At 65.9% G+C, this 54,168-nt stretch carries 61 protein-coding genes and 3 tRNA genes (1 of these 64 only partly in view); 45 read left to right on the forward strand and 19 right to left on the reverse strand.

The window, feature by feature from the left end; translation table 11 throughout:
- Both HALO32_RS07360 and HALO32_RS07365 read left to right on the forward strand, forming a co-directional pair.
- The coding region (locus tag HALO32_RS07360; RefSeq protein ID WP_151443151.1) for a YeaH/YhbH family protein at positions 1-992 on the forward strand (992 nt) is incomplete at its 5' end.
- A 30-nt stretch (positions 993-1,022) separates the two neighbouring features.
- Positions 1,023-2,573 (forward strand): SpoVR family protein, encoded by a 1,551-nt coding sequence (locus HALO32_RS07365; RefSeq protein ID WP_151443152.1) that lies wholly within the window; start codon positions 1,023-1,025, stop codon positions 2,571-2,573.
- Positions 2,574-2,650: 77 nt separating this feature from the next.
- Here the strand turns inward: HALO32_RS07365 and HALO32_RS07370 are convergent, their stop codons facing one another.
- On the reverse strand, positions 2,651-2,965 hold the full coding sequence (locus tag HALO32_RS07370) for a high-potential iron-sulfur protein (protein WP_151443153.1): 315 nt from the start codon (positions 2,963-2,965) through the stop codon (positions 2,651-2,653).
- A gap of 218 nt (positions 2,966-3,183) precedes the next feature.
- Here HALO32_RS07370 and HALO32_RS07375 point away from each other — a divergent pair, with 218 nt between their 5' ends.
- The 3 genes from HALO32_RS07375 (at position 3,184) to HALO32_RS07385 (ending at position 4,964) form a co-directional block, all read left to right on the forward strand.
- Positions 3,184-3,654: a methylated-DNA--[protein]-cysteine S-methyltransferase gene (locus tag HALO32_RS07375; RefSeq protein ID WP_151443154.1), complete on the forward strand. Its 471-nt coding sequence runs from the start codon at positions 3,184-3,186 to the stop codon at positions 3,652-3,654.
- Positions 3,655-3,768: 114 nt separating this feature from the next.
- A complete protein-coding gene (locus tag HALO32_RS07380; RefSeq protein WP_151443155.1) occupies positions 3,769-4,044 on the forward strand; it encodes an Lrp/AsnC family transcriptional regulator in 276 nt (91 codons plus the stop codon).
- Between the two features lie 53 nt (positions 4,045-4,097).
- Positions 4,098-4,964, forward strand: coding sequence for a DNA/RNA non-specific endonuclease (locus HALO32_RS07385; RefSeq protein WP_151443156.1), 867 nt, complete (start codon positions 4,098-4,100; stop codon positions 4,962-4,964).
- Between the two features lie 81 nt (positions 4,965-5,045).
- Here the strand turns inward: HALO32_RS07385 and HALO32_RS07390 are convergent.
- From HALO32_RS07390 to HALO32_RS07400, 3 genes are all read right to left on the reverse strand, one after another.
- Positions 5,046-5,132, reverse strand: a tRNA-Leu gene (locus tag HALO32_RS07390).
- A gap of 41 nt (positions 5,133-5,173) precedes the next feature.
- Positions 5,174-5,260 (reverse strand) — tRNA-Leu (locus HALO32_RS07395).
- Positions 5,261-5,337: 77 nt separating this feature from the next.
- Positions 5,338-5,424 (reverse strand) — tRNA-Leu (locus HALO32_RS07400).
- Between the two features lie 235 nt (positions 5,425-5,659).
- On the opposite strand from HALO32_RS07400, the gene rnr reads away from it, so the two are divergent.
- From rnr to HALO32_RS07445, 9 genes are all read left to right on the forward strand, one after another.
- Positions 5,660-8,062, forward strand: a complete 2,403-nt coding sequence (rnr, locus tag HALO32_RS07405; RefSeq protein WP_151443157.1) for a ribonuclease R — start codon at positions 5,660-5,662, stop codon at positions 8,060-8,062.
- Positions 8,062-8,931: a 23S rRNA (guanosine(2251)-2'-O)-methyltransferase RlmB gene (gene rlmB / locus HALO32_RS07410; protein WP_151443158.1), complete on the forward strand. Its 870-nt coding sequence runs from the start codon at positions 8,062-8,064 to the stop codon at positions 8,929-8,931. Before rnr ends, rlmB begins: the two co-directional genes overlap by 1 nt.
- Positions 8,932-9,068: 137 nt before the next feature.
- Entirely contained in the window at positions 9,069-9,446 is a 378-nt protein-coding gene (rpsF, locus tag HALO32_RS07415; protein WP_151443159.1) for a 30S ribosomal protein S6, read from the forward strand.
- Positions 9,447-9,479: 33 nt separating this feature from the next.
- Positions 9,480-9,707 (forward strand): 30S ribosomal protein S18, encoded by a 228-nt coding sequence (gene rpsR / locus HALO32_RS07420; RefSeq protein ID WP_089712195.1) that lies wholly within the window; start codon positions 9,480-9,482, stop codon positions 9,705-9,707.
- Positions 9,708-9,721: 14 nt separating this feature from the next.
- Positions 9,722-10,573 carry a YybS family protein gene (locus tag HALO32_RS07425; RefSeq protein WP_151443235.1) on the forward strand — a complete coding sequence of 284 codons (852 nt, stop codon included), beginning with the start codon at positions 9,722-9,724 and terminating at the stop codon, positions 10,571-10,573.
- Positions 10,574-10,589: 16 nt separating this feature from the next.
- Entirely contained in the window at positions 10,590-11,036 is a 447-nt protein-coding gene (gene rplI, locus HALO32_RS07430) for a 50S ribosomal protein L9 (protein ID WP_151443160.1), read from the forward strand.
- Between the two features lie 203 nt (positions 11,037-11,239).
- Positions 11,240-12,628 carry a replicative DNA helicase gene (gene dnaB, locus HALO32_RS07435; protein WP_151443161.1) on the forward strand — a complete coding sequence of 463 codons (1,389 nt, stop codon included), beginning with the start codon at positions 11,240-11,242 and terminating at the stop codon, positions 12,626-12,628.
- 72 nt (positions 12,629-12,700) lie between these two features.
- Positions 12,701-12,994 (forward strand): hypothetical protein, encoded by a 294-nt coding sequence (locus HALO32_RS07440; RefSeq protein WP_151443162.1) that lies wholly within the window; start codon positions 12,701-12,703, stop codon positions 12,992-12,994.
- 134 nt (positions 12,995-13,128) lie between these two features.
- Positions 13,129-13,431: a DUF6482 family protein gene (locus tag HALO32_RS07445; RefSeq protein WP_151443163.1), complete on the forward strand. Its 303-nt coding sequence runs from the start codon at positions 13,129-13,131 to the stop codon at positions 13,429-13,431.
- Between the two features lie 2 nt (positions 13,432-13,433).
- Here the strand turns inward: HALO32_RS07445 and HALO32_RS07450 are convergent, their stop codons facing one another.
- Both HALO32_RS07450 and HALO32_RS07455 read right to left on the reverse strand, forming a co-directional pair.
- Positions 13,434-13,841: a thiol-disulfide oxidoreductase DCC family protein gene (locus tag HALO32_RS07450; RefSeq protein WP_151443164.1), complete on the reverse strand. Its 408-nt coding sequence runs from the start codon at positions 13,839-13,841 to the stop codon at positions 13,434-13,436.
- Entirely contained in the window at positions 13,838-15,424 is a 1,587-nt protein-coding gene (locus HALO32_RS07455; RefSeq protein WP_151443165.1) for a cryptochrome/photolyase family protein, read from the reverse strand. Before HALO32_RS07455 ends, HALO32_RS07450 begins: the two co-directional genes overlap by 4 nt.
- A 107-nt stretch (positions 15,425-15,531) precedes the next feature.
- On the opposite strand from HALO32_RS07455, the gene hemH reads away from it, so the two are divergent.
- Positions 15,532-16,620, forward strand: coding sequence for a ferrochelatase (gene hemH / locus HALO32_RS07460; protein ID WP_151443166.1), 1,089 nt, complete (start codon positions 15,532-15,534; stop codon positions 16,618-16,620).
- Between the two features lie 6 nt (positions 16,621-16,626).
- Here the strand turns inward: hemH and HALO32_RS07465 are convergent, their stop codons facing one another.
- Genes HALO32_RS07465 through HALO32_RS07490 form a run of 6 tightly spaced genes read right to left on the reverse strand, consistent with a single transcriptional unit; the run spans position 16,627 to position 22,468 of the window.
- The gene (locus HALO32_RS07465; protein ID WP_151443167.1) at positions 16,627-17,019 is read right to left on the reverse strand and encodes a Na+/H+ antiporter subunit G; all 393 of its coding nucleotides are present in this window, start codon (positions 17,017-17,019) and stop codon (positions 16,627-16,629) included.
- 8 nt (positions 17,020-17,027) lie between these two features.
- A complete protein-coding gene (locus HALO32_RS07470; RefSeq protein WP_151443168.1) occupies positions 17,028-17,297 on the reverse strand; it encodes a K+/H+ antiporter subunit F in 270 nt (89 codons plus the stop codon).
- Entirely contained in the window at positions 17,291-17,788 is a 498-nt protein-coding gene (locus HALO32_RS07475; protein WP_151443169.1) for a Na+/H+ antiporter subunit E, read from the reverse strand. The genes HALO32_RS07470 and HALO32_RS07475 overlap by 7 nt, the downstream gene beginning before the upstream one ends.
- Entirely contained in the window at positions 17,785-19,293 is a 1,509-nt protein-coding gene (locus tag HALO32_RS07480) for a monovalent cation/H+ antiporter subunit D (protein ID WP_151443170.1), read from the reverse strand. Before HALO32_RS07480 ends, HALO32_RS07475 begins: the two co-directional genes overlap by 4 nt.
- Positions 19,290-19,634, reverse strand: a complete 345-nt coding sequence (locus HALO32_RS07485; RefSeq protein ID WP_151443171.1) for a Na+/H+ antiporter subunit C — start codon at positions 19,632-19,634, stop codon at positions 19,290-19,292. Before HALO32_RS07485 ends, HALO32_RS07480 begins: the two co-directional genes overlap by 4 nt.
- A complete protein-coding gene (locus HALO32_RS07490) occupies positions 19,634-22,468 on the reverse strand; it encodes a monovalent cation/H+ antiporter subunit A (protein ID WP_151443172.1) in 2,835 nt (944 codons plus the stop codon). The genes HALO32_RS07485 and HALO32_RS07490 overlap by 1 nt, the downstream gene beginning before the upstream one ends.
- Positions 22,469-22,728: 260 nt before the next feature.
- On the opposite strand from HALO32_RS07490, the gene HALO32_RS07495 reads away from it, so the two are divergent.
- The 12 genes from HALO32_RS07495 to rloA3 all read left to right on the forward strand — a co-directional run bounded on the left by HALO32_RS07495 (position 22,729) and on the right by rloA3 (position 32,484).
- Positions 22,729-25,059, forward strand: a complete 2,331-nt coding sequence (locus HALO32_RS07495) for a putative monovalent cation/H+ antiporter subunit A (protein WP_151443173.1) — start codon at positions 22,729-22,731, stop codon at positions 25,057-25,059.
- Entirely contained in the window at positions 25,052-25,486 is a 435-nt protein-coding gene (locus HALO32_RS07500; protein WP_151443174.1) for a Na+/H+ antiporter subunit B, read from the forward strand. Before HALO32_RS07495 ends, HALO32_RS07500 begins: the two co-directional genes overlap by 8 nt.
- Positions 25,487-25,495: 9 nt before the next feature.
- Positions 25,496-25,843: a Na+/H+ antiporter subunit C gene (locus HALO32_RS07505; RefSeq protein ID WP_151443175.1), complete on the forward strand. Its 348-nt coding sequence runs from the start codon at positions 25,496-25,498 to the stop codon at positions 25,841-25,843.
- Positions 25,840-27,357 (forward strand): Na+/H+ antiporter subunit D, encoded by a 1,518-nt coding sequence (locus HALO32_RS07510; protein WP_151443176.1) that lies wholly within the window; start codon positions 25,840-25,842, stop codon positions 27,355-27,357. The genes HALO32_RS07505 and HALO32_RS07510 overlap by 4 nt, the downstream gene beginning before the upstream one ends.
- Positions 27,354-27,827, forward strand: a complete 474-nt coding sequence (locus HALO32_RS07515; RefSeq protein WP_151443177.1) for a Na+/H+ antiporter subunit E — start codon at positions 27,354-27,356, stop codon at positions 27,825-27,827. Before HALO32_RS07510 ends, HALO32_RS07515 begins: the two co-directional genes overlap by 4 nt.
- Positions 27,828-27,844: 17 nt before the next feature.
- A complete protein-coding gene (locus HALO32_RS07520) occupies positions 27,845-28,114 on the forward strand; it encodes a monovalent cation/H+ antiporter complex subunit F (protein ID WP_151443178.1) in 270 nt (89 codons plus the stop codon).
- Positions 28,107-28,511, forward strand: a complete 405-nt coding sequence (mnhG, locus tag HALO32_RS07525; protein WP_151443179.1) for a monovalent cation/H(+) antiporter subunit G — start codon at positions 28,107-28,109, stop codon at positions 28,509-28,511. The genes HALO32_RS07520 and mnhG overlap by 8 nt, the downstream gene beginning before the upstream one ends.
- 164 nt (positions 28,512-28,675) lie before the next feature.
- Entirely contained in the window at positions 28,676-28,828 is a 153-nt protein-coding gene (locus HALO32_RS07530; protein WP_151443180.1) for a DUF2256 domain-containing protein, read from the forward strand.
- On the forward strand, positions 28,825-30,120 hold the full coding sequence (locus HALO32_RS07535; RefSeq protein WP_151443181.1) for a DASH family cryptochrome: 1,296 nt from the start codon (positions 28,825-28,827) through the stop codon (positions 30,118-30,120). Before HALO32_RS07530 ends, HALO32_RS07535 begins: the two co-directional genes overlap by 4 nt.
- Positions 30,120-30,572, forward strand: a complete 453-nt coding sequence (locus HALO32_RS07540) for a DUF3429 domain-containing protein (RefSeq protein ID WP_151443236.1) — start codon at positions 30,120-30,122, stop codon at positions 30,570-30,572. Before HALO32_RS07535 ends, HALO32_RS07540 begins: the two co-directional genes overlap by 1 nt.
- 70 nt (positions 30,573-30,642) lie before the next feature.
- Positions 30,643-31,911: a lytic murein transglycosylase gene (locus HALO32_RS07545; RefSeq protein WP_151443182.1), complete on the forward strand. Its 1,269-nt coding sequence runs from the start codon at positions 30,643-30,645 to the stop codon at positions 31,909-31,911.
- 21 nt (positions 31,912-31,932) lie between these two features.
- A complete protein-coding gene (gene rloA3, locus HALO32_RS07550) occupies positions 31,933-32,484 on the forward strand; it encodes a retropepsin-like aspartic peptidase RloA3 (RefSeq protein ID WP_151443183.1) in 552 nt (183 codons plus the stop codon).
- A gap of 15 nt (positions 32,485-32,499) precedes the next feature.
- Here rloA3 and HALO32_RS07555 read toward each other — a convergent pair whose 3' ends face one another.
- Positions 32,500-33,213 carry a 16S rRNA (uracil(1498)-N(3))-methyltransferase gene (locus HALO32_RS07555; protein WP_151443184.1) on the reverse strand — a complete coding sequence of 238 codons (714 nt, stop codon included), beginning with the start codon at positions 33,211-33,213 and terminating at the stop codon, positions 32,500-32,502.
- A 113-nt stretch (positions 33,214-33,326) separates the two neighbouring features.
- Here HALO32_RS07555 and phaR point away from each other — a divergent pair, with 113 nt between their 5' ends.
- From phaR to coq7, 6 genes are all read left to right on the forward strand, one after another.
- On the forward strand, positions 33,327-33,791 hold the full coding sequence (phaR, locus tag HALO32_RS07560; protein ID WP_151443185.1) for a polyhydroxyalkanoate synthesis repressor PhaR: 465 nt from the start codon (positions 33,327-33,329) through the stop codon (positions 33,789-33,791).
- A gap of 70 nt (positions 33,792-33,861) precedes the next feature.
- Complete coding sequence (purD, locus tag HALO32_RS07565; RefSeq protein ID WP_151443186.1) at positions 33,862-35,157, forward strand: phosphoribosylamine--glycine ligase; 1,296 nt, start codon at positions 33,862-33,864, stop codon at positions 35,155-35,157.
- Positions 35,158-35,195: 38 nt separating this feature from the next.
- On the forward strand, positions 35,196-35,630 hold the full coding sequence (locus tag HALO32_RS07570) for an acyl-CoA thioesterase (RefSeq protein ID WP_151443187.1): 435 nt from the start codon (positions 35,196-35,198) through the stop codon (positions 35,628-35,630).
- On the forward strand, positions 35,630-36,502 hold the full coding sequence (locus tag HALO32_RS07575; protein ID WP_151443188.1) for a phosphoribulokinase: 873 nt from the start codon (positions 35,630-35,632) through the stop codon (positions 36,500-36,502). Before HALO32_RS07570 ends, HALO32_RS07575 begins: the two co-directional genes overlap by 1 nt.
- 30 nt (positions 36,503-36,532) lie before the next feature.
- A complete protein-coding gene (locus tag HALO32_RS07580) occupies positions 36,533-36,874 on the forward strand; it encodes a histidine triad nucleotide-binding protein (RefSeq protein WP_151443189.1) in 342 nt (113 codons plus the stop codon).
- Between the two features lie 47 nt (positions 36,875-36,921).
- Complete coding sequence (coq7, locus tag HALO32_RS07585; protein WP_151443190.1) at positions 36,922-37,560, forward strand: 2-polyprenyl-3-methyl-6-methoxy-1,4-benzoquinone monooxygenase; 639 nt, start codon at positions 36,922-36,924, stop codon at positions 37,558-37,560.
- A gap of 152 nt (positions 37,561-37,712) precedes the next feature.
- Here the strand turns inward: coq7 and HALO32_RS07590 are convergent, their stop codons facing one another.
- The 3 genes from HALO32_RS07590 to HALO32_RS07600 form a co-directional block, all read right to left on the reverse strand.
- Complete coding sequence (locus HALO32_RS07590) at positions 37,713-38,132, reverse strand: OsmC family protein (RefSeq protein WP_151443191.1); 420 nt, start codon at positions 38,130-38,132, stop codon at positions 37,713-37,715.
- Between the two features lie 62 nt (positions 38,133-38,194).
- Positions 38,195-38,857: an N-acetylmuramate alpha-1-phosphate uridylyltransferase MurU gene (murU, locus tag HALO32_RS07595; RefSeq protein WP_151443192.1), complete on the reverse strand. Its 663-nt coding sequence runs from the start codon at positions 38,855-38,857 to the stop codon at positions 38,195-38,197.
- The gene (locus HALO32_RS07600) at positions 38,854-39,879 is read right to left on the reverse strand and encodes an aminoglycoside phosphotransferase family protein (RefSeq protein WP_151443193.1); all 1,026 of its coding nucleotides are present in this window, start codon (positions 39,877-39,879) and stop codon (positions 38,854-38,856) included. Before HALO32_RS07600 ends, murU begins: the two co-directional genes overlap by 4 nt.
- A gap of 166 nt (positions 39,880-40,045) precedes the next feature.
- On the opposite strand from HALO32_RS07600, the gene HALO32_RS07605 reads away from it, so the two are divergent.
- The 8 genes from HALO32_RS07605 to HALO32_RS07640 all read left to right on the forward strand — a co-directional run bounded on the left by HALO32_RS07605 (position 40,046) and on the right by HALO32_RS07640 (position 47,922).
- Positions 40,046-42,493, forward strand: coding sequence for an LPS-assembly protein LptD (locus HALO32_RS07605; protein WP_151443194.1), 2,448 nt, complete (start codon positions 40,046-40,048; stop codon positions 42,491-42,493).
- Between the two features lie 32 nt (positions 42,494-42,525).
- Positions 42,526-43,185: a SurA N-terminal domain-containing protein gene (locus HALO32_RS07610; protein WP_151443195.1), complete on the forward strand. Its 660-nt coding sequence runs from the start codon at positions 42,526-42,528 to the stop codon at positions 43,183-43,185.
- The gene (gene pdxA, locus HALO32_RS07615) at positions 43,185-44,258 is read left to right on the forward strand and encodes a 4-hydroxythreonine-4-phosphate dehydrogenase PdxA (RefSeq protein ID WP_151443196.1); all 1,074 of its coding nucleotides are present in this window, start codon (positions 43,185-43,187) and stop codon (positions 44,256-44,258) included. Before HALO32_RS07610 ends, pdxA begins: the two co-directional genes overlap by 1 nt.
- A 22-nt stretch (positions 44,259-44,280) precedes the next feature.
- A complete protein-coding gene (rsmA, locus tag HALO32_RS07620; protein ID WP_151443197.1) occupies positions 44,281-45,099 on the forward strand; it encodes a 16S rRNA (adenine(1518)-N(6)/adenine(1519)-N(6))-dimethyltransferase RsmA in 819 nt (272 codons plus the stop codon).
- A complete protein-coding gene (gene apaG, locus HALO32_RS07625) occupies positions 45,096-45,494 on the forward strand; it encodes a Co2+/Mg2+ efflux protein ApaG (RefSeq protein WP_151443198.1) in 399 nt (132 codons plus the stop codon). Before rsmA ends, apaG begins: the two co-directional genes overlap by 4 nt.
- A gap of 69 nt (positions 45,495-45,563) precedes the next feature.
- A complete protein-coding gene (locus tag HALO32_RS07630) occupies positions 45,564-46,388 on the forward strand; it encodes a symmetrical bis(5'-nucleosyl)-tetraphosphatase (protein ID WP_151443199.1) in 825 nt (274 codons plus the stop codon).
- 28 nt (positions 46,389-46,416) lie between these two features.
- Positions 46,417-46,740, forward strand: coding sequence for a thiosulfate sulfurtransferase GlpE (gene glpE, locus HALO32_RS07635; protein ID WP_151443200.1), 324 nt, complete (start codon positions 46,417-46,419; stop codon positions 46,738-46,740).
- Between the two features lie 3 nt (positions 46,741-46,743).
- On the forward strand, positions 46,744-47,922 hold the full coding sequence (locus HALO32_RS07640) for a polynucleotide adenylyltransferase (RefSeq protein WP_151443201.1): 1,179 nt from the start codon (positions 46,744-46,746) through the stop codon (positions 47,920-47,922).
- A gap of 3 nt (positions 47,923-47,925) precedes the next feature.
- Here the strand turns inward: HALO32_RS07640 and folK are convergent, their stop codons facing one another.
- Complete coding sequence (gene folK, locus HALO32_RS07645; protein WP_151443202.1) at positions 47,926-48,444, reverse strand: 2-amino-4-hydroxy-6-hydroxymethyldihydropteridine diphosphokinase; 519 nt, start codon at positions 48,442-48,444, stop codon at positions 47,926-47,928.
- Positions 48,444-48,809: a dihydroneopterin aldolase gene (folB, locus tag HALO32_RS07650; RefSeq protein WP_151443203.1), complete on the reverse strand. Its 366-nt coding sequence runs from the start codon at positions 48,807-48,809 to the stop codon at positions 48,444-48,446. The genes folK and folB overlap by 1 nt, the downstream gene beginning before the upstream one ends.
- A gap of 171 nt (positions 48,810-48,980) precedes the next feature.
- Here folB and plsY point away from each other — a divergent pair, with 171 nt between their 5' ends.
- Positions 48,981-49,568: a glycerol-3-phosphate 1-O-acyltransferase PlsY gene (gene plsY / locus HALO32_RS07655; RefSeq protein ID WP_267902491.1), complete on the forward strand. Its 588-nt coding sequence runs from the start codon at positions 48,981-48,983 to the stop codon at positions 49,566-49,568.
- A gap of 133 nt (positions 49,569-49,701) precedes the next feature.
- Here plsY and tsaD read toward each other — a convergent pair whose 3' ends face one another.
- The gene (gene tsaD, locus HALO32_RS07660) at positions 49,702-50,739 is read right to left on the reverse strand and encodes a tRNA (adenosine(37)-N6)-threonylcarbamoyltransferase complex transferase subunit TsaD (RefSeq protein WP_151443204.1); all 1,038 of its coding nucleotides are present in this window, start codon (positions 50,737-50,739) and stop codon (positions 49,702-49,704) included.
- 275 nt (positions 50,740-51,014) lie between these two features.
- Between tsaD and rpsU the strand changes: the two genes are divergently transcribed.
- From rpsU to rpoD, 3 genes are all read left to right on the forward strand, one after another.
- Positions 51,015-51,230: a 30S ribosomal protein S21 gene (gene rpsU, locus HALO32_RS07665; RefSeq protein ID WP_013333229.1), complete on the forward strand. Its 216-nt coding sequence runs from the start codon at positions 51,015-51,017 to the stop codon at positions 51,228-51,230.
- Positions 51,231-51,347: 117 nt separating this feature from the next.
- The gene (dnaG, locus tag HALO32_RS07670; RefSeq protein ID WP_151443205.1) at positions 51,348-53,168 is read left to right on the forward strand and encodes a DNA primase; all 1,821 of its coding nucleotides are present in this window, start codon (positions 51,348-51,350) and stop codon (positions 53,166-53,168) included.
- A 251-nt stretch (positions 53,169-53,419) separates the two neighbouring features.
- On the forward strand, positions 53,420-54,168 hold the 5' portion of the coding sequence (gene rpoD, locus HALO32_RS07675) for an RNA polymerase sigma factor RpoD (RefSeq protein WP_151443206.1). The gene runs 1,093 nt beyond the window's last position; only the first 749 of its 1,842 coding nucleotides appear in the window; its start codon is at positions 53,420-53,422; its stop codon lies beyond the right edge, outside the window.

Raw genomic sequence — 54,168 nt, forward strand, 5'->3', positions numbered from 1 at the left:
GTGCCGGGGAGGGGGGTGCCTCCAACCAGGGCGAAGGCAGGGACGAGTTCGCCTTCACCTTGAGTCGCGAGGAGTTCCTCGACTTCGTCTTCGATGGCCTGGAGCTGCCGCATCTGGAACGCAAGGCCCTGGTGGACCTCGATGAGGTGCGCCCGGTGCGTGCCGGGGTATCGAAGGAGGGCGTTCCGGCGCGCATCAACATCGTGCGCTCCATGCGCGAGGCCCAGGCCCGGCGCATCGCCATGCGGGCGCCGATCCGCCGGGCCTTGCGTGAGGCCACCCAGGCGCTGGACGAGGAGGAGCGCAAGGACCCTGTGCTGCGCAATCCGGCCCGCATCGCCGAGCTCAAGGCGGAGATCGAGCGCCTGGAGCGACGCCTCAAGGCGGTACCCTTCATCGATACCTACGACCTGCGCTACAACAACCTTATCGATCAGCCCCAGCCTTCCAGCAAGGCGGTGATGTTCTGCGTGATGGACGTCTCGGGGTCCATGACCCAGGCCCACAAGGATATCGCCAAGCGCTTCTTCCTGCTCCTCTACCTTTTCCTCGAGCGCAACTACGAGAAGGTCGAGCTGGTCTTCGTTCGCCACCATACGGCGGCCAAGGAGGTCGACGAGGAGGAGTTCTTCTATTCCCGAGAAACCGGCGGGACCATCGTTTCCAGTGCCCTGACGATGGTCGACGAGATCATCGAGTCGCGCTATCCCCCCGGGCAGTGGAATCTCTATGTGGCCCAGGCCTCGGATGGCGACAACTGGGACGACGATTCCATCACCTGTCGTGAGTTGCTCGTCGAACGCCTGATGCCACGGCTGCAGTACTTCACCTACGTGGAGATCACCCCCCATGCTCACCAGGCGTTGTGGGAGGAGTATGAGCGGGTGGAGGCCGAATATGCCGAGCGCTTCGCCATGCGCCAGATCGTCGATGCAGGAGACATCTATCCGGTCTTTCGCGAGCTGTTCAAGCGCCGCATTGCCAGCACTTGATCATCAGAGCAGGCGGCCCGAGGAGGCAGCATGACCCGACGCAAGCCCATCGCTACCGGTTCCGACTGGAGCTTCGAGATCCTCAACGCCTTCGAGGACGAGATCGCACGCCTGGCGGATGAATATCGCCTGGATACCTATCCCAATCAGATCGAGGTCATCACCACCGAGCAGATGATGGATGCCTACGCCAGCGTGGGCATGCCGGTGGGCTACCACCACTGGTCCTTCGGCAAGCAGTTCCTGGCCGTGGAGCAGGCCTACCGGCGTGGCCAGATGGGGCTGGCCTATGAACTGGTGATCAACTCCGACCCCTGCATCGCCTACCTGATGGAGGAGAACACCCTGATGATGCAGGTGCTGGTCATGGCCCACGCCTGCTATGGCCACAACTCCTTCTTCAAGGGCAACTACCTGTTCCGCACCTGGACGGATGCCTCGTCCATCGTCGACTATCTGGTATTCGCCCGGAAGTACATCAGCGAGTGCGAGGAGCGCCACGGTGTGGGCGCCGTGGAGCAGTTGCTGGACGCCTGTCATGCCCTGCAGAACTATGGCGTCGACCGCTACAAGCGCCCCTCGCCGGTCTCCGCCGCCGAGGAGGCGCGGCGGCAGAAGGAGCGCGAGGCGCACCTCCAGGCCCAGGTCAACACCCTATGGCGCACCATCCCGGGGCGCCCACGCGGGGATGCCCTGCCCGACATGGCCGACGAGGAGGACCCCCTGGGCCTTCACGAGGGCGGCCGCTATCCCCCGGAGCCTCAGGAGAATCTGCTCTATTTCATCGAGAAGAACGCCCCGTTGCTGGCGCCCTGGCAGCGCGAAGTGGTGCGCATCGTGCGCAAGATGGCCCAGTACTTCTATCCGCAGCGCCAGACCCAGGTGATGAACGAGGGCTGGGCGACCTTCTGGCATTATACCCTGATGAACCGGCTCTTCGATGAAGGCCTGGTGGATGAGGGGTTGATACTGGAGTTCCTGCAGTCCCATACCGCGGTGGTCAACCAGCCGGCCTTCGATAGTCCCTACTTCAGCGGCATCAACCCCTACGCGCTGGGCTTTGCCATGTTCAGCGACATCAAGCGTATGTGCCAGGACCCCACCGAGGAGGATCGCGAGTGGTTCCCCGACACCGCGGGAAGCGATTGGCTGGAAGTCGTGCATTTTGCCATGCGCAACTTCAAGGACGAATCCTTCATTCAGCAGTACCTGTCGCCCAAGGTGATTCGCGACCTCAAGCTGTTCATGGTGGTCGACGACGACCAGGAGGAGATGCTGGAAGTGGCGGCGATCCACGACGAGCGCGGCTATCGGCGCGTTCGCGAGTCTCTCGCTACCCAGTACGCCCTGGCGGTACGTGAGCCCAATATCCAGGTCACCTCGGCGGACATCCGCGGTGATCGTTCGCTGACCCTGCGCCATGTCCAGGATAGCCGGCGCCCCTTGGCGCGCAGTGTCTACCCGGTGATCCGTCACCTTTACCAGCTGTGGGGCTTTCCGGTGCGGCTGGAGTCGGTGCAGGGTGATGAGGTGGCACGCCGTTATCACTGGCCCCTGCCCGAGGAGGAGCGGCGCGACTGATGCCGTCCTAACAACAAGACCCGCGCCGTGGCGCGGGTCTTGTTGTATCCAGCCTGCATTCGGCTAGCTGGCGTCGGTCAGGCCTGGGCCGACCATGACTGGCACCAGCCGCCCGGCTCGACGCTGTTCTGCGGGAATAGCTGACAGCCTTCGCTGTCGGCCTGGTAGAACATGCAGTTGTCGCAGCGTTGCCCTTCCTCGTAGGCCGGATGGTCGCTGGCGTCACTGGCGGTCTCGACGTAGTTCAGGGCCTGGGCCTGGTCGGCGCTCGGGTCGAGCCGCGGGAGGTCCTGTGCAAAGGCACTTTTCGACAGGATGCCGGCGCCGAGGGGCAGGGCGGCTAGGCCCAGCAGGCTGTTGCGCATGAAATCACGACGGCTATGGTCGGCCATGGTCTCTCCTTGTCATCACGATGGGTCTAGGGATCACGGTGGGGCAATCATGATGCCCGTTCTTCTTGGCGGGTGGTTGATCCACCTCTTGGATCCGACAGGCGCATCCCGGCGGAGTTCGTTCTGCCAATAGTAGTAAACTGATGGGAGCATCGCGAACCGATCGAGGCGTGTGCGGCGATCCGTCGCAACGTTGCCGATCCCTAAGGAGGTAGGTCATGGCGTTCACTCGATTTTCCTCGCCGATCGGCGAGATACTGCTGTGCAGTGACGCAGCCGGGCTGGAGAGATTAGTGTTGGCCGCCGAGCAGACGCCGGATCCGGCTGAGGTGGTTCGGGACGATGAGGCTCTTGGTGAGGCGCGCGACCAGCTGCTCGGCTACTTGGCAGGCCGCAGGCGCCACTTCAGCCTGAACTTGGCCCCCGGAGGCAGCGACTTCCAGCGGCAAGTGTGGTCGGCACTGCTGAGAATTCCCTATGGCGAGACACGTACCTATGGCCAACTGGCTCGCCAGTTGGGTCGGGAGGGAGCCGCTCGTGCCATCGGCGCGGCCAGTGGCGCCAATCCCCTGCCGCTGCTGATTCCCTGCCACCGCCTGGTGGCCGCCGATGGCATGGGAGGCTACAGCGGCGGGATTGAGCTCAAGCGCCGTCTGCTGGTCCTGGAGGGGAGCCTCGGTCGAGAGTGACGCCTCGGTTCAGCGTCCTCGCTGGCGCTGCTATACTCGCGCCGGCGGCGGTGGTCGCCCGGTTGGCCGGAGAATATGTCGTGCGCACAAGCACCTGGAGCAGGGAGAAGTCCGATGCAGAATGCAGTGATTCTGATCAATGCCGAGAAGGGCCAGGTAAAGGCCGTGGCCGAACGGTTGGCCGATATCGAGGGGATCAGCGAAGTCTATTCCACCTGTGGCCGTTATGATCTGGTGGCCATCGCACGCACCCGCGATTTCGAGAGCCTGGCAGAGCTGGTGACCGGGCGGCTAAATGCCGTCGAAGGCATTCGCGACACCGAGACGCTCAATGCCATGCAGGTCCACTCCCGTCACGACCTGGAGACCATGTTCTCCCTGGGCTGGTGAGAGGGGCCGAGCCTGACGGCTCGCCACTGGGTGGAACAGATTAAGGTTCGAGCATGGCAGCGAGACGAAGGCGCATTGCCAGCCGCTGGCGAGGCCGGGTGCGTCGCTTCGGCATCACGGCGCTGTTCGTGGTGGTGGCGACGGGGCTGTGGCATTACCAGGAGCGTGAGTTACGTGACGGACTCAGTTGGCAGGGTGTCACGACCTGGCAGGAGCTCGCCCCGCTGAGCTTTCATCGCGTGCTGCGCAACGACGGCTTCCTGGTAGGGTGGTCCGATGTGCGGGTCAATGCGCTGTGGGTCAGCTACCTGCTGCATGACGTCGAGGAACCGAGCGCCGGACCGCGCCCCGGCTTCCAGCGTGACTGGCGCGCCCTGTGGCCGATCTCGCCGGACAGCTACTTCGGCAGCGGCTATGACCGGGGACATCTCGCCCCCAATTACGCGATCGCCGCCGTCCATGGCAGCGCGGCCCAGCGCGACACCTTCCTGATGAGCAACATGTCGCCCCAGCGACCCGAGCTCAATCGGCGCCTCTGGCAGCGTCTGGAAGAGGTGGTGATGGATCACTTCGTGCCACGCTTCGGTGCCCTCCAGGTGATCACCGGTCCGGTCTTCCCGGCATCGTTTCGCCGGAATGTGCTCAACCGGGTCGGCCTGGTGGAGGTGCCTGAGGCTTTCTACAAGATCCTGGTGGTGCCGGGGGAGGAGCCGTTGGCGTTGGCCTTCCTTATGCCGCAGCACGTTTCGGGTGACGAGCCGCTGGATGACTTCCTGGTCAGCATCGATGAGGTGGAGGCGCGGACCGGGCTGGACTTCTTCCCGCAGCTCTCCGAGGCGGCCGCCGTGGCGCTGGAGGCCGAGGTGAAAACCGCGGGTTGGGAGCTCGAGGCCGTGGCCAGGCTTCCCGGGCGTTTCTGAACGGCGGGCACAAAAAAACCGCGACGTCATGTTCGCGGTTTCCTGTGAGGCTGCAATGGTGACTCGTCTGCATGACGCGAATGGTGCCCAGGAGAGGACTTGAACCTCCACATCCGTAAGGATACTAGCACCTGAAGCTAGCGCGTCTACCAATTCCGCCACCTGGGCGCATCATGCGGTCGTCGTGTTCGCGCATATCGCGTATGCGATGGTGCCCAGGAGAGGACTTGAACCTCCACGTCCATAAGGACACTAGCACCTGAAGCTAGCGCGTCTACCAATTCCGCCACCTGGGCGAACACGAGCGATTCGAGCTGACAAAGAGCGCGGGAGTATACTCCCTGGTATCCGTTCACGTACGACGGTATACCGATGGTGCCCAGAAGAGGACTTGAACCTCCACGTCCATAAGGACACTAGCACCTGAAGCTAGCGCGTCTACCAATTCCGCCATCTGGGCAGGCGAGGCGTATGGTACCGGATTCATCCGTCGATGCAAGCGGATCTGGCCGCGGCACGATGGATTTTTGTCGACTTCCATGCTTCGCCGGCGCTGCCACGGTTGGGTGATGCGGGCACGGGCGCTATACTGTACCCATGACAATCTACCCGAAATGCCAGATGCCACGCGCCGGACGTCGTCCCCGCGCCCTTTCGATCACGCTGCTCCCGATGCCGCCAAGGATGCCCACTGCATGACCCACTGGACGCTCAGCGACGATCCGCACGCCAAACGCGAAGCCCACAAGTACGATAAGCCCGCTCCCAGCCGTGAATACCTGCTCGCCCGTCTGGAGGAGGCCGGCAAGCCGCTCACCCACGAAGCGATGAGCCAGCAGCTGGGCCTTGAGGATGAGGAGCTCCAGGAGGCGGTGCGTCGGCGCCTGGCGGCGATGGAACGTGATGGCCAGGTGCTTCGTAACCGCCGTGGCGCCTATGCACTGATCGACAAGCTCGACCTGATCAAGGGCAAGGTGTTGGGGCATCGCGACGGCTTCGGCTTCCTGCTGCGCGACGACGGCAAGAAGCCCGACCTGGTGCTGCCACCGCGGCAGATGCGCCGCGTCTTCCACGGCGACCATGTGCTGGTGCGGGTCAGCGGACGCGACCGGCGGGGGCGCGACGAGGCCACCATTGTCGAGATGCTGGCTCGCAACACCCAGACCATCGTCGGCGTCTATCGCGCCAACACCCCGGAATTCGGGGTATTGATCCCCGAGAACGCTCGTATCACCCAGGAAGTGATCATTCCCCACAGCGCCTGCGGCGGTGCCCAGGATGGCCAGGTGATCTCGGCAAAGATCGTCCAGCAGCCCGAAACGCGAGTGCAGCCAGTGGGTGAGGTGGTCGAGGTGCTCGGCGAGCGCATGGATCCCGGGATGGAGATCGACATCGCCATCCGCAGCTACGAGATCCCCGCCGAGTTTCCGCCGGATGTCCACGATCAGATCGCCGGCATGTCCGCCCAGGTGGCCGAGCAGGACAAGCAGCATCGCATCGACCTGCGCGACGTCCCACTGGTGACCATTGACGACGAAAGCGCCAAGGATTTTGACGACGCCGTCTGTGCCTGGAAGACCAAATCGGGCAGCTGGAAGCTGCTGGTCGCCATCGCCGACGTCTCCCACTACGTGCGTCCCGGCAGTGCCCTGGATCAGGAAGCAATTACCCGCGGTAACTCGGTGTACTTCCCGGGCCAGGTGGTGCCGATGCTGCCGGAGCTGCTCTCCAACGGGCTCTGTTCCTTGAACCCGGCCGTCGATCGCCTGGCGCTGGTCTGCGAGATGAACATCTCCCAGAGTGGCGCGATCAGCCGTTACCGTTTCTACGAGGCGGTCTTCCAGTCCCATGCGCGCCTCACCTACAACAAGGTGTCTGCCATCCTCGATGACGAGGGTGAAGAGGGTGACGCCCTGCGCGAGCAGTACGGCGAACTGGTGCCGTCGCTGAAGAACCTGCACTCCCTCTATCGGTTACTGCGCGAGGCCCGGGTGGAGAGGGGCGCCATCGACTTCGAGACTACCGAGACGGCCATCGTCTTCAACGATGAGCGCAAGATCGAGAAGATCGTCCCGCGCACGCGCAACGATGCCCACAAGATCATCGAGGAGTGCATGTTGGCGGCCAACGTGGCCACGGCCCGCTTCCTCGACAAGCATGACCTGCCGGCCCTCTATCGCATCCACGAGAAGCCTTCGCCAGAACGCCTCGACAAGCTACGCCTGTTTCTCAACGAATTGGGCTTGTCGCTGGGTGGCGGCGACGACCCGAGCCCCCAGGACTACCGTGACCTGGCCGAGGCGATCAAGGGACGTGACGATGCCGACGTCATCCAGACGGTGATGCTGCGCTCCATGAGTCGGGCGGTCTACTCACCGCAAAATAACGGCCATTTCGGCCTGGCCTATCCGGCCTATGCGCACTTTACCTCGCCGATCCGGCGCTACCCCGATCTGCTGGTTCACCGCGCCATCCGCTCGGTGATCCGTGGCCCGCGCCAGACCAATACCGTGCTGCGTGCCGAGGGGGCCAGTGTGGAACCCCCAAGCAAGTGGGCCCCCTACACCTTCGAACAGATGCTCGAGCTCGGCGAGCACTGCTCGATGACCGAACGGCGTGCCGACGACGCCACCCGCGACGTGGAGGACTGGCTCAAGTGCGAGTTCATGTCTGACAAGCTCGGCGAGGTCTACGACGGCAGCATCGCCTCGGTGACCCAGTTCGGTATCTTCGTGCGCCTCGACGAGGTGTTCGTGGAGGGACTGGTGCATGTCACCTCGCTGCCCTCCGACTACTACCATTACGAGCCCGAGAAGCATCGCCTCAAGGGCGAGCGCAGCGGCATGAGCTACCGCCTGGGCGACGGTGTCACCGTGCAGGTGGCCCGCGTCGACCTGGACGATCGCAAGATCGATTTCGAGCTCGCCGACGACAAGCCACGTCCCAAACGCCAACCGCGCAAGAGCCGCGGTGGCAAGAAGTCGGCCGAGGGCAGTGGCGGCAAGCCGTCCGAGGCGGGTGACGGCAAGCCCGGCGACAAGTCGGGCAAGAGCGGCAGGCGGCGTCGTGGCCCGCGTCGCTCGAAGGCGCGCGGCTGATGGCGTCAGGTCGCAAGCCCCGGCACGATACCCAGTCGGGGCAGGCAAGCAAGGTCCAGAAACACGCCGGAAACAAGGCGCCTCGTGCACCTGCCCCGCCCGGAGGGCTCGAGGCGGTGTTCGGTGTGCATGCGGTACGGGCACTGCTCGACCGGGGCAAGGCGCCCCGTGAAGTCTGGGTCCAGGAGGGCTCCTCCGGCACGCGCCTGGCCGAGTTGGCCCAGATGGCTCGCCAGGGTGGCGCACGTCTCCACTCCCGTCCTCGCGACGAGCTCGACCGCTTGGCCCAGGGGGCTTCTCACCAGGGCATCATCGCCTTTGCCACGCCGCTCGCCTTCGAGGGCGAGACTTCCCTGTGGTTGAGGCTCGAGGGCTGGCCCCATGCGGCGGCGCCGCTGCTGCTGGTGCTCGACGGCATCACCGACGTGCATAACTTCGGCGCCTGCCTGCGCAGTGCCGATGCCGCGGGTGTGCATGGCGTGGTCGTGCCCAAGGACAAGGCGGCACCGCTCAATGCCATGGTGCGCAAGGTGGCCTGCGGCGCCGCCGAGAGCATCCCGGTCTACCAGGTCACCAACCTGGCCCGGGCCATGGCCCGGCTCAAGGAGCTCGGCGTCTGGATCACCGGTACCGCCGGCGAGGCCGAGGCGAGCCTCTTCGAGGCCGACTTCACCGGCCCCGCGGCGCTGGTGATGGGAGCCGAAGGCAAGGGAATGCGTCGTCTCACCCGCGAAGCCTGCGATACCCTGGTCAAGCTGCCCATGGCCGGCAGCGTCTCCAGCCTCAACGTCTCGGTGGCCACCGGTATCTGCCTGTTCGAGGCGGTGCGTCAAAGAAGCTTGAAGGACGCTGCTTCGCGGCTTGCGTAGCCCGCTCCCATTCTTTAGAATACCTGCGCCCGCTCGTCCTGCGAGCGGGCCTTTCTGTCTTCTGACAATCACTCCTTGCTTCCCCTGAGCGATTCGAGATCGCCACTGAGGAAGCTGCCAAACCGCAAGGAGATTTCATGCGTCACTACGAGATCGTCTTCATGGTCCACCCGGACCAGAGCGAGCAGGTCCCGGCCATGGTCGAGCGCTACACCAGCCTCGTCACCGAGAATGGCGGCACCGTGCATCGCCTCGAGGATTGGGGCCGTCGCCATCTGGCCTACCCGATCAACAAGATCCACAAGGCTCACTACGTGCTGATGAACGTCGAGTGCAGCGGCGAGACCCTCGACGAGATCGAGAACATCTTCCGCTTCAACGATGCCATCATCCGCAGCCTGGTGGTTCGCGCCAAGGAAGCCGTCACCGAGGCCTCACCGATGATGAAGCCGGTGGAAGAGAAGCGTGTCCGTCGCGACGAGAAGCCGCGCAGCACCGAATCCGAATCCGCCTGAGCCACCCCATCGCCCCTCTGAAGGAGACTTCCCATGGCACGCTTTTTCCGTCGCCGCAAGTTCTGCCGTTTCACCGCTGAAGGCGTGAAGCAGATCGATTACAAGGATCTGGACACACTCAAGGCCTACATCACCGAGACCGGCAAGATCGTTCCCAGCCGCATCACCGGGACCAAGGCCCGTTACCAGCGCCAGCTGTCCTCCGCCATCAAGCGGGCACGCTACCTGGCGCTGTTGCCCTACACCGACAGCCACCAGTAAAGCACCCGCGCGTGATGTTGCCCGTTGCCCGCTGGATGATGCGCGGCACCCCCCACGCCGCCGCCGGGGCGGCCATTGCCACCTTGATTCCGTGGCTATTCTGGCTGGGGGCCGCCGTGGCGGCCCTGGCCACGCTCCGGCAAGGGATGGCCGCGTCGCTTCCGGTGATCATCGCCGCGGCCGTACCGGCCGGCTGGTGGTGGACCCAGGGAGACGTCATCCCGCTGGCCAGCATTCTGCTGGTCGTGTTGATGGCAGTGGTGCTGCGTTCACGGCTGCGCTGGAGTGAGGCACTCCTTGCCGGCACCCTGGCCGGGGCGGTGATGATCCAATTGGAGATCTTCCTTCCGCCGGGCGGGGCCGGTCCTGTACTGGAGCAGCTGCGCCAGGGGTCACCGGACATCGCGGAGATGCTCGCCGAGCTCTCTCGCCAGGGCATGGACACCGAGCAATTGGCCGGCTTGCTGATCAGTGGCGTGACTGGGCTGATCGTGCTGCTCGCCGCCGTGGCTTGCCTGGCCCTGGCGCGCGGCTGGCAGGCCGGGCTCTACAACCCGGGCGGGTTCCGTGAAGAGTTCCATGGCCTGCGCCTGGCGCCCCGGGAACTCGCCATGCTGGTAGTGCTCGGTGTGCTGGGGGCGGTGCTGGGGCTTCCGGCCCTGGGCATGCTGGCTTGGGTACCGCTGCTGGTGGCCGGCGTCGCGCTGGTGCATGGTTTTATCGGATTGAAGGGAATGAACGGGCTGTGGCTGGTCGCCTTCTATGTGCTGCTGATCACCACCTGGCCCATGATTCTCATCGTGCTGCTTCTGGCCTTCATCGACACGTTCGCGGACTTCCGCGGACGACTGGCCCGCAGCCACTGACAAGAGGTTTACGAGAATGGACGTCATTCTGCTCGACAAGATTGGCAAGCTGGGCGGTCTGGGTGACCAGGTCACCGTCAAGCCCGGCTACGGCCGCAACTACCTGGTGCCCTACGGACTGGCCGTGCCGGCCACCAAGGACAACATCCAGGCCTTCCAGGCCCAGCGTGCCGAGCTCGAGGCCCAGGCCGCCGAGCGCAAGGCCGTGGCCGAGGCGCGCGCGGAACAGCTTAACGACATCGAACTGTCACTGGTTTCCAAGGCCGGTGACGAGGGCAAGCTGTTCGGCTCGATCGGACCGCGTGACCTGGCGGAGGCCATCTCCAGCGCCGGGATCGAAGTCGCCAAGAGCGAAGTGCGCATGCCGCAGGGCCCGATTCGCCAGACCGGCGAGTACGATATCGGCCTGCGTCTGCATGCCGAAGTCGATGCCACCGTTCGTGTGGTGGTCGTGGCCGAATAATGGCCGAATAAGAAGGTCAGCGCGTCGGGACGCCCAACAGGGCGTGCCCCGAAAAGGGGGGGCGAGGAGTGAATCCTCGCCCCCTTTTTTGGCTCTTGCGTTTCGCATCATGAACCGGCGGCCTCGACCTGCCCGGGCATGGGGTCGGAGCGCGTCATCGCGTAGAATGATGTTGCCCCTTTCTCCTTGAAGGTCCGTGCCCCATGAACGAACCCCTCGCCCTCGACCGGGAAACCGCCGCCCTCAAGGTGCCGCCGCATTCGCTGGAGGCTGAGCAGTCGGTACTCGGTGGCCTGATGCTCGACAACCAGGCATGGGACAACGTGGCCGATCGGCTGGTGGCGGATGATTTCTATCGTTATGAGCATCGCCTGATCTTCAACGTCATGGCCAGCCTGGCCGAGGTGGGGCGCCCGCTGGACGTGGTCACTCTCTCCGAGGCGCTGGAGGGGCGCGACCAGCTCGATACCGTAGGTGGCCTGGCCTACCTGGCGGAGCTGGCCAGGAGCACCCCGTCCGCGAGCAATATCCGCGCCTATGCGGATATCGTTCGCGAGCGCGCCACCCTGCGCAAGCTGATCCGCGCGGCCAGCCAGATCGCCGACGGCGCCTTCACCCCCCAGGGTCGCCCCGCCGACGAGCTGGTCGATGAGGCCGAGCGGCTGGTGTTCCAGATCAGCGAGGAGCGTCCCAAGTCGGGTGGGCCGATCGGCATGAGCGAACTGCTCACCAAGGCCGTGGATCGCATCGACGAGCTCTTCAACCTGCAGGGCGAGATGACCGGGCTCTCCACCGGTTTCCGCGACCTGGATGAGATGACGTCGGGGCTGCAACCTTCGGATCTGGTGATCATCGCGGGGCGCCCCTCCATGGGCAAGACCACCTTTGCCATGAACATGGTTGAACACGCGGTGATTGCCAGTGACCGGCCGGTGATGGTGTTCTCCATGGAGATGCCCGCGGATTCGCTGATGCTGCGCATGCTCTCCTCGCTGGGGCGTATCGATCAGACCCGCGTGCGCACCGGCCAGCTGGAGGACGAGGACTGGCCGCGCCTGACCTCGGCGGTCAACCTGCTCAAGGACAAGCAGCTGTTCATCGATGACACCGCCGCGTTGTCGCCCAATGAGATGCGCTCGCGGATCCGCCGTGTGGTGCGTGAACACGGCAACCTGTCGCTGATCATGATCGATTACCTGCAGCTGATGCAGATTCCCGGCTTCTCCGAGAACCGCACCGGCGAGATCTCGGAGATCTCCCGCTCGCTCAAGGGGCTGGCCAAGGAGTTCGGCTGTCCGGTGCTGGCGCTTTCTCAGCTCAACCGCTCACTGGAGCAGCGCCCCAACAAGCGTCCGGTAATGTCGGACCTGCGCGAGTCGGGTGCCATCGAGCAGGATGCCGACATCATCGGCTTCGTCTATCGCGACGAGGTCTACAATCCGGATAATCCCGACAACCAGGGGCTGGCCGAGGTGATCATCGGCAAGCAGCGGAACGGTCCCATCGGCACGGTGCACATGGCGTTCATCGGCAAGTACACCCGTTTCGAGGACCTGGCGCCGGACAGCTACCGCGAGGCTTTTGGCGGGTAAAGGCGCGCCCTTGAGTCTCGGGACCGGCCCCGTATAATGCCGACCCCTCGAATCACTCTGGAAGGAGGCAGCATGGCAGGCGAATTCCGACGCGGCAATCGCCGGCGTACCCCGAAGCTCGAAGGGCGAGGTGAGCTTCAGTCGGTGGAGCGTGAAGGCCCCTTCAAGGAGTGGCTGGGAATGCCCGATCTCTATCGCTACCACCTGGTGGTGGACGGCGAAGCCTACAGCTATCAGACCGAGGATACCGAGTTGCCGGTCCAGGTCGGCGACCGGGTGGTGTTCCGCTACAAGGAGACCAAGGCCGGCAACTGGGTGGACCGCAACTCCCTGGGCAAGGCCATCGATCCTTCCGAATATCAGTAAGTCCGGAACCTGACGAAGCGGTCAAGGTCACAACAGGGTAACGTCGACGACACGCTACCGTCATCGGTTGCAGTCAATCTATTGCCGAACTTGTATCTCGACATCGTCGACCCGGACATCAGGAGGAAGGACCCATGGAATTTCAGGAATTGAAGGCCTTCGTGGCCCGTCACGACAACTTCGAGATTCGCGTTATCGGCCATGCCGGCAGCCGTTTCTACCAGGTCGAACTGGAAGACATCGAGGGACAGCGCTATATGCTGACTCGCCAGGGCAAGCCGGTGCTGTTTCGCGCGCTGGATGACGTCTACCTGGAGCTCAAGCGCGCCGGTATCCACCGTGCCTACCTGGTCCAGCAGGTGCCCCACGATGAAGTCGTCGGTCGCGAGACCCACTACCAGGATCCGCTCACCTCGCGCATGCCGCTGGTCTTCTGATCCTATTCCTTGTCCCTGACCTGCTGCCGCTGTTGTAGCCAACGCCCCAGGCGCAGGCGGCGGCGGGCAAACCATCGATATCCCGCATCCATCATTCCCTTCACCCCCGGAAGGGTGCTCAGCCAAACCAGCCGGCGATAGCCCAGTACCGCATAGAGCGCGCGGCTGGCATCCATGCCGATGTACCAGCGACCCTCCGCATCGTGGACATGAAGCCGACCCATCATCGCCTCGAGGCTTGTGCCCAGCGACGCGGCATCGAAGTCCGGTGCCTGTATATCCACCAGCCTGATGCGCGCGCGGTGCGGATGGCCTTCCAGCCAGGCGACCTCGCGCTGGCACAGCGGGCAGTGACCATCGTGATAGAGCGTCGCTGGGGCGCAGGCCTCGAGGGTATCGTCTCGTGTCATGGTGTCGTCTCCTGAGTGGCGTCGTAGCCTGCCAGATGCTCGCCATGCCCGTAGGCAGGCGCGGTCTCGAGCTCCGCCAGGAAGGCATCGGCCTGCTCGCGCATGGCCGCCCGCTTGTCATCGTTCATGCGCCGCAGGCTGCCGTAGATCAGCTTCATGCGCGGGTTGCCGCTCAGGGTGTCGGCATGACGCTCGAGAAAGGCCCAGTAGAGGCTGTTGAAGGGGCAGGCATCGGGCCCCGTCACCTGCTTCGGGTTGAAGCGGCAGTGCCGGCAGTGGTCCGACATGCGATCGATGTACTTTCCCGAAGCGCAGTAGGGCTTGGAGCCCATCAGTCCGCCATCGGCATGCAGCACCATGCCCAGGGTGTTGGGCAGCTCCACCCACTCGCAGGCATCGGCATAGACGGCCAGGTACCAGTCGCACAGTGCCTCGGGCGCCACGTCGCAGAGCAGTGCGAAGTTGCCGGTGACCATCAGCCGCTGGATATGGTGGGCATAGGCATGGTCGCGCGTCATCTCGATGGCGCGCTTCAGGCAGTGCAGGTCCGTGTCACCGCTCCAGTAGAAGGCCGGAAGGCCGCGGCTCGTCACCAAGGCATTGCGTCGCTTGTAGTCGGGCATTCGGGTCCAGTAGAGACCGCGCACATACTCCCGCCAACCCAGCACCTGGCGGATGTAGCCCTCGACGGAATTGAGCGGTGCACGCCCCTCACGGTATTCGCGCTCGACTGCCTCGCACACCTCGCGGGGTGAGAGCAGGCCAAGGTTGAGGGCCGCGGAGAGCCGTGAATGGAAGAGGAAGGGGTCGGTGTCACTGATCGCGTCCTGAAAACGGCCGAAGTCGGGGAGCAGGTGTTCGAGAAAATGGCGCAGGTCACCCAGCGCCTGACGGCGCGTGACCGGCCAGTGGAAGTTCTCCAGATTGCCGAAATGCGTGGGAAAATGCTCCGCCACCAGCGCCATTACGTCATCCGTGACGGCGTCATGACGGTGGTGCGGCGGTTCGGGAACCGCCAGCGATTCGGGCAGCGGCTCGCGGTTGTCATGGTCGAAGTTCCACTGACCCCCTGCCGGCTGATCATCCTCCATCAGCAGGCCGGTTCGCTTGCGCATCAGCCGATAGAAGTGCTCCATGCGGGGTGCCTTGCGACCCTGGGCCCAGGCGGCAAAGTCCTCCGGCGTGGTGAAGAAGCGGTCATCCTCGATCAGCCGCCAGGGTAGGGCGGCGTGCTCGCGCTGGCGCATCGCCTGCCACAGCCGCCACTCGCCGGGGCGCACCACGCGGACCTCGTCGCAGCCGTACAGGCCGGCCAGGCGCTCCGCCTCGCTGACCAGTGTCTGCGCATTGTCCGGGTCGTCCAGGACGCTGTAGTGCACCCGGTGGCCCCGGTCGCGAAGCTCGGTGGCAAAATGGCGCATGGCGGAGAGGATAAGGGCGATCTTCTGGTGATGATGGGGGACATAGGAGCTTTCGGCGGCCACCTCGCACAGCGCCACTACCCCGCCTTCCGGCAGGCCGCGCAGGCTGGCCAAGTCGTGACTCAGCTGGTCGCCCAGCAGCAGCACCAGGGGTCGGGGCATGATCCTTGTCTCAAGCTGTACAAATCATTTACATAGTACAACTTCATCCCCCTCCGGGCGAGCGGGCTGATAAACTCTATCCATCAGCGATCAGAAGGAGTTCCCGAATGACCCCACCGAACCCGGACAAGGCGTCCCGAGACCTGGATTCGCCGGGCAGCGGCCGGCTGGCCCATGCCCCGGCCGATCATCCGCCGATGCCGCGAAAGAAGGTCGGCGTGGTGCTGGCCAACCTGGGCACGCCGGATGCCACCGACTACTGGTCGATGCGTCGTTATCTGAGCGAGTTCCTTTCCGACAAGCGGGTGGTCGACTACCCGGACTGGAAATGGCAGCCGCTGCTGCAGCTGATCATCCTCTCGCGCCGCCCCTTCAAGTCCGGCGAGGCCTATCGCGGCATCTGGAACACCGAGAAGAACGAAAGCCCGCTGCTGACCACGACGCGTGACCAGACCCGCAAGATTGCCGAGGGAGTGCACGCAGCTTATGGGCAGGATGTGGTGGTGGACTTCTGCATGCGCTACGGCAATCCCTCCACCGACAGCGTGCTGAAGCGCATGCAGGCCGCGGGCTGCGAACGGATCCTGTTCTTCCCGCTCTATCCACAGTACGCCTCACCGACCACGGCCACGGCCAACGACCAGGCCTTTCGCACCCTGATGAAGCTCAAGTGGCAGCCGGCGATTCGCACGGTGCCCGCCTATTTCGAACACCCGCAGTACCTCGACGCCCTGGCCAGTTCGGTGCGCGAGGCCTATGACGCCGCCGAAACGCCGCCCGAGGTCCTGGTTGCCTCCTACCATGGCGTTCCCAAGCGCTATCTGCTGGAGGGCGACCCCTACCACTGCCAGTGCCAGAAGACCACGCGCCTGCTGCGCGAGCGACTCGGCTGGGAGGAGGAGGCGATCCAGACCGCCTTCCAGTCCAAGTTTGGCCCCGAGGAGTGGGTGGGGCCAGCGACCGTGGAGCACGTCGCCGAGCTGGCCCGACAGGGCAAGAAGCACATCGCGGTGGTGTCGCCGGCCTTCTCGTCGGACTGTGTGGAGACCCTGGAGGAGATCGAGGAGGAAATTCGCGATAGCTTCCTGGCGGCGGGTGGCGAGACATTCACCTATATCCCGTGCCTGAATGACCGCGATGACCATATTGCCGCGCTGCTCTCGATCATCGACAACGAACTGGGCGGCTGGGTCTAGGTCCCGTCAGCCGTGGCCGCGATCCGGGTGCGGCACCGGCTTCTCGCCGATCTCCTCGTCGCGGAGCTCGGGCGGGTTGCCCCGGGTCTTGTCCTCATGGCGCAGCTGCAGGTGCAGGCCGGTCTTGGCCATCAGGTGAGCGCTGACCGGGGCGGTGATGAACAGGAATAGCGTGATCAGCATCTCCTGGATGTCGGGTTTGCCGTCGATCACCCAGAAATAGAGCATCGAAGCCGCGAGCATGCAGCCGATCCCCAGGGTGGTGGCCTTGGTGGGCCCGTGCAGGCGCATGTAGAAGTCGCGCAGGTGGGCCATGCCCAACGAGCCGATGAAGGCGAAGGCACCGCCGGCGATCAGCAGGAAGGCGATCACGCCCTCGAGGAGCACATAGAATGTCATGGGGCCTCCTATTCGATGATGTCGCCACGCAGCAGGTACTTGCAGACCGCCACGGTACTGATGAAACCGAGCATGGCGATCAGTAGCGCCGACTCGAAGTAGGTCTTGGTATTCAGCCACAGACCCATCAGCACGATCAGCGCGATGGAATTCACGTACATGGTATCCAGCGCCAGGATCCGGTCCGGCATGTCCGGCCCCACGGTCAGGCGATAGACATTGAGCAGCAGGGCGGCCACCACCAGGGCCATGCTGGTCCACAGGGCAAGGTCTAGCATTCGTAGATCTCCTTCAGCGGCCGCTCGTAGCGTTCGCGGATATGCGCGATCAGCGCCTCCTCATCCTCCACGTCCAGGGCGTGGATCAATAGCGTCCGGCCGTCCAGGCGCAGGTTGGCCGATACCGTACCCGGCGTCAGGCTGATGGTGTTGGCCAGCAGCGTGATGGTGAAGCGATCCTCCAGCATCAGTGGGTATTCCACGAAATGGGGCCGCAGCCGGCGAAAGGGATTGACGATCATCCAGGCCACCTCGATGTTGGCGATGAGGATGTCGCCAAGCACGCGCACCACGAAGCGCAGCAGTAGCCAGGGTCGGCCTACATGGGGCTGGGCATCCCAGAAGCGGTGGGTGGCCAGCGGTATCACTATCGCCAGGAAACCGCCCAGCAGAAACTGACCGAAGGCGGTGCTGCGTACCAGCAGCAGCCAGACTGCCAGCAGCAGGATCGACAGCAGAGGGGTCGGCAGCCAGGGACGGGGCTTGATCATGGCGTGCCTCCGGCATCATTCAGCAGGGCGTTGACCACCGCCTGGGGATTGGCCAGTTGGTCGGCGGTGGCTTGGGTGTAGTCGCTGACCGGACCGGCCAGGACCACCAGCAGCGGTGAGGCGCCCAGCAGCCAGGCAACCCCGAACCACTGGCGACGCGGCAGGGGCACGCCCATCGGCTCCCCCTGGCTACGCCAGAAGAGCGTGGAGCCGGCCCGCGACAGGGCGACCAGCGCACACAGGCCGGTGCCCAGCAGGATCGGCCACAGCCAGGCACGCTGGCTACCCTCGGCGGCCGCCATCATCAGCGCCTTGCCGATGGCCCCGGACAGCGGCGGCAGGCCGGCGACCGCCACGGCACCGACGAAGAACAGCCCGGCCAGCCAGCCGCCCTGGAGCAGCGGGCGGCCCCTGACCAGGCGCGTTCCGGCCTTGCCGCGCTGCAGGCCGATCAGTTCGGCCAGCAGGAAGAGCCCGCCGGTGATCAGGGTGGTGTGCACCAGATAGTAGAGCAGGGCGGAAACGGCGGCCGGCGAGCCCATCCCGATGCCGGCCAGCAGGGTGCCCACCGAGACCAGCACCAGATAGGCGACCAGAAGCCGCAGGTCGCGGGCGGCCATTACCCCGATCCCGGCCGCCACCAGAGTGCCCAGCGACAGCCACCATACCCAGGCCTGCTCGAGGTTCGCCAGCGGCCCGGCGTGTTCGCCGAAGACCAGCGAATAGACCCGCAGGATGGCGTAGATACCGACCTTGGTCATGATGGCGAAGAGCGCTGCCACCGGTGCCGGGGCGGCGGCGTAGGCCCGCGGCAACCAGAAGTAGAGTGGCAGGATCGCCGCCTTGAGCCCGAACACCACCAGCAGCATCAGGCCTCCGGCGGTCACCAAGCCAGCCCGCTCGGCGGGCAGCTCGCCGAGGCGCACCGCCATGTCGGCCATGTTGAGGGTGCCGGTGGCGCCATAGAGTACGCCCACGGCGATCAGGAACAGCGAGGAACCGGCCAGGTTGAGCACCACGTAGTGGACCCCGGCCTGGATGCGCGCCTTGCCGCCGCCGTGCAGCAGCAGGGCGTAGGAGGCCAGCAGCAACACCTCGAAGAACACGAAGAGGTTGAAGAGGTCACCGGTGAGGAAGGCGCCGTTGATGCCCATCAGTTGCCACTGGAAGAGGCCGTGGAAGTTGCTGCCGCGCTCGTCGTCGCCGGCACAGGCGAACACCACCGCCCCCAGAGCGAGCACCGCGGTGAGCAGTATCATCATCGCCGAGAGGCGGTCGAGGACCAGCACGATGCCGAAGGGCGGCTGCCAGTCCCCCAGTGCGTAGTAGGTGACCTCGCCGCCGGCGGCACGGGCCACCAGGGCAATGCCGACGACCACGAGCAGCGCCGTGGCGATGACCCCGACCAGGCGCTTGGCCCGGGTGGCCCCCTGGCGGCGATAGAGCAGCAGGATGCCGGCGACCAGCGGCAGCACCACGGGCAGGACGATCAGATGCTGCATCACGGGCGATCCTCCCCGTCTTCATGGTGGCGGCCATCGACATGGTCGTTGCCCGCCTCGCTGCGGGCACGCATGGCCAGGATCACCACGAAGGCGGTCATGGCGAAGCCGATCACGATGGCAGTGAGCACCAGCGCCTGGGGTAGCGGGTCGGCATAGTTCGATGGCCCGTCGAGGATGGCAGCCCCGTCGGTGGTCAGCCCCCCCATGGAGAACAGGAAGAGGTTGACCGCATAGGAGAGCAGGGTAAGGCCGACCACCACCGGGAAGGTTCGGCCACGCAAGACCAGGTAGAGCCCGCAGGCGGTCAGCACGCCGGTGGTGATGGCGTAGAGGCTTTCCATCAGCGTTTCTCCTTGCCGGGTCGCGAAGTGGGAGCGGTGTCGAAGCTTTCGGAGGCTTCCTTGGCCGGACGGTGGGGCGTGGTGACCTTGCCCAGATTGGCGAGGATCATCAGCGTGGCCCCCACCACGGCGAGATAGACGCCGAGGTCGAAGATCATGGCGGTGGCCAGTTCGAACTTCCCGACCAGCGGCAGGCTGAAATAGCTGAAGGCCGAAGTCAGGAAGGGATGGCCGAAAAGCCAGCTGCCCAGCCCCGTGAAGGTGGCGACGGCCACCCCGGCAATTGCCACGGGTTGATAGGGGAAGTCGAGGCGCTGTTGGACCCAGTCCACGCCGCGGGCCATGTAGAGCAGGATCAGTGCCACGGCGGTGACCAGCCCGGCGATGAAGCCGCCGCCGGGCTGGTTGTGGCCACGCAGGAAGATGAAGGCCGACACCAGCAGGGCCAGCGGCAGCAGCGCCATGGAGATGGAGGTGAGGATCGCCGGATAGCGATCCGGTGACCAGAGTCGACCCTTGCCGTCACTATGCGGAATGAACAGCCGCAGCCGATTGAGCAGCTTGAAGATCGCCAGACCTGCCAGGGCCAGCACGGTGATCTCGCCCAGGGTATCGAAGCCGCGGAAGTCCACCAGGATGACGTTGACCACGTTGTGGCCGCCGCCGCCGGGCACGCTGTTCTCCAGGAAGAAACCGGAGATGGGCGCATTGTCACGGGTCAACACTGCATAGTTGAGGCTGGCGACCACCATGCCCAGGGCGCCGGCCAGTAACACGTCTCGCAGACTGCGGCGATTCGAGGACTCCCGAGGCGTCTTCTGGGGCAGGAAGAACAGCGCCAGCATCAGCAGGATCATGGTCACCACCTCCACCGAGAGCTGAGTCAGTGCCAGGTCGGGCGCAGAGAAACGGGCGAAGGTAAGGGCGACGACCAGCCCCACCACCGAGAGCATCAGCAGCGAAATCAGGCGGAAGCGGTGGGTAGCGGCCGTGGCAATGCCGCCGAAGATCAGCAGCCCGGCCCCCAGCAGCAGGACGCCGTCGAGAGGCTGGTTTTCCAGCTCACCGCCGAGCCCGCTCATGCGCGCCAGGCCCAGGCCGCCCATCAACAGGGCAGCGAGCAGCAGCCAGGTCATGTAGCGCTGCAGCGAGCCCCCGTCGAACCAGGCCAGACCCGTTTCGGCGCTGCGCCCCAGGCGCTGCACGGCGGCTTCGAACACCAGGCGGGCATCCACCGGACGAAACCCCTTGAGGAAGCGGCGCAGGTCGGGATGGCGCCAGTAGGTCGCGACGCCGGCGACCAGCGCCACCAGGCTCATCAACAGCGGCAGGTTGACGCCGTGCCAGATCGCCAGGTGGAACCCGTACGCCTCGCCCAGTACCGCCTGCAGGGCCAGTCCCAGCAGGCCCTCCGCCAGTACCGGAGCCAGGCCCACGATCACGCATAGCGCCACCAGCAGTTCCACCGGGGCGCGCATCAGCCTTGGTGGTTCATGGGGTGACTTGGGGGGAGCCTCGCGGGCCGGCTTGAAGAAGACCGCATGCACCAGGCGCAGCGAGTAGGCCACCGAGAGGATGCCGCCCAGGGTGGCCAGTACCGGCATCAGCCAGCTGAGCCCGCCCAGCACCGGACTCGCGAGGGTCTCGGTGAAGAACATCTCCTTGGACAGGAAGCCGTTGAGCAGCGGAACCCCGCCCATGGCGGCGCCCGCCACGCTGGTCAGCACCGCGGTGACCGGCATGGCGCGACGCAGCCCGCCCAGCCGGCCCAGTTCCCGGGTGCCGGTCTCGTGGTCGATGATGCCCGCGCTCATGAACAGCGCCGCCTTGAAGGTGGCATGGTTGAGAATGTGGAAGAGCGCCGCGAGCACCGCCATGGGCGTGCCGATTCCCAGCAGCACGGTGATCAGCCCCAGGTGGCTGACCGTGGAGAAGGCCAGGATACCCTTGAGGTCGGTCTTGAGCAGGGCGAACCAGGCCCCGTAAAGCAGGGTGGCCATGCCGACCAGGGAGACGATCACCGACCACAGCTCGCTGCCGGCGATGGCCGGGTGAAGGCGCGCCATCAGGAAGATGCCGGCCTTGACCATGGTCGCCGAATGCAGGTAGGCCGAGACCGGCGTGGGAGCCGCCATGGCATGCGGCAGCCAGAACTGGAAGGGGAACTGGGCCGACTTGGTGAACGCGCCCAGCAGCACCAGCACCAGCATCATGGGATAGCGCGGGTCGGCGAGGATGACATCGCCGCTGGCCAGCACTTCGTTCATGTCGTAGCTGCCGACCATGTCCCCCAGCAGCAGCAGGCCGGCGAGCAGTGCCAGGCCGCCGGCGCCGGTCACGGTCAGCGCCATGCGTGCCCCCTTGCGGGCATCGCTGCGGTGCGACCAGAAGCCGATCAGCAGAAACGAGGAGATGCTGGTGAGTTCCCAGAACAGCCACAGCAGCAGCAGGTTGTCGGCCATCACGATGCCGACCATGGAGGCCATGAACAGGATCAGATAGGCATAGAAACGCCCGAAGGGCTCCTCCGGCGACAGGTAGTAGTGCGCGTAGAGCAGGATCAGCAGGCCGATCCCCACGATCAGCAGGTTGAACAGCACTGAAAGACCGTCCAGCCGAAAGGCTAGGTCCAGGCCCAGGGTGGGCACCCAGCCGATGGCGAAGCGTAGGGTCTCGCCGGCTGCCAGAGCGGGTAGCTGGCCCAGCATCATCAGTAGTGCCAGTGCGGGCAGTACCGCGGTGGCCAGGGAGCAGAAACGGCGCCCGCGTTGCTCGGTGAACGCGGGCACCAACACCCCCAGGAGGGGCAACAGGGCTATCCACAGCAATGTCATCGATCGGTCTTCCTGCGCGGCTCCGGAAACGGGAGGGCGTGGGTTGTCCCGGGGACAGGATGGCGCAAGCGACCTGCGATCGCACCCCGGCTCTGGGTCGGGTCGCCCCCCAAGGCTTGGCTTTCCCACACTCTAACCCAAAGGGGGCACGCTCGCCGCCTCCTTGCCTTTCAACACCTTGTCTCTATAGAGTTGTCAGCTCTACCGGGTGGGGGCGGCGACTGTGCTGCGGACCCCGCCACGACAGGGGAGGGGGCACGATGCAACTTGCCGTGTTGGGAGGATTCGTGGTCGCGGGGATGGCCCCGCTGCTGCATCATTGGTTCGGGGCCCGAACGCCGCTGGTGATGGCCCTGCTGCCCGCCTCCCTGGTAGCCTGGCTGATTGGCCAGTGGTCGGCGATCGCCTCCGGCGATGTCCTGCTGCTGGAGTGGGCCTGGGTGCCCGGGCTCGATATTACCCTGACCTTCCTGATCGACGGTCTTGCCTGGCTGTTCGCCATGCTGATCACGGTGATTGGCACCCTGGTGCTGATCTACTCGGGTGAGTATCTGCGCGGCCATCGCGACCTGCCGCGCTTTCTGGTGGTGATCACCGCCTTCATGATGTCGATGCTCGGCCTGGTGCTGGCCGACAACCTGGTCACGCTCTTCGTGTTCTGGGAGCTCACCAGCGTCACCTCCTACCTGCTGATTGGCTTCAATCACAGCGATCTTGCCGCGCGCAAGGCGGCCCTTCAGGGGCTGCTCGTCACTGCGGGGGGCGGTCTGGCGCTGCTCGCCGGCTTCGCCATGCTGGCAGTAGCCGGTGAGAGCTGGTCGCTCGCTGAGCTCACCGGCCGCGGCGACCTGCTGCGCGAGCATTCGCTCTACACGCCTCTACTGGTCTGTATCCTGATAGGCGCCTTCACCAAGTCGGCCCAGTTCCCCTTCCATTTCTGGCTCCCCAACGCCATGGCGGCTCCCACGCCGGTCTCGGCCTACCTGCATTCGGCGACCATGGTCAAGGCCGGGGTTTACCTTCTCGCTCGGCTGCACCCTGCCCTGGGAGGCACCGATGGCTGGGTGATCACCCTCTCCCTGGTGGGCGCGTTGACCATGGCCACTGGCGCCTTCCTGGCGATTCAGCATACCAACGTCAAGAAACTGCTGGCCTATTCGACGGTGATGGCACTGGGCACCCTGACCATGCTGCTCGGTATTGGATCCGAGGGGGCACTTGTCGCCTTTGTGGTCTTTCTGCTGGGCCACTCGCTCTACAAGGGGTCACTGTTCATGGTAGCCGGCATTCTCGATCACGAGACCGGTACCAAGGATGTCACCGCCATGGGGGGGCTGCGTCGGGTTATGCCGCTCACCGCCGCTGTGGCCGGGCTCGCCGCCCTGTCGCTCGCCGGGTTGCCGCCCCTGCTCGGTTTCGTGGGTAAGGAGCTGATGCTCGAGTCGGTGCTCGCGGCCGATGCCTGGCGACCCCTGATCCTGCTGCTTGCCTTCACGGCGGCTTTCCTGACCCTGGCCGTGGCGGCCATTGTCGCCCTGCGCCCCTTCTTCGGTGCCCCGCGCGAGACCCCCAGGGCGCCCCATGAAGCGCCGCCTGCGATGCTCGTGGGGCCCGCCCTGCTGGCCCTGCTGTCGTTGTTGTTCGGCCTGGCACCGGGCCTGCTGGACTCTCTGGTGTCGGCTACTGTCTCGGGTATCGGCGCGCACGGGGCCGCGGTGCACCTGGCGCTCTGGCACGGGATCAACCTGCCTCTGCTACTGTCCCTGGCGAGCCTGCTGCTGGGCCTGTTCGCCTATCGTCACTGGGACCGCCTGCGGGCAAGACTGGCCCGCCTCGAACCCTTGATGGCCCGCGGCCCCGAGGCCGGCTATGAGGCGCTGATGGCCGGCCTGGTGATCGTGGCCGAGTGGCAGACCCGCATGCTGCAGAACGGCCATATCCGCAACTATCTGGTCATGACCCTGCTGGTGCTGTTGGGCCTGGTCGGTCATGCACTCTTCTTCCGACATACCCTCGAGCTCGATTTCGCCCTTTCGTTCTATCTCCACGAGGCCGTGGTCGCTGGCCTGATGGTCGCCGGTGCCGTGGCGGCCTGTGTCATGCGCTCGCGCCTGGCAGCGGTGGCGGCGCTGGGGGTCATGGGCTTCTCCATCGCCCTGACCTTCGTGCTGTTCAGTGCCCCGGACCTAGCGATCACCCAGCTGCTGGTGGAGACTCTGACGGTGATCCTGCTGGTGCTGGTGCTGTTCCGGCTGCCGCGCTTCGCCACCTTGTCCACACCCGTCGAGCGGCTGCGTGACCTCGGTGTGGCCAGCCTCACCGGCGGCCTGATCACGCTGCTGATGCTCTCGGTGCTCTCCGGCGAGCGGCTGCCGCGGATCTCGGACTACATGGTGGCGAACAGTCAGCCGTTGGGTCACGGCCATAATATCGTCAACGTCATTCTGGTCGACTTCCGGGCGCTGGATACCCTGGGCGAGATGTTCGTCCTGGCGCTGGCCGCCATCGGGGTCTATGCCATGTTGCGTTTCCACGCCGAGGCCTATGATGCCAGGCGCCATGCTCCGCCCTCGGAGAGCGATGATGGTTAGATCAGGGACCCTGATTCTCAATGCCGCGGCGCGACTGCTGCTTCCATTGCAACTGCTCTTCTCGCTTTTCCTGTTGCTTCGGGGGCACGACGAGCCAGGCGGCGGCTTCATCGCCGGCCTGGTGGCGGCGGGGGCCTTTGCCCTTTACCTGTTTGCCTGCGGGCGTCGCGCGCTCAACGAGATGCTCAAGGTGTCGCCCCGCGACCTGATCGCCATGGGACTGCTGCTCGGGGTGCTATCGACACTGCCGGCCTGGTGGGTCGGCGAGCCCTTCTTCACGGCCCAGTGGTGGACCGTCCCGATCATCGACTTCAAGGCTTCGACGCCGCTGATCTTCGATGTGGGTGTCTACCTGGTGGTGGTGGGCTCGGTGCTCACGGCGATCACCGCCCTGGTCAAGACCGATCAGGAAGACGACGAACGCTGAGGAGGCTCCATGGAACCCTTGATGGCCATCACGATCGGCATTCTGTTTGCCGCTGCCATCTATATGATGTTGCGCCGCTCCATCGTCAAGCTGGTGATCGGGCTGATGCTGCTCTCGAATGCCGCCAACCTGCTGATCTTTGCTACGGCGGGCATGGTGCGCGGCGCACCGCCCCTTGTCCCCCAGGGCCTGACGGCGCCCGAAGGCGCGGTGGCCGATCCCCTGCCCCAGGCGCTGGTGCTCACCGCCATCGTCATCGCCTTCGGTGTCCTGTCGTTCGCCGTGGTGCTGGTACGTCGTGCCTGGGAGATTGTGCGTGCCGATGACCTGGACAAGATGAAGGATACCGACACGTGAATCCCCAGATCGCGCTGCCCATCCTCATTCCGCTGCTGGCGGGGGCCGTGTCGCTGGTGTTCTGGCGTTCCCGGAGCATGCAGCGGTTCATTGCCGTCGCCGGTACTGCCGGCCTGTTGCTGACCAGCCTGTGGCTGCTGACCACGGTCAACCGCGACGGCATCCTGGTGATGCACATGGGTGGCTGGCCGGCACCCTTCGGCATCAGCCTGGTGGCCGACCTGCTGGGGGCGATCATGGTGGTGCTGACCGGTATCATCGGCTTTGCCGTGGCGCTCTTCTCTCTGGCCACGGTGGGGCGTGGTCATGAGGCCTACGGCTACTTCCCGCTGATGCACCTGCTGCTGGCCGGTGTCGCCGGGGCCTTTCTCACCGGCGATATCTTCAATCTCTACGTCTGGTTCGAGGTGATGCTGGTGGCTTCCTTCGCGCTGCTGATCCTGGGCAGCGAGAAGGCGCAGATGGAGGGGGCGATCAAGTACGTCACCCTCAACCTGGTCTCCTCGGTGATCTTCCTGGTCGCGGTGGGGCTGCTCTATGGCATGGTGGGCACGCTCAACATGGCCGACATCGCGCGTCGCCTGGCGACCCTGGAGGACAACGGCATGGTCGATGTCCTGGCGATGATGTTCATGGTCGCCTTCGGCATCAAGGCGGCAGCCTTCCCGCTGTTCTTCTGGCTGCCGGCTTCCTATCACACCCCGCCCGTGGCCGTTTCGGCACTGTTCGCCGGTCTGCTGACCAAGGTCGGAGTCTATGCGCTGTTCCGCGTGTTCACGCTGATCTTCAACCAGAGCCCGGGCTATACCCACGAAATTCTGCTGTGGGGAGCGGGATTCACCATGCTCTCCGGGGTGCTGGGGGCGGCGGCACAGTTCGAGTTCCGGCGCATCCTGTCGTTCCATATCGTCAGTCAGATCGGCTACATGATCCTGGGGCTGGCGCTGTTCACCCCCCTGGCGATCATCGGCGGGGTCTTCTACATCATGCACCACATCATCGTGAAGACGAATCTCTTCCTGGTCAGCGGCATCGTCCACCGGCTGCGCGGCACCTACCAGCTCAAGTCGCTGGGTGGCTTCTATCGCACTCATCCCTGGCTGGCCGTGCTGTTCCTGATCCCGGCGCTGTCGCTGGCCGGCATGCCGCCGCTGTCGGGCTTCTTCGCCAAGTTCATCGTGATCCGTGCCGGCATCGAGGCCGAGGCCTACGGGGTAACCTTCATCGCCCTGCTGGTGGGGCTGCTCACCCTCTACTCGATGATCAAGATCTGGGCCGAGGTATTCTGGAAGTCGGCGCCGCCTGAGGGCGACGTCGACCCCTATCCTGAGGTGAATCCGCGCGAGATGTGGCTGATGTCGGCGCCGGTGGTCGGTCTGGCGCTGTGCACCCTGTTCATCGGCCTCAATGCCGAACCCATCTATGCCCTGGCCGAGGCCTCGGCCGGCCAGCTGCTGGCGCCCGAACGCTACATCGAGGCTGTGCTCGGCGAAGCGGGGGAGGTGAGACCATGATCGGTGCCGCCTGGAATCTGCTGCTGGGCTTCGCCTGGATCGTGCTCACCGGCGACTTCAGCGGCCGCAACCTGCTGGCCGGGTTGCTCTTCGGCTACCTGGTGCTGGCGCTGATCCAGCCTCAGATACCGGCGCTGGCCGGGCATGCCCAGCGCTTGCCGCGGTTCATCCGCTTTGTCGGCTTCTTCCTCAAGGAACTGGTGATGGCCAACCTCAAGGTCTCCTACGACATCGTGACCCCGCCCTGGTACATGAAGCCGGGAGTGATCGCCATGCCCCTCAAGGCCGGCACCGAGTTCGAGATCGCCTTCGTCGCCAATCTGATCTCGCTGACTCCGGGGACCCTTAGCCTGGATGTCTCCGATGATCGCCGCGTGCTTTACATCCATGCCATGTTTCTGGATGACGAACCGGAGTTAAGGCGCAGCCTGGCGGAGCTGGAGCGCCGGGCACTGGAACTGTTTCACTGATCAAAGGAGATGGCCACGTGTCTAACGTGATCCTGCTGAGCCTGGCGGTGATGAGCCTGGCCCTGTGCCTGGCCTTCGTGCGTCTGTTTCGTGGTCCCAGCCTGCCGGATCGAGTGGTGGCACTGGAGCTCTTCTCGTCGATCCTGGTCGGCATCATCGGGGTGGTCGCCATTGCCACTGACGTGCCGAGCCTGCTGGATGTGGCCATCGTCATGGCGCTGATGGCGTTCATGGCGGCGATCGGCTTCGCCCGCTTCCTGGAGCGTGGAGGGCCACGGGATGATTGAGTTCCTCAAGGGCGGCCTGATACTGGCCGGGTCGATCTTCATGTTCCTGGCGGCCCTCGGCGTGGTTCGCCTGCCCGACCTGCTGACCCGCATGCACGCCACCACCAAGGCCGCGACCCTGGGGGCTACCCTGATCATGCTGGCGGTAGCGCTGCACTTCGCTCAGGTGGCAGTGGTGGCGCGGGCCTTTGGCGTGATCCTCTTCATCATGATGACCGCACCGGTGGCGGCCCATGTGATCGGTCGGGCAGGCTATTTCGTCGGCTCCCGGCTGTGGGAGGGGACGCTCAAGGATGAACTCAAGCCCAACTACGACCCCTTGACCCATGAACTCAAGAGCGGCAGGGAGACCGAGCGCAACGCCCGCCGCGAGCCCGGGGGGACGGACGACTCCTGAGTCGGGACAATCAGGGTCTGTCATTGCGGGGCCGCCTTCGGGCGGCCCGTTTTATTGAGCACCTCCTGTTTCGTTGGCGAAACCGTGGATAGCGGCAGGCGACACTTAGTTGTACAAATACTGTACCATTATTTCTTCCCTGTTCACTTTTGAGGTTGCTCTCCATGCACCGCAAGCCGCATCTCCCCCAAAAGGTCTGCGCGCACTGCGCCCGCTCCTTTGCCTGGCGACGGAAGTGGGCGCGATGCTGGGAGGAGGTTCGCCACTGTAGCGAGCGCTGCCGCCGCCAGGGGAAACGCCAGGAGAGATCGCTATGAGCCGTATGCTGGTGTGGCTGCGCAGTGATCTGCGTCTGGCCGACAATCCCCTGTTCCACTTTTCCACGTCACCCGAGTCGTTGCTGTGCGTCTTCGTTCTGGATGATGCCTGGCTCGATCCTCTGCCCGGGCTAGAGGCCTCTCGTATAGGGTCGGCCCGACTGCGCTTCCTCTGGGAGAGCCTGATCGCCCTGCGCGGCGAACTGCTCAAGCGTGGCAGTGACCTGCTGGTGCGCATCGGCACTCCTGCCGAGGCGGTTGCCGAGCTGGCCGAGACCCACGATATCGACGAAGTGCGGGTGCGCGCCGATGCGGGCTGGGAGGAGCGGCAGGCCAGCGTGCGGCTGGCCGAGCGGTTGGGCAAACAGGTGACCCTGACGTGTCATGACGGCGGTACGCTGCTTGACGAAACCTCCCTGCCCATGGAGGTGGAGGATATTCCCGCCAGTTTCTCGGCGTTTCGGCGCAAGGTGGAGCGTCGCTGGACGATCCCTGTGGCGGCTCCCGCGCCGGTGACCCTGCCCGGCTGGCCGGCCAACGCACCGCGAGGCTTCCCGTCCCTGGGCAAGGTCTGTGACCGCGCGGCCGCCTGGGCACCGGATGCGCGCGCTGGCTTTGCCTTTGCCGGGGGTGAGGCGTCGGCTCGGGCGCGACTCGAGCATTATCTGTGGGAGAGCGGCGCCGTGGCGGACTACAAGCAGACCCGCAATGGCCTTGCCGGCGCCGATTTCTCCACTCGGCTCTCGCCCTGGCTGGCTCACGGCTGCCTGTCGGCGCGCCAGGTCCATGATGAGGTGCGTGCCTGGGAGGCCAGGCACGGGGCCAACGAGTCGAGCTACTGGGTGATTTTCGAACTGCTGTGGCGTGACTATTTCCACTGGGCGGCGCGGCAGGAAGGTGCCTCTCTGTTCGGTGGGCGAGAACTACCGGCGCCTGACGAGGACTTTCGCGCCTGGTGCGATGGCCGTACCGGGGTTCCCTTCGTGGATGCCGCCATGCGCGAGCTTTCCGCTACCGGTTGGCTCTCGAATCGGGCGCGCCAGAACGCGGCGAGCTTCCTGGTGCGTCACTTGTCGGGGGACTGGCGTCTAGGCGCGGCCTGGTTCGAGCACTGCCTGATCGATTACGACGTGGCCAGCAACTGGGGCAACTGGCGCTACCTGGCCGGGGTGGGGCGCGACGCCCGGCCGCGTGCCCTGGATGTCCACGATCAGGCCGGGCGCTACGATCCCGACGGCAACTATGCGGCGCTCTGGGCGCCTGCCGTCGCTGCCCATGGAGAGGGGCCGTGATGCGTGCCACGATTCCATCCCTGGCACTGTGGCTCGGCCTGGCCGGCCTGCTGCCCTTTCTGGTGAGTGTGTCGGTGGCGTGGCTGGCGCCCATCGCATGGCAGATGTTCGCCATTGAAGCCTTTCTCTACTACAGCGCAGTGATTCTGTCGTTCCTCGGCGGTATCCAGTGGGGCGTGGCCATGTCGCTGGAGACAGTGGGCAGCACTGGCTTTCGCATCCGTCTGTTGCTGAGTATGGTGCCGAGCCTGATCGCCTGGCCGGCATTACTGCTTCATCCGCTCACCGGAGCCTGGGTGCTGGCCATCGGCTTCGTGCTGGTGCGTTTCCATGAACTCTCCCTGCATGGCAGAGCGGAGCTGCCGGATTGGTACCAGTCCTTGCGTCTGCACCTCACGCTGATCGTGCTGGCCAGCCACGCGCTGTTGATCTGGCGGCTCTGGGGAGGTTGAGCGGGCTGGCCTGGCGGCCGGTTCTGGGCGATGATCGTTCGGATAATGGAAACGTCCCGCAGGAGCGACGATGAAACGGATGCTGACCACTCCTCTGCTGCTGGCCCTGCTGGCCGGCTGTCAGGCCTCGCCCCTCAGTGAGGCCAGCGTGGCCGAGGAAGCCGAAGCTGGCGAGGTGAACGATGCCATGGCCGAGACAGGGGCCAACGAACCGGCCGCCCCGGCGGATTTCGCGAGCTGGCTGGCCGGCTTCCGTCGTGAGGCGCGAGCGGAGGGCATTCGCGAGACAACGCTGGCACGAGCCCTCGATGGCCTGCGCTATCGTCCGCGGGTGATCGAACTCGACGGTTCCCAGCCCGAGTTCGTGCGACCGATCTGGCAGTACCTCGACAGCGCCGTCTCGGCGAGCCGGGTAACCACCGGTCGCGAGCGCCTGGAAGAGTACCGTGACACGGCTCGGGAAATGGAGCGGCGCTACGGGGTCCCGGCCGAAGTGATCGTTGCCATCTGGGGCATCGAGAGCAACTACGGCGGCAACTTCGGCAACTTCTCGACCCTCGAAGCCCTGGCCACCCTGGCCTACGACGGTCGTCGCCGCGACTTCGCCCGCGGCGAATTGCTCGCGGCGCTGCGTATCCTGGATGCAGGCGATATCTCCCCCGAGCGCATGGAGGGCTCCTGGGCCGGTGCCATGGGGCACACCCAGTTCATTCCCTCGAGCTTCGAGGCCTATGCCGTGGATGGCGACGGTGACGGTCGGCGTGACATCTGGGGCAGTATCCCGGATGTGATGGCCTCCACCGCCAACTATCTCGACCGGGCTGGCTGGCAGTCAGGGCAGACCTGGGGCGTGGAGGTCCGACTTCCCGACGACTTCGACTACGCCGAGACCGAGCTTTCCACGCGTCGCCCCAGCCGCGACTGGGCCGAGCGCGGCGTGCGTCGGCTGGACGGAACGCCACTGCCCGAGTTTGCGTCGGCCTCGGTGATCGCGCCCGGCGGCGCGCACGGCCCGGCCTTTCTGGTGGGCCCCAACTTCCGCGCCATTCTGCGTTACAACAACGCCACCAGCTACGCGCTGGCGGTCGGCACGCTGGCCGACGAGATCGCTGGCCGCGAGGGCATCGTGCAGGGTTGGCCCCGGGGGGAGCAGCCGCTGAGCCGAAGCCAGGTGCGTGAGATGCAGCGCCTGCTCAACCAGCGGGGTTTCGATGTAGGCGAGCCGGACGGGATCATGGGCCCCAACACCCGGCGAGGCCTGCGTGAATTCCAGGCTGCTATCGGCACCACGCCGGATGGCTTTGCCACCGTTAGCCTGCTCGAGCGCCTGAAGCGCTGATTGGCCGGTCCGGAGGATCTCATGACCCTGACTCGTTACCGTCTGCCCTTGTTGGCCGCCCTGTTGTCGAGTATCGCGTTTCCGGCCTTCGCCGGTGACGCGCAAAAGGTCTTTGGCTGGGTGGAGAAGGCGACGCTGGAACCCTGGGGGGTCGCGGTGAAGGCCAAGCTCGACAGCGGGGCCTTGACGTCATCACTAGACGCTCGCGATATCGAGGTTTTCGACCAGCAGGGCGAGGAGTGGGTCCGCTTTCGCCTCAGGCTCGAGGACGAGGCGAGCGGCGAGACCTTTACCGAACGCTTGACGCTGCCGCTCTACCGCGACCTCCGGGTGCGTGGGGCCGGCGGTCGGGACGAGCGTCCGGTGGTGCTCATGAAGGTGTGTCTCGGGGATATCGTCTATGAGGAGCAGTTCGGGCTGCGTGATCGGGAGGAGATGAATTACCCGCTGCTGCTTGGACGCCGTTCCATCGGCCATCTGGGTTTGCTCGATGTGCGCGAGACGTTCCTCAGTGAGCCGGACTGCGGCGTCGACTCTCCCTTCGTTCCGCACGATCCTGACGAGGGGAGCTAGCGTCCCGCTCCGCGCTCAGAAGAGCCGGGCAAGCAGGGCCGTCACCGCCGTCTCTACCCGCAGGATGCGTGGGCCCAGGTGGATACCCTCGCAGCCTGCCGCCAGCAGCTGGTCGACCTCCCACGGGATGAAGCCGCCCTCAGGCCCCACCAGCAGCAGTGCGGGCTCGTCGAGGCCGCGGGGGCAGTCGTTCGGCATGCCCGGGTGGGCCACCAGGCCCCGGCGCTCCGCCAGCAGTTCCGGCAGTCGATCCTCGACGAAGGGGCGAAAGCCCTTGGCCAGCGTCACCGTCGGCAGTCGGGTGTCGCGGGCCTGTTCCAGGCCAAGCACCAGATGCCGGTGGATCTTCTCCGCGCCGAGCTCCGGTGACTGCCAGTAGCTCTTCTCCACGCGGCGGGTGTTGAGCAGGGTGATATGTTTCACACCAAGCGCGGTGACGTGCTCCAGGCTGCGTGCCAGCATCCGCGGGCGGGGCAGGGCGAGCACCAGATGCACCGGCAGTGCCGGCGGTGGCAGCTGATCCAGGGCCGCGACGTCGAAGAGTGCCTCGTCGTCGCTCAAAGCCAGGAGTGCCCCGCGCCCCAGGTGTCCCCCTTCGATGCCCAGCGTCAGGCTGTCGCCGGGATGTGCCCCGTGCACCTCGCGCAGGTGGGCAAGGCGCCGCGGGTCCCGGACCCGGGCCAGGCGGTCGTTCTCGATATCATCGGGAGAAAGCAGGATCAGGTTCACGGGGCCTCGCCGCGTTAGAGACTGAATGGTGGCTATGCCTTGCATGGATGGTGTCGCGGTGCACAATGGCCGTACAGGGGCAGCCGCCCCTTCGTATAACAAGGAGCAGCGCCGTGCGCGTGATTCGCAAGTATGCCAACCGCAGGCTCTATGATACCGAACAGAGCCGCTACGTGACCCTCGAGGATCTACGTGGCCTGATCCTCGACGAGGTGCCCTTCCGCGTGGAGGATGCCAAGAGCGGCGAGGACCTGACCCGCACCATCCTGTTGTCGATCATCATCGAGCAGGAACAGGCCGACGGCGATGCACAGGTGTTCTCCAACGACCTGCTCGCCCAGTTCATCCGCGTCTATGACATGACTCAGCCACTGCCTCTGTCGCGCTACCTGGAGCAGGGCACCAAGCTGATGCTCGAACAGCAGCAGCGGGTGCAGGACCAGTGGCAGCAGGCCATACGGCACACGCCCCTGGAGTTCATGCGCGAACTGGCCGAGGAGAACATGAAGTTCTGGCAGAAGACCATCAACCAGGCCGATTCCTCGGACGAGGACGACAAGGGCAGCGGTAAGCCCTGAGCGGCGCCCCGGGCGAGTTTCTGACATAATGCCGCGACGTTTCTGGCACGGTTGTGAGGTAGTACAGCGGATGAAGGTACTGATCATCGGCGGCGGTGGCCGCGAACATGCCCTGGCCTGGAAGGTCGCCCAGTCTCCCCAGGTGTCGACCGTTTTCGTGGCCCCCGGCAATGCCGGGACGTCCCGGGAGCCGGGCCTCGAGAATGTCGACATCGGCATTTCCGATCTGGCAGGCCTGGTGGCCTTCGCTCGGGAGCAGGGCGTGGCGCTGACCATCGTCGGCCCCGAGGCGCCGCTGGTCGAGGGTGTGGTCGACCGCTTCCGCGAGGCGGGCCTGACGATCTTCGGGCCGACCGCCGGCGCGGCCCAGCTCGAGGGCTCCAAGGCGTTTTCCAAGGATTTCCTGGCACGCCATGCCATTCCCACCGCCGATTATCGCACCTTTACCGCGGTACCGCCTGCCCTCGAGTATCTAGAGGGGAAGGGGGCGCCCATCGTGATCAAGGCCGATGGACTGGCCGCCGGCAAGGGGGTCATCGTCGCCATGACCCTGGACGAGGCCGAGACAGCGATCCGCGACATGCTCGAGGCCAACGCCTTCGGTGATGCCGGTGCCCGGGTGGTGATCGAGGAGTTTCTCGAGGGTGAGGAGGCGAGCTTCATCGTCATGGTCGACGGCGAGACGATCCTGCCCATGGCCACCAGCCAGGACCATAAGCGGGTCGGCGACGGCGATACTGGTCCCAACACCGGTGGCATGGGCGCCTATTCCCCGGCGCCGGTGGTCACCGATGAGGTCTTCGAGCGTATCATGGCACGGGTCATCCGGCCCACGGTACGCGGCATGGCCGAGGAGGGACATGCCTACACCGGCTTCCTTTATGCCGGCCTGATGATCGACACCGACGGCAACCCGAAGGTGATCGAGTACAATTGCCGCTTCGGCGACCCCGAAACCCAGCCGATCATGCTGCGCCTGCGCGCCGACTTCGCCCAGCTGTGTCTGGCCGGGGCCCGCGGTGAACTAGCCGGCCATGCCTGCGACTGGGACCCGCGTGCCGCGGTGGGCGTGGTGCTGGCCGCCGGAGGCTACCCGGGCAGCTATCGCAAGCATGACCCCATCGAGGGGGTCGAGGCGGCCGAGGCCACCGGCTGCAAGGTCTTCCATGCCGGCACCGCCGAGGACGCGCAGGGCCGAGTGGTTACCGCCGGGGGGCGGGTGCTGTGCGTCACCGCCCTGGGCGACGGCGTCGGGGCGGCCCGCGACCTGGCCTACCGGGGGGTGGCCGAGATCTCCTGGCCCGACGCGCTCTTCCGCCGCGACATTGCCCACCGTGCCATCGCTCGGGAACGCGCGGACGCCTGACGGCGTGCGGTCCCGACACAACAAGAGCAGGAGCGAGGATGGAGCGTGTCAGACTGAGCTTTCCCGCGGATGATGTGGTGCATCGTCACCCGCTGACGGTGCGCATCACCGACATGAACTACGGTCGCCACCTGGGCCACGATGCGCTGGTGTCGCTGCTCCACGAGGCCCGCGTGGCGGCACTCGCCTCGCGGGACCTTCACGAGTGGGACCTCGGCGGCTACCCCTGCGTGGCAGCAGATCTCGCCGTGCAGTACCAGGCCGAGACGCGCTGGCCCGATGCCCTGGTGGTGGAAACGGCCATTCCCGAGCCGGGGCGCAAGGCGATCGGCGTCTACCATCGCATCCTGCGCGAGGCTGATGGTGCGACAGTAGCCACGGCGCGAATCAACTTGATGCTGGTCGATCCGCAAAGCGGCCGCCCGGTAGTGGTCCCCGCCGGTGTGCGGGATGCCCTGGCAGGAGCGAACTGATGTCCCGGGAGTATCCGATCATCGCCCTGACCGGCTCCTCCGGCGCCGGTACCACCACGGTGAGGCGTACCTTCGAGCGGATGTTTGCCCGGGAGGCCGTGCACGCCGCCTTCGTCGACGGCGATGCCTTCCACCGCTACACCCGACAGGAACTGGCGCGGATCTCCCTCGACGAGCCCGAGCGCAAGGATGAGCTCTCCCATTTCGCCGTGGAGGCCAACCTGCTCGATCGGCTCGAGGTGCTGTTCCAGGAGTACGGTGAACACGGCAACGGTTCCTACCGCCACTATATCCATGCCGAAGACAAGCAGATGATCGAGGCCGGTTACCAGGTGGGGACCTTCACCGAGTGGCAGCCGCTGCCCTTTGGTACGGACCTGCTGTTCTACGAGGGCCTGCACGGGGGGCTGGTCACTGCCGAGCTCGACATCGCCCGCCATGTGGACCTGCTGGTGGGTGTGGCACCGACCATGAACCTGGAGTGGATCCAGAAGATCGATCGCGACATGCGTCACCGCGGCTACTCTCAGGAAGCGGTGATCGATACCATCCTGGGGCGCATGAATGACTACGTGCACTATATTCAGCCGCAGTTCTCGCGCACGCATATCAATTTCCAGCGGGTGCCCACGGTGGATACCTCGAACCCCTTCGAGGTGCAGGACATCCCCATCGACGCCGAGTCCTTCGTGGTGATCCGCTTTCGCGACCCGGCCACGGTGGACTTCCCCTACTTGCTGGCGATGATCCAGGATTCCTTCATGAGCCGGCCGCACACCCTGGTGGTGCCGGGATCGCGGTTGTCCCTGGCCATGGAACTGATCCTGGGGCCGCTGGTCCGTCACCTGCTCGCCCAGCGGCGCTTTCGCTGACCCGAGACCCGACCGAAAGGAGTGACTCCCATGGATTGCCTGTTCTGCAAGATCATCGAGCGCGAGATTCCCGCCGACATCGTCTATGAGGATGATGACGTGCTGGCCTTCAACGACATCAATCCCCAGGCCCCCACCCATATGCTGATCGTGCCCAAGCAGCATATCGCCACCCTCAACGACATCGAGGAGGGCGATCTGGCGCTGGTCGGCCGACTGCAGTTCACCGCGGCGAAGCTGGCGGAGGAGAAGGGCTTTGCCGAGGAGGGCTACCGGGTGGTAATGAACTGCAACGACCAGGGTGGCCAGACCGTCTTCCACATTCATATGCACCTGATGGGCGGTCGTCGTTTCACCTGGCCGGCTGGCTAGCGCGATCGGGCGTACAACGCATCAAGTGCATTCTCGAGAGATATGCCATGACCCTTTCCCGCACCGACAATCTGATCCATCAGTTCGATACCGTGTTGAGGACCCTGGTGCCCCACGCGGCGGCTCCCTCGCGCCCTTCGCCAGCCACCGAGGATCTCCATGAGGCACCGATGAGCGACGAGGAGCGCCGACACGCCGCCGGGCTGATGCGCATCAACCACACCGGAGAGGTCTGTGCCCAGGCCCTCTATCAGGGCCAGGGGCTCACCTCCAGGCTGCCGGCGGTGCGCGGCCAGATGGAACAGGCCGCTCAGGAGGAGATCGACCACCTGGCCTGGTGCGACTCGCGGCTGCAGGAGCTGCATGACCGGCCCAGCCTGCTCAACCCGCTGTTCTATGCGGCCTCCTTCGGCCTTGGTGCCGCAGCCGGCGCCGTGGGTGACCGGATCAGTCTGGGCTTCGTGGCTGCCACCGAGGAGCAGGTTGGCCACCACCTGGAAGATCACCTGGTCAAGCTGCCGCCGGTCGACCAGCGCTCCCGGGCAGTGCTGCGCCAGATGGCCATCGACGAGGCCCATCATGCCCAGCTGGCACTGGAGGCCGGTGGCGCCCGCTTCCCCGCCCCGGTCAAGCTGGGCATGAAGCTGATGTCGAAGGTGATGACCACCAGCGTCTATCGTCTCTGAGCGATCCGGTGAAATCCGCGGCTGATCTGGCGACAGGCCTACGAGGGGGCGCTGTGAATCCATCCCTGGGCGCTACCGATGCCATCCCTGGCATAGGACCCCCTCTACGACCTGTCCCCAGCGCCGCTTGCGGTTGACGTCGTCTTCCGGCGCTACTCCTCGACGATGGTGAAGGAGTGGGTCATCTCGACCCCGCCCTTGACCAGCATGATGGAAGCGCTGCAGTACTTCTCGGCCGAGAGCTCCACGGCTCGCGCCACCTGCTTCTCCTTCAGCCCCTTGCCGCTGACGGTGAAGTGCACGTGGATCCTGGTGAAGACACTGGGAACCTCGTCGGCGCGCTCGGCCTCGAGGCTCGCCACGCAGTCGGTGACGTCGGCGCGAGCCTTGTCGAGGATATTGAGGACATCGAAGGAGGTGCAGGCGCCCATGCCCATCAGCAGCATCTCCATGGGGCGCGGGCCGGTGTTGCGGCCGCCGTGGTCGGGCGGGCCGTCGATGACCACGCTGTGGCCGCTTCCGCTCTCGGCAACGAATTGACGACCATCGGTCCATTTCACGCTGGCTTTCATGGGATCGGCTTCCTTCAGTTGAATTCGCAGGCCAGGCAGCATAGCAGCTGCGGCTTTTACGCTCAGCTTCGAAGGCGACGATCGAGGTCGGCCAGCCGCTCGGGCGTGCCCACATCGATCCAGGCGCCGCGGTGGTGGTGGCCGCCGACGCGCCCCTCGGCCATGGCGCGCCTGAGCAGCGGCGCCAGGGTGAAGGCGCCGGGGGGCTCGTCCGCCACCAGCGCCGGATCAAGCAGGCTGATGCCGGCGAAGGTGAGCCGTGGCTCGCCCTCGGCGTGCACCCGGCCTTCGGCGTCCAGGTGGAAGTCGCCCTGCGGATGGTGACCGGGGTTGTCCACCAGCACCAGCCGGGCCAGGTCGTCGCCCAGGGCGGGCAGGTCGGCAGGGTCCAGGTCGCACCAGACGTCGCCGTTGACCAGCAGGAAGGGGGCTTCGCCGAGCAGGGGCAGGGCCTGGCGGATGCCGCCACCGGTCTCCAGTGGCGTAGCCTCCCGGCTCCAGGCGATGCGCATCCCGAAGGCAGCGCCGTCCCCCAGCGCCGCGACGATCTGCTCCGCGTGGTAGCTGACGTTGATCACCACCTCGCGGATGCCGCCCGCGCGCAGGCGCTCCAGATGATGGACGATCAGCGGCTTGCCGCACACCTCGAGCAGCGGCTTGGGGCAGTGGTCGGTGAGTGGGCGCATGCGGGTGCCGAGTCCCGCGGCCAGGATCATCGCCCTCATGCGCCGGCCTCCAGCCGCGCCGCCAGCGCCGGTCGGAAGGTATCGGAAAGCCACGTCTTCAGGTCCGCGTGGCCCGGCAGGTCGGCGAGGCTATCCTCCAGATGGCCGAGGAAGTGCGGCAGCCGCTCGAGGTAGCCCTCCCGGGCGTCGCGAAGGGTCAGCCGACAGAAGATACCCAGCACCTTGAACGCTCGCTGGGCGGCCATGGCCTGTGCTCGGCGATGGAAGGTAGCGGGGTCGACATCGGCGGGGAGCCGGCCGTCGGCGATGGCGCGCACCCGGAAGTCCTCCACCCAGGCGGCGAAGCGAGCCGGGGGGAAGCGGCAGTAGCGGCCGCGCAGCAGCGAGATCAGGTCGTAGTTGAGCGGGCCGGCTACGGCGTCCTGGAAGTCGATCAGGTGCAGGGTATCGCCACGCACCATCAGGTTCATGGCGTCGAAGTCGCGATGCACCGCGACCACCGGCTGGGCCAGGGCCTCGGTGATCAGGGTCTCGCGCAGTGCCGCCCAGCCAGGAGGGGCGGTCATGCCCAGCCACTCTCCCAGGCACCAGTCGGGGAAGAGGTCCAGCTCGCGGCCCAGCAGGGCGGCATCATAGGCGGGCAGCTCCTCGACGGGGGCGCGATTCTGCAGCGCGTGCAGCAGTTCGAGGGCGCGTTCGTGCCAGGCCAGGGTGGCGGGCGCGTCGTCGCCCTGGAAGCACGCCTGAAGCGGGGTATCGCCGAGGTCGTCGAGCTCGATGAAGCCCTCCGCCAGGTCCACGCCATGCAGGGCGGGTACCGGCAGGCCGGCCGAACGCCAATGCTCGGCAATGGCCACGAAGGGTCGGCTGTCCTCCCGGTCGGGCGGGGCGTCCATCAGCATGCGGGTGGTGCCGTCGGGCAGCTGCAGGCGGAAGTAGCGCCGGAAGCTGGCATCGCCGGCCACGAGTCGCACCCCGATGGCGGATGCCGGCAGCGCGTGGCGGCGGGCAGCCCACTGGCGCAGTCGTTCGGGTCGCGTGGGGTCGGTGGCCTCTGGCATCGTCGTCTGGCTCCTTGCGTGAAAAGGCGGGTGCGGTTGACGGCCCCCGGGAGGCCCCGCATGCTGAGTTCCCGACGGCGTCGGCGATGGCCGGACCGATGCCGGCAGGACAGGCCGGATGCGGCCTGTATAATACCGATTCATCCCGCCAAGGACATCGTGGAGCATGGGCAAGCGACTCTCGTGGACATGGACTGCCCTGGCAGGCCTGGCCTGTACCGGCCTGGCAAGCGGGCCCCTGGCGGCGGCGCCACCCGAACCGCTGCCGGCCGACAAGCTGGACTGGCAGCCCTGGGGCGATGCGCGTCCAGCTGGCGAGCTGTGTCGCGGCCGCTACGTGATGCCGGATTACCGGCTGCCGCCCCCTCCCGGCCAGAAGGTCGCCAGCGAGTCTGACCTTGCCGACTACGGGAAAGACGGGGAGACGACCCTGGGGGGCGAGGTCCTGCTGCGCCGCGGCGATGCCCAGCTCGAGGCGCCGCGGGTGCGCGTGCCTGGCAGCCGCGAGACCGCCTATGCCGAAGGCCCCCTGGCACTGCGCGACAGCGGCCTGCTGGTGCGCGGTGACGCCGCCGAGCTGTCGCTGACCAGCGATGCCGCCAGCATCGACATGGCCCATTACGTGGCCCATGAACAACGCCTGCGCGGCGATGCGGTGCGCCTGGCCCGCCTCGAGGATGGCAGATATCGCCTCACCGAGGCGAGCTTCACCACTTGCGAGCCGGGCAGTGACGTCTGGCGTCTGGTGGGCAGTGACATCCTGCTCGATCGCGAGCGCGGTGTCGGTACCGCGACCCATGCTCGGCTGGAGATGGGCAAGGTGCCGGTGCTGTATTGGCCCTGGGTGCGCTTCCCCCTGGACGAACGCCGACAGACGGGTTTCCTGTGGCCGACGATCGGCCTCTCCAGCGACTCGCTGGACTATGCCCAGCCCTTCTACTGGAACATCGCTGCGAACCATGACGCCACTCTCACACCGCGCTGGATCAGCGACCGCGGCCTGCTGCTGGGCGGCGAGTACCGCTACCTGTTCGAGCAGGACGCGGGGCAGATCGAGGGGGCCTATATCGTCGATGACCAGGCCGCGGGAGAGGAGGCCTCCAGCACCTCCACCCTGGAGAGCGGTGATGCCCGCTGGTACCTCGATTATCGTCATGCGGGCCGTTTCGACGCGCGCACCCGCTACCGTCTGCGCTACGGAGCGGCCAGTGACGGACGCTATTTCGACGACTTCGGCCGCGGCTTCGGCGAGGACAGCACCGCCAGCATGCCGCGCCTTGCCCAGCTCGACCACCGGGGTGATGTCTGGCAGTTGCAGGCCAGGGCCCAGGGTTACCAGAAGCTCGATGACCCGCTGCTCGAGCGCGACAAGCCCTTCTACCGATTGCCCAGCCTGGCCGCCAATGCCCGTTGGTCCCAGGACAGTGGCTTCTACCAACAGTGGCGCTCCAATCTCACCCATTTCTGGCGGGACGTGGATGAGACGCGGGTGCCCCTTCGTGAGGCGGCCAACGGAGCCCGGCTGCATCTGTCGCCGGCCGCGGGCTGGCGCTTCGATGAGAGCTGGGGCCATCTGGAGCCCCGCGTCGAGTGGCTCGCCACCGCCTACCAGCTCGACTACGGCGAACGCGAGACCGAGCGCGACGAGAGCCTGACACGCAGCGTGCCGGTCGGCACACTCGATGGTGGCCTGGTGTTCGAGCGTGAGCTCGATCTCGGCGGCCGCGGCTATCGCCAGACCCTGGAGCCGCGCATCAACTATGCCTTTGTGCCGGCGCGCGACCAGAGCGACTTCCCGGACTTCGATACCTCGGAACAGGCCTTTTCCTGGAATCAGCTCTGGTCGCCCTACCGCTTCTCCGGGAGCGACCGCGTGGGGGACCTCAATCGCGTCTCCCTGGGGCTCGAGTCTCGGTTGCTGGCCGATGCGACCGGTCGCGAGCGGCTCTCGTTCGGAGTAGGGCAAGCCTACTACCTGGAAGATCGCACCATCGATATGGAGGGCGATCCCGACAAGTCCGAGCGCGATGACTATGCGAATTTCAATAGCTACTATCGGGCGACCCGTGATCGCTCGCCGCTGGTCACCCGGGTTGACTGGCAGCTCACCGACCACTGGCGCTCGCGCTGGCAGTGGCTCTACGACGATCATCTCGAGCAGACCGAGAGCACGTCGCTTGCCGTGCAGTATCGTGCCGATGCCGGCCATGTACTGAACTTCGGCTACCGCTGGCAACTCGAAGGCTTCGACCCCGCCCAGGAAGACGAGGACGTGGTCAACTACAACCTCGGGGAGTACGACCTCTCGTTCGCCTGGAAGGCCAGCCGCCGCCTGGATCTGATCGGGCGGCTGCTCTACGACAACACCAACGACCGGGCCCTGGAGCAGCTGGCAGGTGTTCAGTGGAATGACTGTTGCTATGGTCTGCAGCTGGTCTGGCGCGAGTGGATCGACGACAACGATACCGCCAACACCATCGAGGATGACCTCACCGACCGGGGGGTCTTCCTGCGCTTCGTGTTCAAGGGGCTGGGTGGTGTCGGCGGTGAGGCCGACAGCTACTTCGAGGAGGCGATCCCGGGATATCGGGCCACTGCCCTCGGTCGGTTCTGAGGCATTCGACAATGACGAGAGGAAAGAGAGACATGCGCAGTCGACATTTCGCCACCCTGGCGTTGGCCTTGTGCCTGACCGCCCTGCCCCTGGCGGGGCAGGCACAGGAAGCCGGCCTCACGGATTCCCAGACCGCAAGTCGCCAGACGCTGGATCGTATCGTGGCAGTGGTCAATGATGATGCCATCATGCACAGCGAGCTCGAAGATCGTGTTGCCCAGGCGCGCAGTCAGATCGCTCGTCAGCAGCAGGACGTCCCCAGCGACAGGGTCCTGCGCGAGCAGGTACTGGATCGCATGATCGTCGAGGAGATCCAGCTGCAACTGGCCCATGATGCCAACTTGAGCGTCGACGACACTGAACTCAACGGCCAGGTGCGCGCCATCGCCGAGAACAATGGCATGACGCTGGACCAGTTCGCCGACGCCCTCGAGGCCGATGGCCTCTCACTCTCCGTGGTCCGTGACCAGGTTCGCCGCGAAATGATGATGCGCCAGCTCCAGCAGCGTCAGGTCGCCAGCCGCGTCAACATTTCCGAGCGAGAGGTGGATCGTTTCGTGGAGCAGGAGGATGCCACCCGGGAGCAGGCGCGCCAGGCCTTGTTCCAGCGCAAGGTCAACGCCGAAATGGAGGAGTGGATTCAGGAGATCCGCAGCCGGGCATTCGTCGACAACCGTCTCGCGGAGGGCTGATGGCACTGGATGACGCCCCGGTGCTGGCCCTGACCTGTGGCGAGCCGGCGGGCATCGGGCCGGAACTTGCGGTGATGCTGGTGGCCGACGGGACGCCTCCCGCCCGAATCGTAGCGGTGGGTGACCCGGCCCTGCTGGCCGAACGGGCCGCCTCGCTTGGATGCCGGGTGGAAATCCGGCGGCTCGCCTCCGGCGAGTCTCCGCCGGCACCGTGCCGCGGGGTGTTGCCGGTCTGGTCCGTGGCGCTGCGGGCCCCCTCGTACCCCGGGGTGCTCGACACTGCCAATGCCGACCATGTACTCGAGACCCTGGACGTGGCCATCGACGCCTGCCGCTCCGGCCGTGCCGCCGGCATGGTCACGGCCCCGCTGCACAAGGGCGTGATCCTCGATGCCGGCCATGCCGGCTTCAGCGGCCACACCGAATATCTTCGGGATGCTTGCGGGGTGGAGGAGGTGGTGATGATGCTCGCCACCGACAGCGCCCTGCACGCCCGGGACGCGGGCTGGCAGGGGGAGGCCGCCCTGAGGGTGGCGTTGGCCACCACTCACCTGCCGCTGCGCGAGGTGGCGGACGCCATCACCGCCCCCCGGCTCCAGCGCTTGCTGCGCATCCTCCACGCCGACCTGCAGCGCTGGTTTGGCGTGACGGCTCCGCGCATTGCCGTCTGCGGCCTCAACCCCCACGCCGGAGAGGGTGGTCACCTGGGACGCGAGGAGCTGGACGTCATCATTCCGGCCCTGGAGGAGCTGCGGGCCGAGGGGCTGGCCCTTGACGGCCCCCTGCCCGCCGATACCCTGTTCACGCCGCGCCACCTCGAGGGCGCCGATGCGGTGCTGGCCATGTATCATGACCAGGGGCTGCCGGTGCTGAAATATGCCGGCTTCGGCCGCGCCGCCAATATCACCCTGGGGCTGCCGCTGGTGCGCACCTCGGTGGACCATGGCACGGCCCTCGACCTGGCCGGTACGGGGCGCGCCGATCTCGGCAGCCTGCGAGTCGCCGTGGCCCTGGCCGCCGAGATGGCGCAGCGCGGCCCCGCACGAGTTGCAATTTCGACTCAAGAACTCTGAAAAATCAGAAGGACACTCCTGAATGGCATCCCGCCCACCGGTTCACCAGGCTCGCAAGCGCTTCGGCCAGAACTTCCTGCGCGATCCCGGCGTCATCTCGCGCATCGTGCGGGCCATCGGGCCGCGCCCCGGCGAGCGACTGGTGGAGATCGGCCCCGGCCAGGGGGCCTTGACCGAACCCTTGATCGACGCCGCCGACGGCCACCTCGAGGTGATCGAGCTCGACCGTGACCTGATCCCCGGCCTGCGCGTGCAGTTCTTCGACAAGCCCGGCTTCGTCATCCACGAGGGCGACGCCCTGAAGGTGGACTTCCGGGCCCTGAGAGGCGAGGGTGCGGCGCTGCGGGTGGTGGGCAACCTGCCCTACAATATCTCCACGCCGCTGATCGTTCACCTGCTGGAAGCCGGTGATGCCGTGGCCGACATGCACTTCATGCTGCAAAAGGAAGTGGTCGAGCGCCTGGCGGCCGTCCCGGGTGGCCCCGACTGGGGGCGGCTCTCGGTGATGGCCCAGTACCACTGCCGGGTCGATGCCCTGTTCACGGTGCCGCCGGAAGCCTTCGTGCCGCGCCCCAAGGTGGAGTCGGCCATCGTGCGGCTGACGCCCCACCAGGCCTTGCCGCATCCGGCCAGTGACGAGGGGCTGCTCTTCTCTCTGGTGCGCGAGGCCTTCGGCCAGCGGCGCAAGACCCTGCGCAACAATCTCAAGGGCCGGATTGACGCCGCGACCCTCGAATCATTGGGCATCGATCCCGGACGTCGTCCCCAGACACTTAGCATCGAGGAGTTCGTGCGTATCGCAAACCACCTGGCCGCGGCCGAGCGAGGAGAGGCCTCATGACCTTGACCACCCCGGAAGCGCTCGACCATGCGATCCACGTCGACGTGGCGCCGGATTTCCGCACCGAAGAGTCCGCGCCTGACGAACAGCGCTTCGTCTTCAGCTATACCGTCACGGTGCACAACACCTCCCGGCACAGCGTGCAGTTGCTTGCCCGTTACTGGAAGATCACCCAGGGCAGCGGCAAGGTGCAGGAGGTGCGTGGCAAGGGCGTGGTGGGCCAGCAACCGATGATCGGCCCCGGCCAGACCTTCCGCTACACCAGTCGGGCGATCCTCGACGGGCCGGTAGGAGTGATGGAGGGCGCCTATACCTGCGTCGATACCGCCAGCCAGCGTCCCTTCGAGGTGGCCGTCGCCCCCTTCCGGCTGGCCGGACCCAACCAGGTGCACTGATCCACACCGTCGACCCTAGCCAACCGACCCTCTCTAACCGACCCTCTCTAACCGACCCAGGGAGCCATGATGACCACCTATGCCGTCGGCGATCTGCAGGGCTGTCACGACGAGTTCGTCGCCCTGCTCGAGCAGCTTGACTTCGATCCGCGTCGCGACCGGCTCTGGCTCGTGGGTGATCTGGTCAACCGCGGCCCGGGGTCGCTTGCCTGCCTGCGCGAGGTGATGGCACTGGGCGAGGCCGCCCTCACCGTGCTCGGCAATCACGATCTTCACCTGCTGGCGGTGGCGCGCGGCGGGGCTCGCGAGAACCGCAAGGACACGCTTGAGTCGATCCTGGTCGCTCCGGACCGCGAGCACCTGCTCGACTGGCTGCAGTCGCGTCCCCTGCTGGTGCGCAGTCATTCGGGGGCGCAGGGTGACACCGTCATGACCCATGCTGGCTTGCTACCGCAATGGCCGGTCGAGCAGGCTGCGGGGCTGGCCGGCGAGGCTGAATCCTGCCTCACGGGTGAGCGGGCTGGTGCCTTCCTCGAGCAGATGTACGGCAACGAGCCGGCCTGCTGGCGCGACGACCTCGACGGCATCGACCGCCTGCGGATGATCATCAATGTCTTCACGCGAATGCGCTTCATCAATGCCGCCGGCTGCCTCGACTTTGCCGCCAAGGAGGGGCTCGACAGCGCGCCGGTGGGCTTTGCCCCCTGGTTCCAGTTTCCCCGCGACGATGACCCCTGGCTGCTGGTCGGTCACTGGGCCGCGCTGCAGGGCGAGACACCGGCGAGCCGGGTGCGTGTCGAGGCGCTGGACACCGGCTGTGTCTGGGGCAGCCGCCTGACCGCCCTGGATCTCGAGAGCGGCAGGCGCATCAGCGTCCCGAGTCGCCTGCGCTGAGTTCCTCCTTCTCCACCGTGAGGCTGTCATGACCACCTTCCAGCATCTCGATATCCCGACCCTGTCCGACTGGCTCGACCAGCGACCCGCGCTGGCGCTGGTCGATATCCGCGACCCGCAGAGTTTCGCCCAGGGGCATATCCCCGGGAGTCGCCGCCTGGACAATGACTCGGTGGGCGCCTTCATCGAGGAGGCGTCCCGCGAGACACCCGTGGTGGTCGTCTGCTACCACGGGAACTCCAGCCAGCAGGCGGCGGCCTGGCTTGCCGTCCAGGGTTTCGCCGAGGTCTACAGCCTCGACGGCGGTTTTACCGACTGGCAGCTTCGCCACCCCGATCGAGTGGAGCGCTGAGCAATGGCCAGGTCCAGGGCCAAAGCCGAAATCGAGGACCCGCATCTGCAGGGGCTCGAAGTCTACCGGGTCGGCGGCGCGGTGCGCGACGCCCGGCTCGGCTGGCCGGTCAAGGACACCGACTGGGTGGTGGTAGGGGCCTCCCCGGAGGAGATGCGTCGGCGGGACTTCAAGCCGGTGGGTCGCGATTTCCCGGTCTTCCTGCACCCCGAGAGCCACGAAGAGTTTGCCCTGGCGCGCACCGAGCGCAAGTCCGGTCATGGCTACACCGGTTTCGAAGTTCATGCCAGCCCCGAAGTGACCCTTGAGGAGGACCTGGCGCGACGTGACCTGACCATCAATGCCATGGCCGAAACCCCGGAGGGAGAACTGATCGATCCCCATGGGGGCATGGCCGATCTTGAGACACGCCAACTGCGTCATGTCTCGCCGGCCTTCCTCGAGGATCCCCTCCGGGTGTTGCGCACGGCGCGATTCCTCGCTCGCTATGCCGGCCTGGGCTTCGTCATCGCCGAGGAGACCCGCCGGCTGATGCGTGAGCTAGCGGAGAGCGGCGAGTTGGCCCATCTGGTGGCCGAACGCGTATGGACCGAGACCGAAAAGGCGCTGGCCGAGCCCTGGCCGGAGGTCTACTTCCAGGTGCTGGATGACTGTGGTGCCCTGGCGGTTCTGATGCCGGAGCTGTCGGCGGACCCGGAGGCCTTTGACGAGGCGCTGGGGCGCCTGCATCGGTTACCGGAGGATATCGAGGCCGAGTCACTGGCCCGTTGGCGCTGGGCGCGACTGGTGGAACATCTGGATGACGAGGACCGCGACGCCCTGGCCGAGCGGCTGCGCCTGCCGCGGGCCCATCGCGAGCTGGCCACCCAGGCGGCACGAACCCGCACGCTGCTGAACCTGGTAGCACGATACGGTCTGGACGGGGCCCGGGTCATGGCCTGGCTCGACGGCGTCGACGCCTGGCGGCGCAGCGATCGGGTGGCGCCGTTGATCAGCCTGGTGAGCCTGGAGGCGCCTGAGCTGGCTGAGGACCTGGCCCTGGCCTGGCGCCTGGCCCGGCAGGTTCTGCCCAAGGCGCTGGTAGCCGAGGGCTACCGTGGACGCGAATTGGGCGATGAGCTGGCCCAGCGGCGCTGGGAAGCCATCGAGGGTGCGCTCGCCTGCCCCGGGACGAGCTCCTGAGGCTCAGTCCGTCGTGGAAATACGTCGATTCTGCCAGACGAAGTCTACTGGCCAGAGGTGCTGTTGACCGTCCTCGAATTCGCGCCAGTGGGCGAGGTAGGTCCTGCCGGAGAGGGGGTGGCGGGCCTCGGGCAAGAGCTCTGCCAGCGGCTTCAGCACGAAGGCGTGGTGCAGGATCTCGTCGCGAGGCAGCTCGACCTCATCGTAAATGCCGGTCAGGTCGCCCACGGTAAGCAGGTCGATGTCCAGGGTCCGGGGGCTGAACTTGGGAACGCCCTTGCGGCGGCCGTTGGCGAACTCCAGCCGCTTGCACCAGGCCTGCAGTTCGCCCACCGGGCGGTCGCTGTCGAAGGCCACCACCAGGTTGTAGAAGTTGCGCCCGTCCTCGAAGCCCACCGGCTCGCTCTCGAAGACGCGCGAGATGGCAAGCGACCCGAAGCTCGTGGCCAGGGCATCCAGGCAGACGCGCACGTGGTACTCGCGCTCAATGTTGCTGCCGATGCTGACGGTGATCCGGGCCATCAGGCGCCTCCCGGCCGTTGGCCGCGTTCGATGCAGACGCCCACCGCGGCCGCGGCTGGCACGGCACCTGGCTTGCGCACGGTCAGGCGCAGCCAGGGGATGGCGAATTCGTCGCGCAGGGTCTCGGCCAGGCGCTCGGCGAAGGTTTCCACCAGGGCGACGTCATGCTCCTTGGCGAAGGCGTTGACGCGCTCGCTGATGGCGGCGTAGTTCAGCGTCAGACCGATGTCGTCATCGGCCGCTGCGGGGCGTATATCGGTGCCCAGCGCCAGGTCAAGCCGCAGCGTCTGGGTGATGCTGCGCTCCCAGTCATAGACGCCGATCACGGTGTCCACCTCGAGCGCTTCGATCAGCACAAGATCCATCGGGGCTCCACGGGCCATTGGAGGTTGCGGACCGAGTGATACCAAGGGCCCGCCTGCAGGCGGGAGATTGTACGCCAGCCGGGCGACGGGCGACACCGGAGGACGCCCCCGACCTGTCTAGCCCCGCCCATGGCTGGCAGAATCACGCTTTGACCCCGCAGGAGACTGCCCGTGGAGGCGCCACTCGACCTCATCCTCCCGCTGATGGCGATAGGCTATCTCAGCGGTACCTGGCTCGGCGCGCTGACGGTGTGCCGCCTGGCCGGCGTCGGGGACCCGCGGCTGGCCGGCTCCTGTAACCCGGGGTTCTCCAATGTCCTGCGCCTGCACGGCCGTCGCCTGGCGCTGGCCACCCTGGTGGTGGATGTGGCCAAAGGCATGCCGGTGCTATGGCTGGCCATGCGGCTCGGTCTGCCGCCCTGGGGGTTGGGGCTGGTGGGTCTCGGCGTGCTGCTGGGACACAGCTACCCGGCCTGGCATCACTTCCGGGGCGGCAAGGGCGTGGCCAGTGCCTTTGGCGTGATGCTGGTGCTCACGCCCTGGGTGGCGCTCTTTTGCGCTGCACTCTGGATGCTGCTGGTCTGGCGAGTGCGCACCGCCTCGGTGGCATCGTTGGTCAGCGCCACCATGGCGCCTCTGGCCAGCCTGTGGCTGGCGCCGGATTTTGCCGGCGTGGTGATCGTCTTCACCCTGCTGGTATTGGCGCGTCACGCACTCAATATCCGGCGGCTAGGGTGCGGTGACGAGCCGCCCTTATAAGCTTCCAGCTTACGGCTCGCCTAGCGTATCCATCGGCCAGCGTGGTACCGCCTGCATGATGCCGGTCTCGTCGTGCTCGCCGGCCATCAGGCGCTGGGCGCTGGGACCTTAAAGGGCGCAATCATCGCGGGTTTCATGCCTCGGCGGGCGCTTCCAGGCCATCCATGGGCCAGCGCGGCACGGCCTTCATGATGCCCGGCTCGTCGTGTTCGCCGGCCATCAGTCGCTGGGCGCCGACATAGGCAATCATCGCGCCGTTATCGGTGCAGAAGCGCCCGCGAGGGTAGTAGGCCCGGGCATTGCGCTTGGCACACTCGGCTTCCAGCCGTTCGCGCAGCCGTACGTTGGCGCTCACGCCGCCGGCCACCACCAGGCGCTTGAGGCCGGTCGCATCCAGCGCGCGGCGACACTTGATCACCAGGGTATCGACCACTGCCTCCTCGAAGGCACGGGCGACGTCGGCACGGGCCTGGTCGTCGAGGCCACCTGCCTGCTCGAGCCTACGGATGGCGGTCAGGGTGTGGGTCTTGAGCCCCGAAAAACTGAAGTCCAGTCCCGGGCGGTCGGTCATCGGACGCGGAAAACGCAGGCGCTGCGGGTCGCCGGCTTCGGCAAGCTTCGCCACCTGGGGGCCGCCGGGGTAGTCGAGCCCCAGCATCTTGGCAGCCTTGTCGAAGGCTTCGCCGGCGGCATCGTCCACGGACTCGCCGAGCAGACGATACTGGCCCAGCCCACGCACCTCGACCAGCTGGGTATGACCGCCGGAGACCAGCAAGGCGACGAAGGGGAAGTCGGGAGGCTCGTCCTCCAGCATGGGGGCCAGCAGGTGACCCTCCATGTGATGGACACCGAGCACCGGGATCTCCAGTGCCCGGGCCATGCCGTGGGCGGTGCTGGCCCCCACCATCAGCGCGCCGACCAGCCCCGGGCCAGCGGTATAGGCGATGGCATCGAGGTCGGTACGCGTCAGGCCAGCCTCGTCGAGCACTTGCTGGATCAGCGGCAGCAGGCGGCGCGTATGATCCCGGGAGGCGAGCTCCGGGACCACGCCGCCATACTCGGCATGCATGGCGATCTGGCTGTAGAGGGCGTCGGCCACGAGGCCGCGCTCGGTGTCGAAAAGGGCGACGCCGGTCTCGTCGCAGGAGGTCTCGATGCCCAGAACGCGCATGATGATGGCTCTGTGGTACGTGGAAGGCGGTATTCTACGCGTTTCGCCTTGCCGACGCAGTGGGTCATGGTGCGGAAACAATTTGCACGAGTCCGATGTGACGACTAGAATATTGACCGCTGCAAGACTGGGTCGTGCACTCAGGAGAGATTTTCAGCGCATCATGCATCGTTCCGGTACACCTGGCGATTCCGGACATTTTCGTGATGCTGCCTGGTCCTCGCAAGGTGTGCGTACAAACCGAACTCTAGTTACCTAAGGTAGGTGAGTGCTTAATGCCTTCTGTTAAAGTACGTGATAACGAGCCGTTTGACGTCGCGCTGCGTCGCTTCAAGCGTTCCTGTGAAAAAGCCGGTGTTCTCTCGGAAGTGCGTCGTCGCGAGCAGTACGAGAAGCCGACCGCAGAGCGCAAGCGCAAGGCGGCCGCTGCCGTCAAGCGCCATGCCAAGAAGCTTCAGCGTGAGCGCAAGCGTTTCGAACGGCTCTATTGATCCGTACTGGAGGCGGTAGGGGCGTCCAGCCCCTGCCGTCTCAAGAGGGACGCCAAGCGGCCGCCTAACGGTGGCCGCTTGTTTTTGGTCTCTTCCCATTTCTCGCAGGGTACCCGAATGTCCGGCCAGATTCCTCAGCGCTTCATCGATGACCTCCTGGCCCGTATCGACGTGGTCGACGTGGTCGGCGAGCGCGTGAAGCTGAAGAGGGCCGGCCGCAATCATTCGGGGCTCTGCCCCTTCCACCAGGAGAAGTCGCCGTCATTTACCGTCAGCGCCGACAAGCAGTTCTATCACTGCTTCGGCTGCGGCGCCCACGGCAATGCCCTGCGCTTTCTGATGGAGTACGAGAAGCTGCGCTTCCCCGAAGCGGTGGAACAGCTTGCCGCACGACTCGGCATGGAGGTGCCGCGTGAAGGGGCCGATGACCCTCGTGCACAGGCTCGCGAGCGCAAGCGCAAGGAGGGGGTCAATCTGCTGGAGCTTTCGACGAGCTACTACCGCGAGCGGCTGAAGATGCCCGAAGGGCAGGGCGCCCGCCACTACCTGGCCGAGCGTGGGCTGTCGCCGGAGGTGCAGGAGGATTTTGCCATCGGCTATGCCCCGGACGGCTGGGACGCGCTCAAGCGTCACCTCACGGAGCGGGGCGTCGCCGAGGCGGTGCAGATCGAGTATGGCCTGCTGGTGCATCGCGAGGAGAGCGGGCGGACCTATGACCGCTTCCGTGACCGGGTGATGTTCCCGATCCGCGATATCCGCGGGCGGACCATCGCCTTCGGCGGGCGGGTGCTGGGCGACGCCAAGCCCAAGTATCTCAACTCACCCGAGACGCCGGTGTTCCACAAGGGGCGTGAGCTCTACGGCCTCTTCGAGGCCCGTCAGGCCAACTCGCGGCTCGAGCGTCTGGTGATCGTCGAGGGCTACATGGACGTGGTGGCGCTGGCTCAGTTCGGCATCCGCAATGCCGTGGCCACCCTCGGTACCTCCACCAGCGAGGAGCACCTGGGACGGCTGTTCCGGATGGTCGGCGAGGTGGTGTTCTGCTTCGACGGCGACCGCGCCGGGCGTCAGGCCGCGGCCCGGGCGCTGCAGACGGTACTGCCGCAGATGATCGACGGCCGCCAGGCGCGCTTCATGTTCCTGCCCGAGGGGGAGGACCCCGACACCCTGGTGCGCCGGGAGGGGCCGGAGGCCTTCGAGGACCGCATCACCTGCGCCAGCCCCCTGTCGGAGTTCCTCTTCGAGCACGCCGCCGAGGGGCGCGACCTGGCGACGATCGAGGCGCGCGAACGCTTCGCCAGCCAGGTGCTGTCGGCGATCGGCAAGTTGCCGGAAGGGGTCCTCAAGTCGCTGTTGTTGACGGAACTCTCGCGGCGCACCGGCGTTGACCAGTCGCGCTTCGAGGCACTGGTCACCCCCCCTGAGGCGCCGGAGAACGAGCCGTCGCTCGCCGCGGATCCCGGACGCGGCGCGGCGCCCCGGCCCGGTCCGCAGCGAGGGGGGAGCCCGACAGGCGGGGCGCTGAGCCTGATGGGGCGTGTGCTGCAGTTGCTTGTCCATGAGCCGCGGCTGGTGGAGCGCCTGCCCGAGGAGAGCGACTGGTATCCCGCGGAGGATCCGGAGGCCCGGCTGTGCCTTGAGGTGGAGCGGCTGCTGCGGGCGGGGCGCTACCGCAGTGCCCAGGTGCTGCTGGCCCACTTCCATGGCACCCCTGAGGGTGAGCGGTTGGCTGAGCTGGCACGCCGCGAGCTGTTGCTTTCGCCGGGCGCGCGGGCCGCCGAGCTGGACGGGCTGGTCGAGCACTTCCGGCGATTCCGTCTCCGGCCGTCGCATCAGGAGGAAGTCGACGCTCTGCTGTCAAAGCAGAAGAGGGGTGAGCGGCTCTCGCAGGAAGAGCGTCAGCGCCTGATGGGTCTGCTCACCGAGCTAAAGGGATGATGCAGGAGTGACAAAAGGCTCCTCCCTGCCTCGGGAAGTTGGCGGCAGGGTTGAATTCTCTCCTACTATCACCACATAGGATCAAGCGCCGATGAATGGCGTAACCAGACAACCTAACACACCTGAATGACCGCGCAAATACACCGAACTGGCAGAAAGGTGGTTTCGCCCGCTATACTGTTCGGCTTATCGAGTTTTTACCGCCTCAGTGCTTCAGGTGCTTCATTCTTCTTCGTCGAGATAGGGTTTCTATGGCTGGAAATGCGCAGCAGCAGTCACGTCTGAAGGAGTTGATCGCGCGCGGCAAGGAACAGGGCTTCCTGACCTATGCCGAGGTCAACGACCATCTTCCCGAGGATATCGCCGACCCGGATCAGGTGGAAGACATCATCGGCATGATCAACGACATGGGTATCAGTGTCGTCGAGGAAGCCCCCGACGAAGATACCCTGATGATGTCGGATCACTCCACGGACGAGTCGGCCGCCGAGGAGGCCGTTGCCGCCCTCGCCGCCGTGGAGAGCGACGTGGGTCGCACCACCGATCCCGTGCGCATGTACATGCGCGAGATGGGGACGGTGGAGCTGCTGACCCGCGAGGGCGAGATCGAGATCGCCAAGCGGATCGAGGAGGGCACCCGCGAAGTGATGTCGGCACTGGCCTACCTCCCCGGTGCCGTGGATTCCATCCTCGAGGCCTATGATGCGACGCAGGACGAGGAGGCCCCCGGGCGCCTGTCCGATCTCTTCTCCGGTTTCATCGATCCCGATGAAGGGATCCCCGGCGTGGCCGAGGCGGAGGTGCCCGAGGAGGTGCCTCGCGATGAGACCGAGGGCGACGGCGATGACGAGCATGCCGAGGCCGAGGAGGAGACCACCGGCGGCCCCGACCCCGAGGAGGCCCGGGCGCGCTTCGAGCAGATCCGCGAGCAGAACGCGGCGGCGCAGGCTGCCATCGAGGCCCACGGCCGCGGCTCGAAGGCGGCTCAGGAAGAGCTGGC

Origin of the sequence: Halomonas lysinitropha (assembly GCF_902500215.1) — a bacterium.
Taxonomy (GTDB): Bacteria; Pseudomonadota; Gammaproteobacteria; order Pseudomonadales; family Halomonadaceae; genus Halomonas; species Halomonas lysinitropha.

Coding starts and splice junctions, on each gene's coding strand:
- HALO32_RS07470 (WP_151443168.1), bottom strand. CDS start 17,297: ATGCTAGACCTTGCCCTGTGGACCAGCATGGCCCTGGTGGTGGCCGCC.
- coq7 (WP_151443190.1), top strand. CDS start 36,922: ATGACCCTTTCCCGCACCGACAATCTGATCCATCAGTTCGATACCGTG.
- HALO32_RS07630 (WP_151443199.1), top strand. CDS start 45,564: ATGACCACCTATGCCGTCGGCGATCTGCAGGGCTGTCACGACGAGTTC.
- HALO32_RS07505 (WP_151443175.1), top strand. CDS start 25,496: ATGGAACCCTTGATGGCCATCACGATCGGCATTCTGTTTGCCGCTGCC.
- HALO32_RS07485 (WP_151443171.1), bottom strand. CDS start 19,634: ATGGAAAGCCTCTACGCCATCACCACCGGCGTGCTGACCGCCTGCGGG.
- rpsR (WP_089712195.1), top strand. CDS start 9,480: ATGGCACGCTTTTTCCGTCGCCGCAAGTTCTGCCGTTTCACCGCTGAA.
- HALO32_RS07600 (WP_151443193.1), bottom strand. CDS start 39,879: ATGCCAGAGGCCACCGACCCCACGCGACCCGAACGACTGCGCCAGTGG.
- dnaG (WP_151443205.1), top strand. CDS start 51,348: ATGTCCGGCCAGATTCCTCAGCGCTTCATCGATGACCTCCTGGCCCGT.
- pdxA (WP_151443196.1), top strand. CDS start 43,185: ATGGCACTGGATGACGCCCCGGTGCTGGCCCTGACCTGTGGCGAGCCG.
- HALO32_RS07440 (WP_151443162.1), top strand. CDS start 12,701: ATGGCAGGCGAATTCCGACGCGGCAATCGCCGGCGTACCCCGAAGCTC.
- HALO32_RS07530 (WP_151443180.1), top strand. CDS start 28,676: ATGCACCGCAAGCCGCATCTCCCCCAAAAGGTCTGCGCGCACTGCGCC.
- purD (WP_151443186.1), top strand. CDS start 33,862: ATGAAGGTACTGATCATCGGCGGCGGTGGCCGCGAACATGCCCTGGCC.
- HALO32_RS07445 (WP_151443163.1), top strand. CDS start 13,129: ATGGAATTTCAGGAATTGAAGGCCTTCGTGGCCCGTCACGACAACTTC.
- HALO32_RS07370 (WP_151443153.1), bottom strand. CDS start 2,965: ATGGCCGACCATAGCCGTCGTGATTTCATGCGCAACAGCCTGCTGGGC.
- HALO32_RS07450 (WP_151443164.1), bottom strand. CDS start 13,841: ATGACACGAGACGATACCCTCGAGGCCTGCGCCCCAGCGACGCTCTAT.
- glpE (WP_151443200.1), top strand. CDS start 46,417: ATGACCACCTTCCAGCATCTCGATATCCCGACCCTGTCCGACTGGCTC.
- rlmB (WP_151443158.1), top strand. CDS start 8,062: ATGGCGTCAGGTCGCAAGCCCCGGCACGATACCCAGTCGGGGCAGGCA.
- HALO32_RS07515 (WP_151443177.1), top strand. CDS start 27,354: ATGATCGGTGCCGCCTGGAATCTGCTGCTGGGCTTCGCCTGGATCGTG.
- HALO32_RS07425 (WP_151443235.1), top strand. CDS start 9,722: ATGTTGCCCGTTGCCCGCTGGATGATGCGCGGCACCCCCCACGCCGCC.
- HALO32_RS07455 (WP_151443165.1), bottom strand. CDS start 15,424: ATGCCCCGACCCCTGGTGCTGCTGCTGGGCGACCAGCTGAGTCACGAC.
- rloA3 (WP_151443183.1), top strand. CDS start 31,933: ATGACCCTGACTCGTTACCGTCTGCCCTTGTTGGCCGCCCTGTTGTCG.
- tsaD (WP_151443204.1), bottom strand. CDS start 50,739: ATGCGCGTTCTGGGCATCGAGACCTCCTGCGACGAGACCGGCGTCGCC.
- HALO32_RS07465 (WP_151443167.1), bottom strand. CDS start 17,019: ATGACATTCTATGTGCTCCTCGAGGGCGTGATCGCCTTCCTGCTGATC.
- folK (WP_151443202.1), bottom strand. CDS start 48,444: ATGGCCCGGATCACCGTCAGCATCGGCAGCAACATTGAGCGCGAGTAC.
- HALO32_RS07500 (WP_151443174.1), top strand. CDS start 25,052: ATGGTTAGATCAGGGACCCTGATTCTCAATGCCGCGGCGCGACTGCTG.
- apaG (WP_151443198.1), top strand. CDS start 45,096: ATGACCTTGACCACCCCGGAAGCGCTCGACCATGCGATCCACGTCGAC.
- HALO32_RS07545 (WP_151443182.1), top strand. CDS start 30,643: ATGAAACGGATGCTGACCACTCCTCTGCTGCTGGCCCTGCTGGCCGGC.
- rnr (WP_151443157.1), top strand. CDS start 5,660: ATGACCCACTGGACGCTCAGCGACGATCCGCACGCCAAACGCGAAGCC.
- rplI (WP_151443160.1), top strand. CDS start 10,590: ATGGACGTCATTCTGCTCGACAAGATTGGCAAGCTGGGCGGTCTGGGT.
- murU (WP_151443192.1), bottom strand. CDS start 38,857: ATGAGGGCGATGATCCTGGCCGCGGGACTCGGCACCCGCATGCGCCCA.
- HALO32_RS07580 (WP_151443189.1), top strand. CDS start 36,533: ATGGATTGCCTGTTCTGCAAGATCATCGAGCGCGAGATTCCCGCCGAC.
- mnhG (WP_151443179.1), top strand. CDS start 28,107: ATGATTGAGTTCCTCAAGGGCGGCCTGATACTGGCCGGGTCGATCTTC.
- rpsF (WP_151443159.1), top strand. CDS start 9,069: ATGCGTCACTACGAGATCGTCTTCATGGTCCACCCGGACCAGAGCGAG.
- HALO32_RS07640 (WP_151443201.1), top strand. CDS start 46,744: ATGGCCAGGTCCAGGGCCAAAGCCGAAATCGAGGACCCGCATCTGCAG.
- folB (WP_151443203.1), bottom strand. CDS start 48,809: ATGGATCTTGTGCTGATCGAAGCGCTCGAGGTGGACACCGTGATCGGC.
- HALO32_RS07570 (WP_151443187.1), top strand. CDS start 35,196: ATGGAGCGTGTCAGACTGAGCTTTCCCGCGGATGATGTGGTGCATCGT.
- HALO32_RS07605 (WP_151443194.1), top strand. CDS start 40,046: ATGGGCAAGCGACTCTCGTGGACATGGACTGCCCTGGCAGGCCTGGCC.
- HALO32_RS07490 (WP_151443172.1), bottom strand. CDS start 22,468: ATGACATTGCTGTGGATAGCCCTGTTGCCCCTCCTGGGGGTGTTGGTG.
- HALO32_RS07495 (WP_151443173.1), top strand. CDS start 22,729: ATGCAACTTGCCGTGTTGGGAGGATTCGTGGTCGCGGGGATGGCCCCG.
- hemH (WP_151443166.1), top strand. CDS start 15,532: ATGACCCCACCGAACCCGGACAAGGCGTCCCGAGACCTGGATTCGCCG.
- HALO32_RS07610 (WP_151443195.1), top strand. CDS start 42,526: ATGCGCAGTCGACATTTCGCCACCCTGGCGTTGGCCTTGTGCCTGACC.
- rpsU (WP_013333229.1), top strand. CDS start 51,015: ATGCCTTCTGTTAAAGTACGTGATAACGAGCCGTTTGACGTCGCGCTG.
- HALO32_RS07535 (WP_151443181.1), top strand. CDS start 28,825: ATGAGCCGTATGCTGGTGTGGCTGCGCAGTGATCTGCGTCTGGCCGAC.
- HALO32_RS07380 (WP_151443155.1), top strand. CDS start 3,769: ATGCAGAATGCAGTGATTCTGATCAATGCCGAGAAGGGCCAGGTAAAG.
- HALO32_RS07375 (WP_151443154.1), top strand. CDS start 3,184: ATGGCGTTCACTCGATTTTCCTCGCCGATCGGCGAGATACTGCTGTGC.
- HALO32_RS07540 (WP_151443236.1), top strand. CDS start 30,120: ATGCGTGCCACGATTCCATCCCTGGCACTGTGGCTCGGCCTGGCCGGC.
- rsmA (WP_151443197.1), top strand. CDS start 44,281: ATGGCATCCCGCCCACCGGTTCACCAGGCTCGCAAGCGCTTCGGCCAG.
- HALO32_RS07590 (WP_151443191.1), bottom strand. CDS start 38,132: ATGAAAGCCAGCGTGAAATGGACCGATGGTCGTCAATTCGTTGCCGAG.
- HALO32_RS07475 (WP_151443169.1), bottom strand. CDS start 17,788: ATGATCAAGCCCCGTCCCTGGCTGCCGACCCCTCTGCTGTCGATCCTG.
- HALO32_RS07385 (WP_151443156.1), top strand. CDS start 4,098: ATGGCAGCGAGACGAAGGCGCATTGCCAGCCGCTGGCGAGGCCGGGTG.
- HALO32_RS07365 (WP_151443152.1), top strand. CDS start 1,023: ATGACCCGACGCAAGCCCATCGCTACCGGTTCCGACTGGAGCTTCGAG.
- HALO32_RS07575 (WP_151443188.1), top strand. CDS start 35,630: ATGTCCCGGGAGTATCCGATCATCGCCCTGACCGGCTCCTCCGGCGCC.
- dnaB (WP_151443161.1), top strand. CDS start 11,240: ATGAACGAACCCCTCGCCCTCGACCGGGAAACCGCCGCCCTCAAGGTG.